A 55,840-nucleotide genomic window follows, 5' to 3' on the forward strand; every position below is an offset into this window, starting at 1 on the left:
GGCCGCGCCGGCCGGGTATTGGGACATGAAGCGGGATGACTTGGCGCATGAGACGCATGAGCTCGTCCACCTGCACATGAAGTCCGGCCTGACACTCGTTGTTGCACTAGTGATCGGCGCGATCTGGCGCTGGTCGCTCGATAGCCCGGCGGTAACTTACCTCTTATTTGCGTGGATTGTTCTTGGAGGCCTGACCCTGCAGACCTGGATGGGCGGAGAAATTGTGTATGTCCATGGCGGCGGGGTTGCAGCCGCGGGTCAGGGGACTGCGCCCGAAGCTGAAGCGAAGAGGCCTTCGCGAATGCTGTACCGGCGTTTGAGCGGCGAGCGTGAGGGCTCCGGAAGCGGCGAGTGATCAGCTCCGCCTTTGTGCGAGGCAGATGATTTCCACTTGGGCGTAGCCACGCTTCAACAGCCGTTGACTGCCGTTGGCGCGGCGTAACGGTCTGCGCCGACATCTCCCGACGGCTTTACCACAATGGAAACCGACAAAAGCGTGAAGGACCTCACGCGTGCTTCCTCGCAGTTGATATGCCAATGGAACGAGACACTATCTGAAGTCTTCTAAGAGTGAAGCACCTCGAAGGGACACCGGCATGCACAAGGAGATATCCTGGCGCAGTACCCTGATCGGCGCGGTAGGTATGCTCATGATAATGGCTACGATCGCGCTCGTCGTCATCCTCACAGGCAGTTACAACGTCGCGGCCGACGAGCGCCATACTACCCCCGTTGAATGGGCGCTTAGCACTTCAATGGAAAATTCGGTCCGGGCGAGAGCCGAAAATGTTCAGCCGCCGCCAACCTTCACGTCGACCATGATTTCGGCCGGCGGAGCGGAATACAAGGCCATGTGTCAGCACTGCCACGGTGGTGTAGGAGCCGCTAAGGAAGAGTGGGTGAAAGGAATGCGGCCCCAGCCCCCCGCGCTCGCCTCGGCAGCCAAGGAATGGCAGCCTGCTGAGATTTTCTGGCTTGTGAAGCACGGCGTCAAAGCAACTGCCATGCCTTCTTTTGGCGATACACATGAAGATGCGACAATCTGGAATATCGTCGCTTTCGTGAAAGCGATGCCGAGCATGAGCGCAGAGCAATACGCCGCCTACGCGGCCGAAAGCGGCAGTCACTCAGAGGAGGGCGAAGGCGCCGCTCATTCGCACTGATTGGTAGCGCGTCGAATCTCAGCCGAGGCTTCGGCCGAGTGCGGGAAGCGCATCCCTACCCAGGCTGTGCTTCATCCGGCCTCCGCAATAATCAGAAAATCGTGCCCCTGCAGCGGACTCAGCAGGAGCGCCGCTCCCACTCCCAAAGCGATGATGAGAGCCGACGCAAGCAAGACCGCAACACCGCTGCCGCGCGAGAGTGTCCAGACGTCTGAACCCGGAGCCGCGAAGTAAGCCGGCCCGATCACACGCAAATAATAGAATAGCGAGGCGACGGTGTTTGCCACGGCAAGCGCCGCCAGCCATCCGTAGCCGCCGTCGATCGCCGCGAGAAACACCGTCAGCTTGCCGACGAAGCCCCCCAAAGGGGGAATTCCGACGAGCGAGAACAGTGCCAGGATTAGGGCGAAGGCGACCCATGGCCGCTGTCGCCAGAGACCCGCGTAATCTTCGATTCGCGTTCGTCCGCGCAAGTGCGTGACCACCGCGAAGGCAGTGAGGTTCGCCGCCGCGTACCCCAACAGAAAGAAGATCAACGCTGGCAGCGCCCCGGAAGTGCGGCCGATCACGGCCACCGCAACTAGCGCATAGCCAGACTGCGACACCGAGGACCAGCCGAGCAGCCTGCGCAAGTCGCTCTGCCAGAGTGCTGCAAGGTTGCCGAGTGTCATCGTCAGCGCTGCCAGAACGGCGATCAGCGGACGCAAGTCGATGAGATCGACCGGGAACAGCATCACGACCCGGGCCAGCGCGACCGCTGCGCCGATCTTCGGCACGACCGTCAGGAATGCCGCCGAGGGAGCTGGGGCGCCTTCGGCTACATCGGGCATCCAGCTGTGGACCGGAACCGCACCCATCTTGAATGCTATGCCCAGGATTGTCAGTCCGGCGCCGATCACCAGCAGCGGTGAGGCGGAAGCGCCTTCGCTCATCCGCACCGCGATTGCATCGTAGCGCGTGCTTCCCAGCATTCCGAAGATCAGCGTCACGCCGATCATCAGCAGCGTGTTGGCGAAAGCGCCGATTAGGAAATACTTGACGCCGGCTTCCACCGAGATCGACCAGGCGCGGTGATAGGCCGCCAGCGTGTAGCCGGTGATCGACGAGAGCAGCACGCCGACTGACAATTCGAGCAAGTCCGCCGCGCCTGCCATCAGCATCGCACCCGCGGCCGAAAGCAGTAATAGCGCGTAATACTCGCCGTGCCGCCGATCGCTGCGCATCCACCCCGGCGTCATGGTCACGACCAGCGCTGTGCCGCCGGCGATGAGCAGTCGTGCCCAGATAGCGGCACCGTCGAGCACCCAGGCGCCCGAGAAGCTCAGCTTGGGCGCATCGGTGAATTGCAGGACGCACGCGAAGAAGCTTGCCCCAAGCCCGATTAGCGCCACCAGCGCACACCAGCCCTGGCGTTCATGGGTGACAAAGGATGCCAGCAAAAGTGCCGCGACGGCTGCGACCACGAGCGCGATTTCAGGAACGACGTCGCCGATCGCCACTTCAGCCGGCTCCACCGATCAGTGCGCGCGCCGAAGCGGTGATCGGGTCGAGCAGCCACGCCGGCCACACCCCGATCAGCACCACCAGCGCCAGCAGCACCGTGAGCACGGTAATTTCGGCGCCTCGCAGGTCAGCGAAGGCGCTCGTGCCGTCTGGGAGCTTGCGCTTGCCGAAGAAAATCGACCGCACCATCGTCAGGAACAGCGCCGCGGTCAGCAATATGCCGATCAGCGCCAGTCCGGCGAGCCAGGGGTGAACCGCAAACGTACCTGCGAAGATCTGGAACTCGGCGACGAACCCGGCCAGCCCCGGGAGACCGAGGCTGGCGAATGCGGCAAGGATGAAAGCGGCGGTCAGCTTGGGCGCCAGTCCGGCAAGGCCGCCATAGCTGGCGAGCGAATACTCTTTCGTGCGCTGCCAGAACGCGCCGGTCATCAGGAACAGCGAGCCCGTAATGAGCCCGTGTGCCACCATCTCGACCACCGCACCGGTCAGCGCCAGTTGCCGCGCTGCCTCGTGGCCCACAATGAGCGAGCCGGCTGCGGCAATGCCCAGTACAGTGTAGCCCATGTGATTGACCGAGGTGTAGGCGATCCTGCGCTTCATGTCCTTCTGCCCGAGCGCAACGAGTGCGCCCCACAAGATCGACACCAGTGCGATGATGCCAATCCAGATCGCATAACGGGCAAAAGTCTCGCTCATCATCGCCAAGGGAATCCGGATCAGCCCATATGTCCCCATCTTGAGCAGGACGCCGGCCAGGATTGCCGAAGCCGGCGCGGGCGCCTGGACATGGGCGGGCGGCAGCCAGGTGTGCACCGGGAACAGCGGCGTCTTGATCCCGAAGCCGAACACGAAGCCGAGCAGCACGAGGCCTGCGCGCAAGCCCCCATCCGCCAGCGGCTGACGCGCGATCAGCTCGCGCATGTCGAAGGTCAGCGGTCCGCCGTCTGCCAGCACGAGGCCGAGGACGGCGAGCAGGATCGCGAGTGATCCCGCGAGCGTATAGAGGAAGAACTTGAGCGCCGCGGCTTGCGAATCGCCGTGGCCCCAGCGCCCGATCAGGAAATACATGCCGACCAGGCTGAGATCGAAGAACACGTAGAACAGCAGCAGGTCGAGCGCCAGAAACACGCCGAGCGAAACGCCTTCGAGGAACAGGATCCAGGCGTAATATTGCCGCGCGCGCTCGCCGAGCTCGATCGGCCATGCGGCGGCGGCTAGAAACAGCAGTGCGCTCATCGTCGCCACCACCAGTGCGATTCCGTCGACGCCGAGCCGCCACCCCACCCCGAGAGTGGGGATCCACGGCAGGTCCTCGACCGCCTGGAACATCGGCGCACCCGCACGCGTGTCGAAGCCGAGCCAGACCGCTACCAGCAGCGCCAACGGAACGGCGCTGACCGCCGCGGCCGAGAGCCGCGCCGCGCCTGCACTCATACCCGGCCTCAGGGCCAGAACCATCGCGCCGACCAGGGGCAGAAGAATGCAGAGCGTAAGCATGGTCAGGTTCCCAAGAAGGTGAGAGCGACAATCAGGGCTATTCCGCCGGCGATCGCCACGTAATACTGGTGGCTCATCCCGGTCTGGAGACGGGCGGAGTAGCGGCCGCCTAGCGAAACCGCACCGCCGGTGCGTTCCGGCAGCGCATCGACCACGGCCTCGCCGATGCTGCTCGACACCTGCGCCAGCCATTCGCCGAACTGACCGGTCAAGATGATTCCGCGATCGACCAGGGCCTTGTCCGCCTTAGCGAAGCTTGCGGAGCCCAGCCGCCCCAGCTTCGTCACGCCGCGCGCGAGCGCAGTGACGATCCGCTCGTCCGCCTTACCCGCGAGCCGCGCCAGCGCCAGAACCGGCTCCGTCACCGCCAGGCGGATCGCTGCGGGAAGACCGACCCATTCGGCGAGGGACTGCGAAATTCCTTGCGTTCCGAGAGTTGGCCTCTTCGCCAGTATCGTACCCAATGCAAGGCCGCTGGCGACCAGCAGCAGCGACAGCAGCAGTTCGCTGGTTCTGGAAGGCGGCAACGTGGCGTCAAACTTCGCGGCCATCGCATCGGGCAAACCAGGCAGCCACAGCAGGCCGAGCAGGAGGCTGGCGAGCGCCAGCAGAACAGCGGCCGACTTCTCCGCCCAGTTCGGCAGGTACGCTCCGCCATCGCCTTTCTTTCGGCCGAACACCATCAACTGGAAACGGGCGGCATAGGCGGCGCTCAAAGCCCCCGCGAGCATCACTGCCACTGCAAGCGCGAAGCCATGATCGCCGGCCGAACCGATCACTTGCTCCTTCGTCCAGCCACCGCCGAGCGGCGGTACTCCCGCAAGCGCCAAGGCCCCGATGCCGCTTGCCACAGCAGTGACGGGCAGAACCCTCGCGAAGCCCATATGACGCAATTGAAAATCGCCGGCGCGCTCCCCCGCGATGCCCGCGGCGAGAAACAGCAGCGCCTTGAAGAAACCGTGCGCGACGAGATGCAGGATCGCGACCAGCGGAAAACCCGCGCCCGTAGCCACGAACATCAGCCCGTAATGCGCCGAAGTCGAGGCGGCGAGCAGCTTCTTGGCGTGCGGCTGCATCAGCGCGACGATCCCGCCCGCCAGCGCCGTGGTCAGGCCGATCGCGATTACGGTCGGGCCAAACCACAAAACCGGTGCCAGCACCGGCTCCAGCCGCGCCAGCAGGTAGGCGCCCGCCGCGACCATCGTGGCTGAATGCAGCAGCGCCGACACCGAGGTCGGCCCGTCCATGGCCCGGAAGAGCCAGGGCGAGAATGGCACCTGACCCGATTTGGCCGCTGCCGAAACCAGCACGCCCGCCGCGACAAGGGCCAACAGAGGCGACGGGAGCGTGGACAGGGCCGCGAAGTCGAAGCTGCCGGAGCCGGCGAAGGCCGCCATTGCCGCGACGAACAGGCCGAGGTCGCCCGTGCGCGTTGCGATGAATGCGAAGTTCGCCGATCGTCCCGGCGCGTCCTCATGCCAGCGGTGCCCGATCAGGGCCCACGAGCAGGCGCCGACCAGCTCCCAGCCGATCAGCACCGTCAGCAGGTCTCCAGCTATCACCAGCAGCTCCATCCCGCCGACGAAGGCGAGCATCAGTGCGATGAGCCGGCGCAGGCCCGCCGCCTTCTCGTGCGCGGTGGCATAGGTCAGCACCGTGAAGGCGACTGCCGGCACGAGGATCGCCACCATGCGCGAAAGCGGAGTAAGCGTGGCGGACATTTCCAGTCCGCCGCCCCATGCGATCCTGCTCGTTGCCCCTGTATCCGACAGCAGCGCCAAAACCAGAGTGCCCAAGAGCACCAGACTGGCTCCGGCGCCCAGCCAGACCCGGCGCTTTGGTTCGGCGAAGGTGAGCAGAGCGCCGACCAGCGGCAACAGAAAGAGCGCCCACTCCGTCATTCCTTCAGTGTCTCCAGCCCTTCGGTGGTGTCGACCTGTCGCCGGCGATAGACCGCCGCCACCAATGCAAAGCCGACCGCCATTTCCACCGCCATCACCGCCATGACGACGATCGCCAGCAACTGGCCTTTGGGCGGGCCCCCGACCCCGAGTGACCAGAAGCCGATGACGGCGAGAAGCACACCATTGAGCATCAGTTCCAGTCCCATCATCAGCATCACGAAGCTCTGTTGCGACAGCGCGCCGTAAAGCCCGGTGCCGATCAGCGCGGCGGCGACAACCAAGACGGCCGTGACCGTCATCCCTCGCTCTCCTCCTTGTTATCTTCCTGCTCAGCTTCCGGCCGCCGCCCCGCAGGCTCCCCGCCAGGGACCAGCCCCGGCGGCCGCGAGCCTTCGTCTGAGGGACCAAAGCGGCCGCTGCGGGCCGAGAGCACGACCGTGGCGATCATCGCCGCGAGCAGCGTCACGCCAGCGCTTTCGAAGATCAGCATCGAGGAGCCGAGCAGCTCGGTCCCTAGATCGCGGATTACTGGCGCCCCCGCCGCGATGCGGTCACTTGGCAGATCGCTCAGCAGGATTGCGACCGTCAGGCCGGCAAACGCGGCAACTCCTGCGCCAATCGACAACCGGTTCTGGTGAACCATATTCATCGGATTGAGCCCGGCCGGGTTCATCATGAACATCACCATGAACAGCGCCATGACCATCATCTCCACCGCCATCATGAATATAGTCGCCATGCCGATATACGGCGCCGCGAGCAGGAGCATGATCGCGCCAACGGCGATGAACGACGCCATCAACAGGAACGAAGCACGCACCATGCTGTCGGTGCGGAATACGCGCCAGCCGCTGACGACAGCCACGAGCGCGAGCAGATAGAAGGCGAGATCTGCGGCGCTCACGGCAGCGCCTCGACGCCGGCGATGGCGAGATCGAGGAACGACAGCGGCAGCAGGACGGTCCACAGCAGCGTCATCATCCGCGCGACCTGGAAACGCGCGAAGCGCTGCCCTAGCCACACCATTACAACCAGCAGAACTGCTGTCTTCAGGGCCAGCCATACGGGACCGGGCAGCCAAGGGCCGAGGTAACCCCCAAGGAAAACGCTCGCCCCCATCGCGGCGAACGCGGTCAGCATCGCGAGGCGCGCGATGGCCCACGCGAGTCGCGCAGAACCGGAAGTTTCGCTCTGGGTTCCTCCGGCAAGGTCGGCCGAATCGGCGTAGTCGAACGGCCCACGCAAACTGATCGCAAGGCCGAGCAGAAGGAATAACGGCAGCCCGAGCGGTTGGCGAACGACGTTCCAGAGTTCGCGCTGCGATTCGACGATCGCACTCACCGCCAACGATTGCGCGGGAAGCGCTGCACCGATCAGCACAAACATCGACAGCAGCATCGCCGGCAGGCCAATCGCGACGAAGCGATAGCCTCCGATCAGCGGCAGCAGTGAATTGGCCGACCAGCCGTGGAGAAACACCGCTACGATGGTCAGCGCCTCGCACGCACCCCACAGCACGATGCCGCTGTCGAGATCGGCGACAGCGAGGCCGCGTGCGAATGACACGACCGACAGACCGGCGGCGGCGAGTGCGAAGTAAAGCACTGGCGCCAGCACCCAGTTCACCCGATCGGGTCGCTCGGTGCGGATAGACTGTTGTAGCAGCAATCGCGCCGCCTCGGCGAAAGGCGCTAGCAACCCGCCTTGGAAGCCGCCGCCGCTGACTTTCGCGAAGATCAGCCGCTGGATCGTCGCGGCAAACCAAATGCCGGTCAAAAGCATGACAACGACGAGGACGATCGCGATCATGTTGCTTCGATCTCCCCTTTCTCGTCTGCGCCGTCTTGACGTTCTTCGGACGGTTCGGGCCGGGCAATTCGCCTCAAGGTCTGCGGATCGAAGCAGTTGATGAGCAGCATCGCCTCCTGCCATTCCAGTCCCGGCAGGCGATCGACCAGGCGCGTGTCGTCCTCAGGGCCGACTGCCTCACCACCGCCAAGCGCTTCGGCAAGCTGGTCCCGTACGCGTCCGAGGCGGGGTGGGATCGCCAGGAACGCGCCCGCCCGCCGCGCTGCTTGCAGAAGAGAGGCTCGCTCCGCTCCTCCTTCTGCCGCCGCTCGCCGGCAACGCAGAGCCAGCGCACCGAGTTCGAGCAGCTCGAGCATCCGCGCGGCGCGCAACAGCGGTTCGGTAGAGGCATTGCTGTCCGGCCAAGCTGGACTGCAAACCCGCGCCTCCTGGATGACATCGCCCTGAAGCGTCATCTCCAGCGCAAGGCCGGGCGGCAGCAGCGGGAAGAACGGCCCAAGCGTCACGGTCATTGAATCCAGCTCGAGGCCGTCGCGCAAGTCGGCGCCGATCATGGCCATTTTCCGGCCATAAGGCGTTCCGCCCATCATGCCCTTTCCGCCCTGGCCGTGTTCGCCCTTGCCGCGCCATGGGTTGGGGGGCGCGTCTGCCAGCCACGCCTCTTCGGACCTGCGCGCGCCCGTCAGCAGATTGCGGTCTAGTGCATCGAGTATCGGCGCCGGATTGTCATGGGCTGCGACCGACGTGGGTGCCGTTGCGCAGTCGAACGGCTTGCAACCCCACCACAGCGTCGTTCGCGGGTGGGGAAGCTGATCGTGCAACCGCTTCAGCGCATCGGTGTCGCTTTCGCGCAGGCTTCCGGCGACGAGCAGGATCGCAGCGTGACGGATGCTCCGCACCGCCCTGACAGAAGATTGCCGTGATAGCCGGGCGACCATCGCCTCTCCGCCCAAACCGAAGGCTGGGTAGAATGGTGCCGCGGAGCGGGCCGCAAGGCGTGCGAGCACGCTCACTGCCAGCGAAACACACCCTCGCGCCAGGCATAGACGATGCCGACACCGAGGATCGACAGGAACATGCCCATTTCAGCCAGCGCCTTGAGGCCTTCCTCGACGAAGACCACGGCCCATGGATACATGAACATCATCTCCATCTCGAAGGCGATGAAGAGCAGCGTCATTGGATAATAGCGCAGATGATATCGCTGCCATGCGTGCGAGCGCTGGCTGCCGCCGCCGAGGAAGGGAATCTGTTGTGGCTGCGTTTGGTTATGTGAAATGACCACAGGCGACGCCAAAACGACGAGAGCTATTGCTATCGCTGCGAATGCGATGAGGGCGGTCAGCTGGCCAAGGTCGCGCATTTGTGAAATGTCCCGCTGTGTTCAATGCGAACGCGCTGCAACCTATGAAGTTTCGCATTGCAAAAGGGAGTGTCAATTTAGGAGCTGAAAGGCCTGGCACGCATCGGAGCGCTGGATAGAAATGAGAGAGGTGACGGGACAGTCCGTTCGACAGCTGGTTCCGCTCGTCGGAGCGCTCGGTATTCCGATCGCTTTAGGGATCACCAGCGGATCTATCCAGTTGGCAATACTCGCTCTGAGTCTGACCATTGCGCTCAACACAATTCTGCTAGGGGTGGCGTTCGCCGCGATCGTGTTCACGAGGAAGCCTCAAGATGCCTTCCATATGCTGATCGTTTCGAACCTTTCTTCGGATTTGGCTCTAGTTTCCGCCATCAGCGTGGCAATATGGATTGGCGCAGAGGTATGAGCCCGATCCGTATCGGAGTTCTCTTGGGTTGGCTGGTCAGCGAATTGCGATTCGAACACCGGCGCGGGATGCCGGCGGTTCCCATCCACAAAGCCGTCACGCGTCGCTTGCGCCGAGCCTTCGCTGCGGCTGGGCTCCTCACCTGAAGATCGCGGCGCCACTTGTCTTGGCGCAAAAAGCCGCGCTGAGTATTTTGCGAAGCTCGCGCTCGCCAGCGGCGCGACGCTGGCGGCTCATCTTGCGTTTTGATCCGGCTAGTATCGATCTGGCCTGGAGCCGGTATTGCACTAGTCTGTCGGAATGAACCTCGACGAACTTTTGCTGCGCTATTTCCATGACACCGAATTGTCGTCGGTCAGACCCGACATGCTCACTTCGGGCATTGAGCGCTGCCAGGTCGATCTCGCACTCGAGCAGGATCGAGGAAAGCGCTTCGCCCTGTGGACGCTGTTGCACATGTTTGGGGCCGCCCCTGAGATCGATGTCGTGTTCAAGGATGCCGGTGATCGCGACGCTGGCCGCAATCTTATGGATCCGCTGACTGCAAACGAAGTCGACGCAGCCACTGAATGAACGAAGGAACGCTGGACCCCTTCAGGCTGAATCGGAGCCCAGTCCGGCTTTCATGCGAACCTGTCTGAATCAGGTCAGCTGAGGGATCGCAACCCGTTCGCTTCCGGCCGTGTTGCCCGCTGCGCGGGCTGCCCGCACCACCCGTCGCGAACGGGTTTCCCTTGGCCATGCGGCCTGCGGTGCGACCCTCCCATGCCCTGTTTCTCATCGACGTTCGCAAGCCGGAAACGGGTTCCGGTTGGCAAGCTGAAGGAGAAATCATCATGACCAATCTCGTTATCCTCACCGGCCGCATCGCCCGCGATCCGGAGGCCCGCGAAACCCAGGGCGGCACCAGTGTCACCGGGATCACCGTGGTCACCGACCGTCCCGCGCGCGACAAGGACGGCAAGACCTACAAGGACGAAAGCGGATACACCGCCAAGGACAGCGAATTCCACCGGGTGACCTGCTTCAACGGTCTCGCCAAGACCGTCGGCCAGTACTGCTCCAAGGGTCAGCTGGTTTCGGTCCAGGGCCGCCTGCACTACACGCAGTGGGAAGACCAGGACGGCATCAAGCGCTACGGCTGCGAGATTCTCGCCGACAAGGTCGACTTCCTCTCCCGCGCCAGCGGCGGCGACAACCAGGACGCACCTCCGATCGACTGAACGACCGATCCACCTCTCCGAGAGGCCCTGCCCGCCGCGGCAGGGCCTCTTTTTGCCGTGACAGACCAGGCTGGAGCCCGCCTGGCAGCGTGAATGGACAAGGCTGCGGCGGAATACCGTCGTCGATCGATGATGCCGACAGTCCCGTTCACGATTCAGTGGGCGTGCACACCTGGTCGCGCTCCACCGGCGTTCCCGGCTTCCTTCGATACGTGGCGTGCTATTGCCCGACGCAAGGTGGGTGGGGTCCTGGCTCACGGCTATCCCAGCATGATGGCCCGGTTCCTTCCGCCTCAAGGACGTGCGGGGCCCCACCATTTTGCCCGCCGCCGGACTGCATCCGGCCGCGCCCAAAATCGTTGCCCCCACCGCCGCTCGCGCGGTCGCCCCTGCGGAGCGATCCTGTGACCCGGAAGGCCCCAGACCATCGGCCGACCTCCTGTCGTCTCACGACAGTTTCAGGAGGATTATCATGGCTTGTTCAATGCATTGCCCGCTGCCGTCTCGCAGCTATTTCGCGGCTCTGGAAACCGCCGAGAAAAGGGCGCTTCACAGCTTCTTCGACCAGCATGTCGTCGAGGATGCCGAACTGGGATACTTCGCGCTCGACGAAGGCGACTACAATGCGCTGCCCGCGCATCTGGCGTCGCGGGTGGTTCACACGGTTCATGGGGGCATGCTCGAGGATTACTGAGCCTCGGCGGAGCGGGAACCGGATCGCGGTTCCCGCTCCCTTTTTTCATGTTTGCCCGGGGGTCTTCAGCCTGCCCGGACGCCCCAGGACCGCCGCCGCGATCCGCAGTGGGGTCGGACGGATCATCGGGCTCGCGCGCAATTCGAGCGGGGCTTTGGACGCACTCTGTCCCGCGCATCTGGCGATGCGCTCCTGAGGGTGCGGCGTTTATCGGTTTTGGGGCCCCGCATGCACTTGCGAACCGACGCCGGGTCGGACCGGCGCGAAAGCGGCGGGAGCGACAGGCCCCGCTCCCTTGCTTCGCACGCGGACCTTGGCCGACGCCTTGTCCGCAGGTGCAGTTTGTGTCGGCCCCGCGCGGCGGCAATCTTTCTCGGTCGGCGATCGGATGTCCGCGGTGCCGCGCGCGGGGGGTGACAAATACGAACCCGCAAATCTGTCGCTCCTGCGCCGCTCCCCGCATGCGCCATCACCCTCTGCGACCGGCGGCAGCTTGCCGCAGCCGCCGAAGCCTTGCGGAGAGTGTTCATGTCAACCGTTCCCGACCCGGTCCGACCCCGGTTTCTGCGCACACCCGATGCCGCGGTGCATCTGGGGCTGTCGCCGCGCACGCTCGAGAAACACAGGTGCTATGGCACCGGTCCGGTCTATCACAAGCTGGGCGGACGTATCGTCTACCGGCGCGAGGATCTCGATGCATGGGCCGAGCAGGGCCTGCGCCATTCGACCAGCGATCCCGGGCGGGGCATCGTCCATCCCGCCAAGCGGATCGACGGCTACACCGGCGCGGTCCGGCGCTGAGGCTGCATGCGTGCCCGCCGGACCTTTGCCCGCGCCGCCGAGCAGCTCGACCTTTTCGTCGGGGTCGGAGGCGACATTGCCGCGCGCGATGCGCAGGACCTGATGGCCTGGCCCTTCTTCAGCCTCGCGAAATCGAAGCGGGTGAAACCGATCGACTTTCGCATGGGCAAAGTCTCGATCCTGGTCGAGGCGACGGTCGAACACGGCATGGCGACCATCTGGGACGCCGACGTGCTGATCTGGGTGGCCAGCCAGATCGTCGAGGCGCGCGATGGCAACAGACCGACCTCGCGGCTGATCGCCGCAACGCCGCACGAGATACTCGCCTTCACCGGGCGCGGCACCGGCAAGGCCGGGTACGAGCGGCTGAGGGCGGCGCTCGACCGGTTGCAATCGACGAGCATCGCCACCTCGATCCGCCAGCGCGGCGCGCGTCGGCGCCATCGCTTCTCCTGGATCAACGAATGGCGCGAGCGGCTCGACGAGGACGGCCGCGCCCTCGGCATCGAGATGATCGTGCCCGACTGGTTCTACGAAGGGGTGCTCGACCGGGCGCTCGTGCTGACGATCGATCCGGCCTATTTCCAGCTGACCGGCGGGCTCGAACGCTGGCTCTACCGCATCGTGCGCAAGCACGGAGGCAGGCAGAAGGGCGGGTGGAGCTTCGACATCGCTCATCTGCATCTCAAATCCGGCGCGCTCTCGCCGCTGAAGCGGTTCGCCTTCGACATCCGCGAGATCGTCCGGCGGCAACCGCTCCCGGGCTATCGGCTCGCGCTCGACCATCAGCTCGGCCGCGAACGCCTGAACTTCACGCCGTTGCCGGTCGATCCCTTCGACGCCGCCAGGCGCCGGATCGGCATGGCCCCTGTGGAAAAGTGCGGGTGATGTTCGGACTATCAGGAACCGCGCCGTTCGGACTATCGGGAACCGGAAGTTCGGACTATCGGGAACCGAAACCGTGCGCAAAGCCCCGGAATTGCTGCGCTTCCGGGCCCCTTAACTATCCTAACAAGGAATCCTATGGATTCCTGCTAACGACACGGCGCCTGTGCGCCGACGACAGTTCGGCTCCGCCCGCGGCAGGTGCAAGCACGCACTTTGCCAATCCGCCACTGACCCACGTCACGCTGGTGTGGCAGGAGGGGGTTTGCGAGGACTGGCTGCGCTTCGGCAAACCGGTCGCCGAGCGCATCGTCGATCGCCGGACTCGCATCGAAAGCTACGCTTCGGGCCAGCTCTTCGCGCTCGTGCGCTGGGCAGCCAACGACTACGGAACCGTGCGCTCGACGCTGGACATCGTGCGCGCAGTCGGTCGAACCGAGCCTTATACGACAGTTTCACAAGTCGATCCGGGCGGAGAGCTCCTGCTCTCGGTGCGCGGCTGGCCACGCGTGCGCCGTGTCCTTGCGCTGATCGATGCGGTCGAAGCGGGCGGCACCGACCCGTGCGACACCGCGCCCGATCACTGGCGCCATGTGCACAATCGCCTCGCAGCGGGCCTGCCGCCGCGCGCCTATGCGCCAGGACGGCATCGCGTCTGGCTCCGGCGCCGAAAGCTCTGGCCGTGAAGCGCGGCACGGTCCTTGTTGCCGGCGCGGTCGCCGCAGCGGCTCTGCTGAGCGTCGCCGCGCCGCTGCCGCGCGTGCTCGTGTGGAATGTGACGGCCAGCGTCCCGACCGGGCTTTATTATATCGGCGATACAGCCGGCTTGCATATCGGCGAACGGGTCGCACTCGATCCTCCATCCCTGCTGCGCGATTATCTCGCATCGCGCGGCTACCTTCCCGCGGGCGTGCCGCTCATCAAGGAGCTCGCGGCACTGCCTGGCGACGTCGTCTGCCGCGATGGTCTTGCGATCACGATCAACGGTAGCCCGGCCGGATCGGCGCGCGCACGCGACCGGATGGGGCGCGTCCTGCCCGCCTGGCGCGGGTGCCGGACCATCGCCGATCGCGAGATCTTCGTGATGAATCTGCGCGCGCCGGACAGCTTCGACGGACGCTATTTCGGGCCGCTGCGGCGTGATCGCATCATCGGGCGCGCCCGCCCGGTCTGGACCGACGAGGCCGGTGACGGCGCGCACGTCTGGTTCGCCGGGCCACCACGAAATTCCCACCCCACCGTCAATGAAGGAGATATTCCATGAACTGCATCGGTACCTTTGTCGCGACCCCGGATGGCTTCGAGGGCGCTTGCAGACCCTCTTGATCGACAGCGCGCTGACCATGGTGGCGGTCGAGCCCGGCGATGCCGACAACGCGCCGGACTACCGGATCATGGCTGGCGAAGGCGACGCCGCTTACGAGGTCGGGGCGGGCTGGAAACATGTCGGCGACAAGGCCGGACCTTTTGTCGCGGTCGTGATCGACGATCCGGTCCTGATACAGCCGCTGCGCGCCAATCTTTTTCGGTCCGACGCGAACGCGCATGTCCTGATGTGGTCGCGTCCCGCCCGGCGCAAGGCGAAGGACTGAGCCGGTGCACGGGTCACGACGCATCCTGGCCGCGTTCGCGCTGCTCGCACTGAACTGCCCGGCGCCGGCATCGGCACAGCCAGCTGCCATTGATCGGCGCACGCGGCGCATCGACATCGCCACGCACGTGCGCGAGGCCGCGCGGCGCTTCGGCCTTCCCGAGCGCTGGATCTATGCGGTCATTCGGACCGAAAGTGCCGGGCGCACGCGCGCGGTCTCGTCCGCTGGAGCGATGGGCCTGATGCAGCTTATGCCCGGAACCTGGGCGCGCCAGCGCGCCCGGTTCGCACTCGGCAACGACCCGTTCGATCCGCGCGACAACATTCTGGCGGGGGCATCCTACCTGCGCGAGATGTTCGATCGCTACGGTACCAAAGGCTTCCTCGCGGCTTACAATGCAGGGCCCGGTCGCTACGAGCAGTGGCTCTCCGCACGGCGTCCGCTCCCGCTCGAAACCCGCAAGTATGTCGCGAGAGTGACGTCGCTGCTGCTGACGGATCGCATTTTCCTGGCAGCCGCGGAGCCGGCGGCGAACGTGGTCTTGCCGGTCGAGGTAAGCCTTGCGGGCCCGGAGCCTTTAGCGCTCGCGCACGGCGAAACCGACGACCCGGCAAACCCTTTCGCCCGTCCGGTCGAGCCGACACACGACCTCTTCGCACCCATCTCGACGGTCAGCGACCGATGACGCCGGTCTGCGCAGCGCAGCGCGGAACTTCGTCGACTGGCGAAGCTTGGCGAAGGACGAGCAGGACCATTGGAAAGGGAAAGGGGGGATGGCGAGATAAAAGCAGCGCCGTCGGGCGGGCTGCAGGTGGTTGGTTTTCTTTGACATTCAGCGCCGTCGCGCCTCTGGCCCTGCCGTCGCTACACCGCAATTCCCCCGTGAATTCAGCGGCAAATGCGCCGTCGTCCGGATGCGCTGCCCATGCATGGCGATGACTTCGATATCAGGCCGGGCCGTTCGCGCGACAGCGGAGCGGGGTCCTGGCGTAAGGCCAACTCGCTTGTCGGGCGCGTGCTCCAGGTCTCGCGCAGGGCAGGCTTTACGCCGCTTGGACGCGGCAGAGCCGGCCGGGGCACCGGGCATCTCGGACGCGGCGGTCCCGCCGCGCTCCGGTCCCGTCGCAACGCGTTACGCAGGCGCGTCGTCATCAAGGCGCGGGTCGTGCGGCACCGGGGTGCCCGGTTTCGTTCGGCGCCGCTCACCCGCCATGTCGCCTATCTCGAACGCGACGGAGTGACCCGCGATGGATCGTCGGGACAGATGTTCGATGCGCGGTCCGACCGTGCCGATGGCGACGCCTTCGCACAGCGCTGCGAGGACGACCGGCACCACTTCCGCTTCATCGTCTCGCCGGAGGACGCGAACGATCTGGCCGATCTGCGCACTTTCGCCCGCGAGCTGATGGAGGACATGGCCAGCGACCTCGATACGCGTCTCGACTGGGTGGCGGTAGATCACTGGAACACCGACAACCCTCACATCCATGTCCTGGTCCGCGGGATAGCCGACGATGGGAGGGACCTCGTCATCGATCGTGGCTACATCAGCGAAGGGCTGCGCGCCCGCGCCGAGGAGCGCGCGACTATCGAGTTGGGTCCGCGCAGCGAGCGCGATATCAGACAAGCGCTTCGCCGCGAGATCGACGCCGAGCGCTGGACCGGTCTCGACCGCCGTCTTCAGAAAGAGCGGGACGCGCACGGTGTTGTCGATCTCCGGCCCGAGGGCGCTTCGGGCAGGCGCAAGGATCGCACATTCCTGTTGGGCCGTGCGCAGGTGCTCGAACGCATGGGGCTGGCCGAAAAAGTCGGAGCCGCCAGCTGGACGCTGGCGCGAGACCTTGAGCCGACGCTTCGCGAGCTCGGCGATCGCGGAGACATCATCAGAACCATGCACCGGGCGATGACCGGGCAGGAGCATGGCGGCGATGACGGACGCTTCTGTGTGCATGCGCGATCCGGCGGCGAGCGCTTGACAGGAAGGCTGGTCGAACGCGGACTGCACGACGAGCTCACCGGCGAGGCTTATGTCATCGTAGACGGGATCGACGGCCGCGCGCATCATCTGCGCTTTCCCGACATCGAGCGGACCGGCGATGCCGCACCCGGCGCGATCGTCGAGACAGGCACATGGACCGATCGCAAGGGACGACAGCAGGCCAGCCTGCTGACGCGGTCGGACCTCTCGATCGCGAGCCAGATCGAGGCGCGCGGCGCGACATGGCTCGACCGCCAGCTCGTCTCGCCTGAGCCGCATCCGCTGGCAGGCGGGTTCGGCTCGGAGGTTCGCGATGCCCTGGCCCGGCGGGGGCAGGTTCTGATCGATGGGGGCCTTGCCAAGCGACAGGGGCAGCGCATCGTCTTTGCGCGAGGTCTCCTTGATACCCTGCGCGATCGCGAACTCGCGGAAACAGAGGAGGCCCTGGCCGCACGCCATGGTGGTGTCGCGCAGCCGACCGAGGCCGGTGATCATGTGGCCGGCATCTACCGCGAGCGCGTATCGCTCGCTTCGGGCCGTTTCGCCATGATCGACAACGGCATGGGGTTCCAGCTTGTCCCCTGGCGGCAGGATCTCGAACGTCATCTGGGCCAGGAAGTGAGCGGCCGGATCAACCAGCGCGGCGGTGTCGACTGGAGTTTCGCCCGCTCGCGCGGTCCGGCCCTTTGATACGTCCCAATCACGCAAATCTTGACAACCACACCATGTGATGCCTATAAACGCATCAGGAGATGCGATATGGCCACTGCAGCCTTTCAGCAAGTCGAAGCCCGGCGCGGACTTCAGACCTTTGCCAGCGATGATGATCGCCGCCGCCTGACCGGCGCCGCGGTAAAGGCGGTACTGCGGCTCGTCGATGCCTGGGACGGCAGCAATGCGGAAGGTGCGGCGCTGCTCGGTGTGTCGGAAAGCACCTGGGACCGGATGAAGGCCGGGACATGGGACGGCACGCTCAGCCAGGACCAGCTGACCCGCGCCTCGGCGCTGATCGGCCTGTTCAAGGGGCTGCATCTCCTGTTCGCCGACGACATGGCGGATCGCTGGCCGAAGCTGGCGAACACAGCGCCGGTGTTCGACCGGCTTTCCCCGGTGCAGGCGATGATCGCCGGCGGCATCCCGCGCATGCTGGAAACCCGGCAGTATATCGACGCGCTTCGTGGCGGGCTCTGAGGAGCCGGCCGACCTGCCTCTCGCCGACCTTCCGACGATCCGCGAGGCCTTCGAGCGGACCATCAGGCTTGTGCCGAGCGCGCGGCTGCGCGCAGCGGTCATGGCACCCCTGGCCGACGATGCTGACGATCTTGTCCTTCTGGCCGAGATCGAAGGCGCGACCAGCGGGCGGCTGATCGCCGAGGAACGCGGGCTTGGGGCGCTGCCCGCCGATGAGCTCGTTCACGGCGTGCCCCATGCCAGATTCATCAATGCGAGCTTCGCCTATGCCAAACCGCGCGAGCCGGGCCGTTTCAATCCCGCCAATCGCGGTGCCTGGTACGCCGCCCTGGCGGTGGAAACCTGCATTGCCGAAGTGGGCCATCACCTGACGAGAGCCCTGGCCGATGCGGGCGATTTCCATGCCGTCGTCGAGTATGGCGAGATGATCGCCAGCATGTCGGGCGTGTTCGTCGATCTGCGCGATCTTCCCGATCATCCCGGCCTCGATCCCAAGACGGCGAAGGGCTATCCGGCCGGCAATGCTCTTGCGGCTCAAGCGCGCCGCGAAGGGCATAACGGGATGATCTATCCCTCGGTCCGCCACGCGGGCGGGACCTGCATCGCCGCTTTGTGGCCCAATGTCGTGCAGTCGGTCGCGCAAGGGAGCATGTACCGCCTGACATGGGCCGGGGAACCCGCGTTCGCTTGCGAGGCTCTCTAGCCGCCCGCTTCTTTGCATGCGCCAGACCGCGATCTGCCCGGCATCGCGCTTGAAATGACGCTCCCGTTCGGCCTGCTGCCTGCTCAAAAAGGAGACAGCATGTCGGCAACCAGAATCCTGTGGGGCCAGATCCTCGCCGTGTTTGCCCTGACGCTGGGCGGCATCTGGGCCGGTACGCAATGGACAGCTGCCGAGCTTGGATATCAGACCGAGCTTGGCCGGGCCTGGTTCACCGCTTTCGGCATGCCGGTCTACCCGCCCTATGCGATCTTCTGGTGGTGGTTCAGTTACGAGGCCTATGCCCCGCGCATATTCGAGACCGGCGGCATGATCGCAGCGTCGGGCGGGCTGATCTCGGTGGTGGTCGCGATCGCCATGTCGGTGTGGCGCGCCCGCGAACAACGCAATAGCGCGACCTACGGCTCGGCGCGCTGGGCAACGCGCTCCGACATCGCCGATGCCGGCCTCCTCGCTGGCAAGGGCGTGGTGATCGGCCAGTGCGCCAATCTCTACTTGCGTCACGACGGGCCCGAACATGTGCTGTGCTTCGCGCCGACGCGCAGCGGCAAGGGCGTCGGCCTCGTCGTGCCGACACTGCTGACCTGGCCCCACTCGGCGGTCGTGCACGACATCAAGGGCGAGAACTGGGAACTGACCGCCGGTTTTCGCGCCAAGTTCAGCCGCGTCCTCCTATTCGATCCGACCAACGAGGCTTCGGCCGCCTTCAACCCGTTGATGGAAGTGCGGCGCGGCGTCGGCGAAGTGCGCGACGTGCAGAACATCGCCGACGTGCTGGTCGATCCCGAAGGCTCGCTCGAGCGGCGCAACCACTGGGAAAAGACCAGCCATGCGCTACTGGTCGGCGCGATCCTCCACGTTCTCTATGCCGAAGAGGACAAGACGCTCGCAGGTGTCGCGTCCTTCCTTTCTGATCCGAAGCGGTCGATCGAGGCGACACTCGCCGCGATGATGCAAACGCCGCATCTGGGCGAGGATGGCGTACATCCGGTCGTGGCGAGCGCCGCGCGCGAACTGCTCAACAAATCGGAGAACGAGCGTTCCGGCGTGCTCTCGACCGCCATGTCCTTCCTTGGCCTGTACCGCGACCCCGTAATCGCCAGTGTTACGCGGCAGTGCGACTGGCGCATTGCCGACCTCGTCGATCCGAAGCGCCCGGCGACGCTTTACCTCGTCGTTCCGCCCTCGGACATCAGCCGGACCAAACCGCTCGTTCGCCTGATCCTCAACCAGCTGGGGCGCCGCCTCACAGAAGACCTCGACGAAGGATCGGATCGCCGGCGCCTGCTCCTGATGCTGGACGAATTTCCGGCGCTGGGCCGTCTCGATTTCTTTGAAAGCGCGCTCGCCTTCATGGCGGGCTACGGCATCAAGGCGTTCCTGATCGCGCAATCGCTCAACCAGATCGAGAAGGCTTACGGCCAGAACAATGCCATCCTCGACAATTGTCATGTTCGCGTCTGCTTCGCCACCAACGACGAACGCACCGCCAAGCGCATCTCGGAATCGCTCGGCACGGCGACCGAGCTGCGCGCGATGAAGAATTATGCCGGGCACCGCCTGTCGCCCTGGCTCGGGCACCTGATGGTTTCGCGGACCGAAACCGCCCGGGCTCTGCTCACCCAGGGCGAGATCATGCAGCTGCCCGATTCCGACGAGATCGTCATGCTGGCGGGTGCCCATCCGATCCGCGCGAAGAAGGCGCGCTATTATGCCGATCCGAGACTGAAGAAGCGGGTCGAGTGTCCACCAGTCGTGGAGCAATCGGCCGAAAGCACCCGGAGCGGCGACTGGGGCGATGTGATCGCCCATCCGGACGCCCGGCCGAGACCTCGCCCGGCACCTGAAGATGTGGACGGTTTGGACACCGCGGGCGAGGGCGGCATTCGCCGTGAGCCCGACTTGCCGGAACACGAGGACGTGGTGCCGCCCCGGTCACCGCCTCACAACGAGTTCGACTTCACCGACCGGCGGGATGACGACGATGCTGTCAGAAACAGGCAGATTACGGACCGGATGCGCGCCAATGCGCGGCGCGCCGCGCTCGATCCCGGCGATGGGATCGATCTGTGAGCAAGGGTAACCGGATCAAGCACACCTTCCGGCTCCCGCCCGATCTGTCACGGCAACTGGCCGACTATGCCGGCCGCAAGCGGGTATCGCAGGCATCGGTGGTCGAAGCGGCGATCGCCTCGTTTCTTTCGCCCGACGGGTCCGAGCGGATGGAGGCCGCCTTCAGCCGGCGACTCGACCGGATCACGCGGCAATTGCAGAAGCTCGATTACCACGTGGAAGTCGGCAACGAAGCCTTCGCGCTGTATCTTCGGACATGGCTCGCCGCCACGCCGCCGCCTGCAAGCCAGCCTTCGGCTGCGGTCCGGGCCGGCGTCGAGAAGCGGTTCGAGAATTTTGTCGAAGCGCTTGCCCGGCACATGGAGCGCGAAACGCATCTGGCGGACGATCTGATACGGGTGGGCGATCTTGGTGAGGACCATGGCTGAAGACGATCTCGGGGCCGGAAAAGATCGGTAGCAGCTTGGCGAAGTTGTCGTCGGCCGCGCCGTTTAAAGTCCCCGCTCGGCGGGTCTCGAAGAGCAGAGGGCGCTTGTTGGAGCCGGTCATCGCACCGTGCAGTATTTGTAAGGGTGCAACCATTCCAGCAGCTTGCTAAGGGTAAATCAATGCGCACCGATCTCGATCATCTTCCTCCGAACAAACAGCGCGAACTGGAACGCGTCGTCGAGATTGTGTTCGACGAATTTGGCGATGCACTCGCGCTTGCAAAGCACGAGTGGAAGAAGAAGGCGCGGATCCTCAAGATCATCCTCTACGGCAGCTATGCGCGCGGGGGCTGGGTCGATGAGCCGCATACCGCCAAGGGCTACCGTTCGGACTACGACCTGCTCATCATCGTCAATGACAAGCGCATTGCCGACCGCGTCAAGTACTGGCTCAAGCTGGAAGAACGGCTCGACCGCGAGCTGGCGATCACCGGAGCGCTGCGCACGCCGGTCAACTTCATCGTGCACACGCTTCAGGAAGTGAACGATGGGCTGGCGCACGGACGCTACTTCTTCATGGATATCGCGAAGGACGGGATCGCGCTCTACCAGTGCGACGACACCGAACTGCATCAGCCAAAACCCAAGACGCCCGCGCAGGCACGGGCCATGGCGCAGGAGTATTTCGACGAGTGGTATCCGAGCTCTAACCGCTTCAAAAAAGCAGCGGAATTTCTCATTGCGGAAGGTGGGCTGAAGGAAGCTGCGTTCAATATGCACCAATCAGCAGAACGCCTGTATCACTGCCTGCTGCTGGTCTGCACTTTCTACACCCCTCATAATCACAATCTCGGCTTCCTGCGCACCCAGGCCGAGCGGATTGATCCACGTCTGACGTATGTTTGGCCGCGAGAGACCAGACGCGACCGAGCTTGTTTCGAGAAGCTCAAGGAAGCCTATGTCAAGGCACGCTACTCGAAGCACTATCGGATCACGAAGGAAGAGCTTGAGTGGCTTGGCGCGCAGGTCGAAGAACTCGGCCGCGTGGTGCACGAGGTGTGTTCGGAGCGTCTCGAAGCGCTACGCTGCGAGGCGCTTTAATCAAAGTCAGAAAGGGCCTCATTTCGTCCACTTTGCGCTCTCATTTACGGCCCCTTAGAGCCTGATCCAAAATTAAGTTGAGTGGTATCAGCGGGTTAGCTTGACGCTTGCCCAAGTCGTTGATTCAGGGGGTTTTGCTACAAACTTCCGGAGCTCGACGATGTGGACCGACACCACTCGGGCGCATTATGCCCGTGCGGACCTGGCTTTGCCAAGCGATTTGACCGATGCCGAATGGGCGGTTCTGGAGCCGTTCTTTCCCCCGCCTTCGCATGTAGGGCGGCCCCGCAAGTGGCCGCTGCGGCGCATCATCGAGGCGATCCTCTACCTGCTGCGTGGCGGGCTGCCATGGCGGATGCTGCCGCCGTGTTTTCCGCCGGTTTCGACGGTGCGGCGCTGGTTCTACCTGTGGCGCGACAATGGGCTGTGGCTCTCGCTCAATCACGCCCTGCTGCTGATCGGGCGCGAGGCGGATGGTCGCGAAGCCTCGCCCAGTGCCGGAGTGATCGACAGCCAGAGCGTCAAGACCACGGAATCCGGCGGCCCTCGCGGTTACGACGCCGGCAAGAAGACAAAGGGGCGCAAGCGCCACATCCTCACCGACACCGATGGCAATCTCGTTCATGCCGTGATCCACACCGCCGACATCCAGGATCGTGACGGCGCGCCACTCGTGCTAGCCGAAATCATCCATCGCTTCCCATGGCTACGGCATGTGTTCGCCGATGGCGGCTATGCTGGCGACAAGCTCCGCCAGGCGTTGCGCCGGATCGGCAAGTGGACGGTCGAGATCATCAAACGGTCCGACGCGACGAAAGGCTTCAAGGTGCTGCCCCGGCGCTGGGTCGTCGAGCGAACACTGGCTTGGCTTAACCGAAACCGTCGCCTCGCCAAGGACTTCGAGCAGACCATCGCCTCGGCAACCGCATGGCTCTTCATCGCCTCAATCCTGAGGTGGTTCCGCCTTCTTGGACAGGTCGGCGACGAAGTTAAGCTAATCCCCGATGTGATTATGCCGCCAGTCTGGTCGTCAGATCATGGGGGGCATGCCCCCCATGATCTGGTTCGCTGATCCGCCCGTAGGCCTCTGCCGGGGTCCGCCCGGCGAGACCCGAGTGCGGTCGCTGCGTGTTGTAATAGGTGATCCATCGCCGGAGGCCAGTGCGCAGCTCCGAGCCGGTCTCGAAGGCGTGGAGATAGACGCATTCATACTTCAGAGATCGCCACAGCCGCTCGATGAACACATTATCCATCCAACGGCCTCGACCGTCCATGCTGATCTTGACCTCTGCGTTGCGCAGCACGCTGGTGAAGGCGAAGCTGGTGAACTGGCTACCCTGATCCGTATTGAAGATCTCCGGCTTACCGAAGCGCGCCAGCGCATCTTCCAGTGCGGCGACGCAGAAGCCGGCGTCCATCGTATTCGACAGCCGCCAGGCCAGCACCTTGCGGGTCGCCCAGTCCATCACCGCGACCAGATACAAGAAGCCCCGGCGCATCGGGATATACGTCACATCGGCGCACCACACCTGGTTGGGGCGCTCGATCACCAGTTTGCGCAGAAGATACGGATAGATCCGGTGCTGCGGGTTCGGATCGCTGGTCCGAGGGCGCTGGTAAATCGGCGACAAGCCCATCTTCGCCATCAGCCGCCGCACACGTCGTCGGCCGACATCGTGGCCCTCGCGGCGCAGGTGCCGGACCATCTGGCGGCTACCATACCATGGCATGTCGAGGAACGCCGCGTCGATCATCCGCATCAGTGCCAGCGTCTCGTCGGTCTCCGGCACCGGCGCATAATAATAGGAAGACCGGCTGATCGACAGCAGCCGGCATTGCGCCGCAATCGACAGCCGGTGGTGAGCAGGTTCGATCATCGAACGCCTCCGTGCCACGCTCATCGACCGGAGGCTTTGGCTAAAAAATCCCGCTCCACGACCAACTGGCCGATCTTGGCGTGCAGCTTCTCCACCTCGGCCTCGCTGGCTGCCTTGGCTGCATCGCCGGCTCCGGAGAACGTGCTCCCCATTCCCTCGACAGCCTGGCGCTTCCAGGCCGCGATCATCGTATGGTGGATGCCATGCTTCGCTGCCAGCTCGGCCAGGGTCAGGTCACCCCGGAGCGCCTCCAGCGCCACCTTCGCCTTGAAATCTGCGCTGTACCGCTTCCTCGTCTTCTTCATTTCCCGTCCATTCCTCAGGTCGGGATTAGCTTAGCACCCTGTCCAGATTTCCGGGACCACCTCACTCAACGTGATCAAATTATTTGGTTCGGAAGCAAACCAGGCGTAGCTGCCCCAAGCCAGGCTGCCCACGGCCTTCCGGAAGGTGGCCGAACCGCGATCGAGGAAGGCGGTCACGAACGCGACATTCTTCGAACCGAAACCGGCTTGGTCAGCGATCCGGAGCAATGCTGCCTTACGTGCTTCATTGACCGGGCCGTCCGAATGAACAACTTCCACAAATACGAGCAGTGGGTGGGCAGGGCCCAGATCGACTAAAACAATGTCGGGCAAGCTCCTGTCAGCCGGGATCGTCAGTCCAATTGCTCGGGCGAGTTCGTCGTCTCTGGCGACAACCTTATTGCCACTTTCGCTGAGGGTGATCACGCCGGGCTTGACGAGAAAGGTCGGGGCGAAGACCTCGATCACTGCCTTGGAGATATCCGAACTTGGCCCTGCGGACATCCGCCGCGTCTCCCCGTTCGGAAACGTGACCAACTGGTGATCCCCGCCGGCTGCAGCTCCACGCCGGACGATGGCGATACGTGCGAGCGCGCCTGCGTTCAGATGCTTTTTCTGCCAGGCAGAAATTCTGGCTTCCAGTGCTTCCGCGCTCAAGCCCGGGACGAGCAGCTCGGCAAAATCATTCTGGAGCGCATAGCGGCCCGCTGGTGACGTCGTCGCCAGTCCCGGTCGTTCGATGACCGCGCCGTTCTGTATTAGCGCGTAGCGGATCGTATCGTCGCGAATGGATTCCCGGGTGTTCACCGCGTACCAGCGTCCCGGGACATCGGCCTTGCTCGGCTTCATGGAATCTTGAGACCACTGTATGCGATCGGCATCGTCAGTGAGAGACGCCTGAGCATCAGTCATCCGGGTTACCTGATCAGGCCGGATCCATCGCTCCGTACCTTCGACCGCACCCGCATACAGCATCACGAAAATGGTCTTGGCAGCGATTTCCCAGACGCAGTGCTCCCTGTTCGGCGAGCCACCCGGAAAAATGACAGGAAGGCGGCGGTGAATCTCATCCCAGGATGCAAGCGGCAGCAAACTCATGCTTTGAGGCCGTAGCTCCGCCGCAGCGATTCTTCCAACCGTGCCCGTGATGCTCTACTGCCCACCAGCTGCTCGAATTCCGCCATTTCGGTGATCGCGGGCAGCGGAATGGCCTCGAGTTCGAATGCCGAAACGGCAACGCTGCCGCTGATACAGCGAAAAAGCTGGTCGACCACATCGCTGTTCAGCACTGCGGCGACTGTCGCCGGGCTGATCTTCGGTGACGGCCCGGGCCTTACCATGTTCAGGTGGTTTTCTACGATCACCCCGCCGTGCTGCTCGACAAACTCCAAGGGGAGCTCGGCAGCGATCAGCCTGCGCGCCTGTTCCTTTGCTGTCGTCCGCTGGACAAGCACTGAGGCCTCATCGACTACGAGCCAATCGTCACCCGGCTCGACCTTAAAAAAAGGAGCGTGGTTCTTCTTCAATGCGCGAAATACGAACTTGCCATTCGAAGTCACCGCTTCGGCCCAGATCAGGGGTAAGGACCCTCGGACCGCCCGTTCTCGAAGCTGCGATTTGAATCTGTTCCAGACAAGCGGACCGGTCGAAACGCGATAGCCCCAGTCCGACAATCGCGCGGGCATTCGCTCAGCGGCCGCAATGAGTTTGACATGGGCAGGTTGTCGCGGCGCCAGCCAGGGAGCACCGACGTCCTGCGGAAGCCCGACCTTTCCGTTCTTCGTCAGGCGCGCTTCGCGCTCATTGTCTACGTGAAGATAGTGAACCTGATACGGGCGCGGTTCTCCGCTTTTGCGGTAAAGCGCCAGCAGCGTTTCCTGCATGACATCTTCGAATACGCCGCGACGGGCGTGAACGAAGTCGATCGCTTCAGGCGGTGCTTCGGTTGCGAGCAGCCGGCGGAGTGCGCTGTAGTACTGTCCTCCCAAGACGCTCGTCGGCGTAAGGTAGGCGATTACCCCGCCGGCGTTGGTCCAGCGAAGGGCTATGTCCGTGAACACCCCGTAGAGGTTCGCATGGCCGTACAGACTGCGGGCGAAGAGACTGCGTTGCGCAGCCGAAAGTCGTACTCGCCCATAGGGCGGATTGCCAATGACGAGATCATAGGTGGGCGAAGGCGCGATTTCCAGCGTGTCGCATACCTTGATGAATTGAGGAGCGGGGCACCCGCTGGTCGCGGTTAGATCGGCCAGAAAGATTTCCAACGCCATCTGCGAAAGAGCAGCGGCATCGGAATCGATTTCCATCCCGGAAAGTCGCGCACCGAGCTGGGCTAGGATGAACGCAGGCTCGCTGCCTTCGAGCGCTTTGCGCATACGGGAGGCTGCCTCGAGCAAGAACGCACCGCCTCCGCTCGCCGGATCGAGTACTCGAGCGGTTGCCCAGTCGATGCCCCCTTCATCGGCCAGATCGACAAGACGCTTGCTGAGTGATGCAGGCGTGTAGAATGCGCCCAGCTCGCTCCGTTCCTCAGCGGGGAGCAGGGTGGTGTAGAGGCTGGTTAGAAAATGGCATCCCTCGAGCAGCGGAAGGCAAGCCGCTTCGCATCCGATTGATTCCGCGAGACGGCATGCCGTGGCGTCCAGTGCCGTATGATTGTCCGACGGAGAACTCGAGAGAACGAGCGAGGGAGAAATCGCAGCGGCAAATGCTTCCATAGCTGTTTGCGCGAACCAGGCGGCATGGGTCGATCGATCACTATCCTCTAGCGACTGCGCCCAGGCGCGTGCAGCCAGTCGCGCGCGTGCGAGCTCTTCGCGCTTCAATGCCAGCGCGTGCGTCGGTTCGCTACGGGAAACGGATCCCGGTTTCAGTGCTGAATTTGATCGCAACGAACCCTCCTTATGCCTGTGGGTAGCGGTTTTGCCACCAAAGAGAACTAACTTTATATGTTCTTGTTCTGTTCTCAATGCAATCTTGTTCTAACTCATGAGGCGAAACCAAACGGTGAAAGGATCTGCACCTTGCAAGCTCAGCGGTCAGCCCTCTTGAGGTGGGGTCACCGGATGCGGCTCGCTACGCCCGGCTTACCTTTTCCGCGCTGCCGTTCGACACCTGCCAGTTCCTGTTGCGGTGCCCTGAAATCCTGTCTTCTTGATGTGCCTCAGAACGCGACCGGCCGTCGGTCGCGGTGTTTCGAGGCATGGCATGAGCGTAGTTCCGATCCGATCCGAAGCATCGTCGCGCGGCGCGCGCATGCTGCGTACCGCTCTGGGCGGGGAGATCGCCGCCTGGCTTGAAGATCCGTCGGTGATCGAGGTCATGCTCAATCCGGACGGGCGCCTCTGGATCGATCGGTTGGGCGAAGGTCTCGGCGCTACCGAGCGGACGATGAGCGCTGCCGATGGTGAGCGGATCGTCCGTCTGGTGGCGCACCATGTGGGGGCCGAAGTGCATGGCGGAGCGCCGCGCGTCTCCGCCGAATTGCCAGAAGGCGGAGAGCGTTTCGAAGGTTTGCTGCCACCGGTGGTCGCGGCGCCGAGCTTTGCCATTCGCAAGCCCGCCGTCGCCGTGTTCACGCTCGACGATTATGTTGCGGCGGGAATCATCGCTTCGCGGCAAGCCGACGCGCTCGCTGCCGCGGTTGCCGCGCGCAGGAATATCCTCGTCGCCGGCGGGACCTCGACCGGCAAGACCACACTTACCAATGCCCTGCTTGCGGAAGTCGCTTCCTCGACCGACCGCGTGGTCCTGATCGAGGACACGCGCGAGCTCCAGTGCGCCGCCCCCAATCTCGTGTCGCTGCGGACCAAGGATGGCGTGGCTTCGCTGTCCGATCTCGTCCGTTCGGCGCTGCGGCTGCGGCCCGATCGCATTCCCATCGGCGAGGTTCGCGGCGCTGAAGCGCTCGATCTGCTCAAAGCCTGGGGCACCGGCCATCCCGGCGGGATCGGCACGATCCATGCCGGAACCGCGCTCGGCACGCTGAGACGGCTCGAGCAGCTGATCCAGGAGAGCGTGGTCACCGTGCCGCGCGCGCTCATCGCCGAGACCATCGACGTGATCGCGGTGCTGGTGCGCGACGGTACGGGACGGCGGCTTGCCGAACTGGCCGAAGTCCGCCCACTCGATGCGCGGGACAATTATGTGCTCGCGCCCCTTTGCCCAATCCAAGGAGATTCCCTGTGACCCATGCTCTGTTCCGGGCGCGCCCGCGCCTGCCTGCCTGGATTGTCTGCGGCATTGTCGCGTTGGCGGTCGCGGCTCCCGCGCACGCCGCCGGCTCGTCGATGCCCTGGGAGGCGCCGCTCCAGGCGATCCTGGAATCGATCCAGGGACCGGTCGCCAAGATCGTCGCGGTGATCATCATCATCGCGACCGGGCTGGCGCTCGCCTTCGGCGATACCTCGGGCGGTTTCCGGCGACTGATCCAGATCGTCTTTGGCCTGTCGATCGCCTTTGCAGCCTCGTCCTTCTTCCTGTCGTTCTTTTCGTTCGGCGGCGGAGCGTTGGTCTGATGGACGACGGTGTATCCGGCCTGCCGCACGGCTTCGCCGTCCCGGTCCACCGGGCCCTGACCGAGCATATCCTGCTCGGCGGAGCGCCGCGCGGGCTCGCCATCGCCAATGCGACGCTGGCAGGCGCGATCGGGCTCGGCTTGCAGCTGTGGGTGGCGGGCGTTGCCGTCTTCGCTGCCGGGCACGTGATCGCGGTCTGGGCCGCGCGGCGCGATCCGCAGTTCGTCGACGTCGCGCGGCGGCACCTGCGCTTTCCCGCACATTTCGAGGTTTGACGGATGTTCTCGCTTCGCGAATATCGGACCAAGGCCGACCGGCTGAGCGACTTCCTGCCCTGGGCCGCGCTGGTGGCGCCGGGCATCGTCCTCAACAAGGACGGCAGTTTCCAGCGCACCGCACGCTTTCGCGGCTCGGACCTCGACAGTGCAACTCCTGCCGAGCTTGTGGCAACGACCGCGCGTCTCAACAGCGCGCTGCGCCGACTGGGTTCGGGCTGGGCCATTTTCGTCGAAGCGGTGCGCCGTCCAGCGCTGGGCTATCCGGTCTGCGATTTTCCCGATCCGGCATCCGCCCTCGTCGAGCGCGAGCGCGCGGCGCAGTTTGCCGAGCAAGGCGCGCATTTCGAAAGCCGCTATTTCCTCACCTTCGTGTGGCTCCCGCCTGCCGAAGATGGCGCGCGCGCCGAAAACTGGCTCTACGAAGGCAAGGGGGAGAAGGGCGTCAATCCGCGCGAATTGCGCGATGGATTTGCCGATCGCACCGACCGCCTGCTCCGGCTGTTCGAAGGGTTCTTCCCCGAGATCGCATGGCTCGATGACGGCGAGACGCTGACCTATCTGCACAGCTGCATCTCTACGCGCAGGCGGGGGGTGCGCGTCCCGGACACCCCGATGCATCTCGATGCGCTGCTCGCCGACGAGCCGCTCGCCGGCGGTCTCGAGCCGCGTCTTGGCAAGGCGCACCTGCGCACCGTGACCGTGGTCGGCTTCCCGAGCGCCACCTTTCCCGGCTTGCTCGATGAATTGAACGCGCAAGGGTTTGCCTATCGCTGGTCGACCCGCGCGATCATGCTCGACAAGACCGATGCGACACGCTTGCTCGGCAAGATCCGCCGCCAGTGGTTCGCCAAGCGCAAGTCGGTGGCCGCCATCCTCAAGGAAGTGATGACCAACGAGGCCTCGGTGCTGGTCGACAGCGATGCGGCCAACAAGGCCGAGGATGCCGATACGGCCTTGCAGGAACTGGGTGCCGATCATGTCGGCATGGCGCTCGTCACCGCGACGATCACGGTCTGGGACGAGGACGCGGGGCTCGCCGCCGAAAAGCTGCGCCTGGTCGAGAAGGTCGTCCAGGGCCGCGACTTCACCTGTGTCACCGAAGGCATGAACGCGATCGAGGCATGGCTCGGCTCGCTTCCCGGACACGTCTACGCGAACGTCCGGCAGCCGCCGCTCTCGACGCTCAATCTGGCGCACATGATCCCGCTGTCCGCCATCTGGGCAGGGCCGGAGCGCGACGACCACTTCGAGGCGCCGCCGCTGTTCTACGCGAGGACCGAGGGCACCACCCCGTTTCGTCTGGCGCTCCATGTCGGCGATGTCGGCCACAGCCTGGTCGTCGGACCGACAGGTGCAGGCAAGTCCGTGTTGCTCGCTTTCATGGCGATGCAGTTTCGCCGCTATGCCGGAGCGCAAATCTTCGCGTTCGATTTCGGCGGTTCGATCCGCGCCGCAGCGCTCGCCTGCGGCGGCGACTGGCGGGATCTGGGCTCCAGCCTTTCCCAAGACAGCGACAGCGACGACGGCGTAGCGCTCCAGCCGCTGGTCCGCATCGACGAGCCCGCGGAGCTTGGCTGGGCAGCAGGATGGCTCCAGGCGATCCTTGCCTCCGAAGGCGTGTCGGTCGATCCCGCCATCAAGGAGCATCTCTGGTCGGCGCTGACGTCGCTTGGCACCGCGCCGGTCGCCGAGCGCACGCTGACCGGTCTTGCCGTGCTGCTGCAGTCGCAGCCGCTCAAGCAGGCGCTTGCGCCCTACTGCATCGACGGACCGTTCGGGCGGCTGCTCGATGCCGAATGCGAACGGCTCGGCGATGCGCGCTTCCAGGCCTTCGAGACCGAAGGTCTGACCGGCTCGGCCGCTGCGCCAGCGGTGCTCTCCTATCTCTTCCACCGCATCGAGGGACGGCTCGACGGGTCGCCGACGCTGATCATCATCGACGAGGGCTGGCTGGTGCTCGACAGTCCCGGCTTCGCCGGACAGCTGCGCGAATGGCTCAAGACCCTGCGCAAGAAGAACGCGAGCGTTGTCTTCGCGACCCAGAGCCTCGCCGATATCGAGAGCTCGGCGATCGCGCCGGCGATCATCGAAAGCTGTCCGACCCGCATCTTCCTGCCCAACGAGCGCGCGATCGAGCCGCAAATCCTGAGCATCTACCGGCGCTTCGGATTGAACGACCGCCAGATCGAGATCCTCAGCCGGGCAACGCCCAAGCGCGACTATTACTGCCAGTCCGCACGCGGCAACCGCCTGTTCGAACTGGGCCTGGGCGAGGTCGCGCTCGCCTTTGCCGGAGCGTCCTCGAAGAGCGACCAGCTCGCCATCGCCCGCATTGCCCAAAGCGCTGACCGCGCCGGTTTTGCCGCCGCCTGGCTGCGGTATCGCGGACTCGACTGGGCGGCCGAGCTGCTCGGAGGCGACCACTCGCGAACCTTGCAACCCGACAACCCGAAGGAGACTTACCATGACACTGTCGAGATATCTTAGGGCCCTTGCCGCGAGTACGGCGCTCGCCGCCGCCGGTGGCGTGGCTGTCATATCGACGCCGGCCCAGGCGCAGTTCGGCGGGATCGTCTACGATCCGTCCAACTACGCCCAGAACGTGCTGACCGCGGCGCGGACGCTCGAGCAGATCAACAACCAGATCCGCATGCTGCAGAATCAGGCAGCTTCGCTCATCAACCAGGCGAAGAACCTCGAGCGCCTGCCGACGAGCATCCTTCAGCCCTTGCAGGACCAGATCCGGCAGACACAGCAACTGCTGAGCCAGGCCCAACGCATCGCCTACGATGTGCGCGAGATCGAGACGGCCTTCGCGGCCCAGTACCGGAACGTTCCGCTCGGCGCCTCGCAGCAGGCCATGGTCGAAGGCGCCGAAGCACGCTGGCAGAACAGCATTGCCGGCTTCGAGGACGCGCTGAAAGTCCAGGCGGGCGCGGTCGCCAACATCGAAGGCTCGCGCGCGGCGATTGGCAGCCTGGTCGGCGCGAGCCAGTCCGCCACAGGGGCGCTGCAGGCGGCCCAGGCCGGCAATCAGCTGCTCGCGCTGCAAGCGCGCCAGCTCGCCGATCTGACGGCAACGCTGGCGGCCTCGAGCCGCGCGCAGGCGCTCCACGCGGCCGACCGCGCGGCGGCCAAGCGCCAGGCGCACGAACAACTCCGGCGTTTTCTCGCCGATCGGCCCCGCTACGTGCCCGGCGGATCGGACTGATCCGTCATGGACGGAAAGCTCATCGCGCGGATTGGTGCGGCCGTTTTTGTCGGCCTCGCGCTCGCCATGACGCTCGTGCAGTTGCGCGAGGAGCCCGGGCCACGCGTCGAGCCGGCCGCTACCGTCCGGGTGCCCGATGGCGATCCGCTGCCCGCCCGTCTCGGAGCGTGTTCGGATATGGGAGAGCTCGCGCTGTCTTCGCCCGATTGCCGGGCGGCCTGGGCCGAGAAGCGGCGACGATTCTTCGGCGTCGAGCATCCCGATGCCTATTCCGGGCTGAATAAGGAGTCGGCTTTGTCCGATCCGGTCCTTCGCTCGTCGCCAACGCGCGAGGAGCGCTGACATGGGCGGGACCGGCGTCGTCGATCGCTTCCTGGCGGTATTTTCGCGGTACATCGACAGCGGCTTCGGGCTGCTTTCGGGCGAGGTCGCCTTCATCGCGACCACGCTGATCGTGATCGATGTGACGCTGGCTGCCCTGTTCTGGAGCTGGGGCGAGCAGGACGACATCATCGCCCGCCTCGTCAAGAAAACGCTCTTTGTCGGCATCTTCGCCTACATCATCGGCAACTGGAGCGCGCTCGCGAACATCGTCTTCAACAGCTTTGCCGGGCTCGGCCTCAAGGCCAGCGGCTCCGGGCTCGGGGCTGCCGACCTCCTGCAGCCGGGCCGGGTCGCGCAGGTCGGCATCGATGCCGCCTGGCCACTGCTCGAATCCATGGAAGACCTGCTCGGCTATGTGAGCTTCTTCGAGAACTTCCTGCAGATCGTCATCCTGCTCGTCGCATGGGCGGTGGTCATCATCGCCTTCTTCATCCTCGCGATCCAGCTGTTCGTCACCCTGATCGAGTTCAAGCTGACGACGCTTGCGGGTTTCGTGCTCATTCCTTTCGGCCTGTTCGGCAAGACAGCCTTCATGGCCGAGCGCGTGCTCGGCAATGTGGTCTCCTCGGGGATCAAGGTGCTGGTGCTCGCCGTGATCATCGGCATCGGCTCGACCCTCTTCGCCGAGTTCACCGGCGCCATTCCGGGCGAGCCGACGATCGAGGATGTCCTGGCCATCGTGCTCGCCAGCCTGACGCTGCTCGGCCTCGGCATTTTCGGCCCCGGCATCGCCAACGGGATCGTCGCGGGCGGGCCGCAACTGGGTGCCGGCGCGGCAGCCGGGACTGCCCTTCTCGCAGGTGGTGCGGCGGTTGGCGGCGTCGCCGGGGCCAAACTGGCCGGCGGTGCGGTTGCCAGCGCCGCCTCTTCGGTCGCGCGCGGCACCTCGCGCGCCGCCGGCGGTGCGACCATGGCCTATGCCACGGGTTCGGCGGGCAGGAGCGGCGGAGCAGCTGTGGCGGGCGGTATGGCCGGTGTCGGGCGCGCCGCGGGCGGCGCGGCGATGTCTCCGCTGCGCGCCGCAACCGACAGTGCCCGAGGCAATTTCCGGGAGGGTGCGCGCTCGGCGGTCGGTCACATGGGAGGGCGTATCGTGCCTGCCCCAGGTTCCCCGCCGTCCGATAGCGGACAGGCAGCGAGCAGCGACGGCCCGCCATCCTGGGCCAGATCCATGAAGCAGCGCCAGAGCCTCGGCCACTCCGCATCGCTCGCCGCGCACACCGTGCGCGCCGGCGACGGCCATGGCGCAGGCGCCTCGATCGACACACGAGAAAAGGACTGACGGCAAATGTTCAAACGCCCTTCGATCCGGTACGGCAAGACCCCGCAGGCAGAGACGCCATACCAGCGCGCGGCGCAGGTCTGGGATGACCGCATCGGTTCGGCGCGCGTCCAGGCGAAAAGCTGGCGCTTCGCGTTCTTCGGGGCACTTGGTCTCTCGGCCATCCTGACCGGCGGTCTCATGTGGCAGAATGCGCGCGGAACGATCGTCCCCTGGGTCGTCGAGGTCGACAAGCTGGGCGAAGCGCGCAGCGTTGCCCCCGCCGACGCCGGCTTTACGCCCGGCGATACCCAGATCGCCTTCCATCTCGCGCGCTTCATCGAGAACGTCCGGTCCATTCCCGACGACGCGATCGTCGTGCGCGAGAACTGGCTGCGGGCCTACGACTTTGCGAGCGATCGCGGCGCGCTCGCGCTCAACGAGTATGCGCGCGCCAACGATCCGTTCGCTGTGGTCGGCCACGAACAGGTGGCGATCGAGGTCACCAGCGTGATCCGCGCTTCGCCGAAGAGTTTCCGCGTCGCCTGGGTCGAGCGGCGCTACCGCGACGGCGCGCTTGCCGAGACGAGCCGCTGGACCGCGATCCTGGGGATCGCGGTCCAGCCACCGCGCGATCCAGATGCGCTGACGCGCAATCCGCTGGGAATTTTCGTCACCTCTATCAACTGGTCAAAGGAGCTCGGCTGATGTCCCGCCCGCAAACCTTCATTCGTTCCAGCCTCGTCGGCGTTCTCTCGCTTGCAGCCGCCGCGCCCGCGTCGGCGACGCCTGCCCCCCAGTCGCAGGCCGCTGCGGCGGCGTTGAGCGCCATCGTTCGATTACCGCCGAACGCAGGCCATCGTGTCGCTGGCGCACGCCTCCTTCTTTCGCGGCAGTCCTCCCCCGCTGCCGCGCGCCGCTCCCCTGCCTCCGATCCCGCCCCCGATCCTCAGGAGCAGGTTGGAGCGGCGAACGATTCCGCCCGGGTCCAGCCCGACAATGCCGGATTCCAGAATGCCATCCAGCGTTATGCCTATAACGAAGGCGCCCTGTTCCAGGTCTACACCAAGCCGGGGCAGGTGACCGACATCGCTTTGCAGGAGGGTGAGACACTGGTCGGACCCGGGCCGGTTGCCGCAGGCGATACGGTGCGCTGGATGATTGGCGACACGATCAGCGGTAGCGGTGCGACTGCCAGGGTGCATATTCTCGTCAAGCCGACCCGGCCCGATATCGCGACCAATCTCGTGATCAATACCGACCGGCGCACCTATCATGTCGAGTTGCGCGCCAACCCGCGCATCTACATGGCCTCGGTCAGCTGGATCTATCCGCAAGACGAGTTGATCGCGCTGCGCAAGGCGGAAACCGAAGCCACACGGACCGCTCCGGTCGCCGAAGGATTTGCGCTCCAAGACCTGAATTTCGCCTATCGCTTGTCCGGCGACCGTCCGGACTGGCGACCGGTCCGCGTCTTCGACGACGGACGGCGCACGCTGATCGAGTTTCCGCCCGACATCGCGCAGGGCGAGATGCCACCTTTCTTCATTATCGGCGAAGACGACGGGGCCGAGCTCGCCAACTACCGGGTATCGGGCCGCTACATCATCGTCGATCGCCTGTTCGACAAGGCCGAACTGCGCCTGGGCGCCGGCCGCGGGCAGGTGCGCGTCAGGATCACCAACCGTGCGCGCGGGTCGTCATGAGCGAGGAGCCTCTCGACCGCCAACCGGACAATGCGGAGTCGATCGTGAGACTGCGCGGGGAAGGGCCGCGCGTGGTCCGGTTGTCGCGCAAGGCCATTGGCATCACCAGCGCCGCCGGTCTGGCCCTGGTCGGCGGCGCCTTGCTGTTCGCGCTCCGGCCGGCGTCGCACGAGCAGGGCGAGGAATTGGTGAATACCGAAAGCACTGCTGTCGCGGACGGCCTCGCGTCGGCGCCCCGGGACTATACGCAGGTGCCCAGGCTCGGGCCGCCCTTGCCCGGCGACCTCGGCAAGCCGATTCTCGATGCGCAGGATCGCGGCGCTGTCGCCGCGCTTCCGCCCGTGGGCGCTCGGCCGGCTTCGCAATCGCCAGCGATCGCCGCGCGGGAGGCCGCGCGTCAGCGCATCGCGCAGGAGAGCGAAGCTGCGAGAGCCAGCCGCCTGTTCTTTGGCGGCGGGGCTCAGCCCGCCAGTCTCGTGCAAACGGATGTCGCTAGCGGGCTCGGGTCAGCCCCGGGTATCGGTGCTGACGCGCCACCGGCCGCGCGCGCATTCCTCGACCGGCCGGCCGAACGCAGGACGGCTTCGATGCAGCAACTTGAGGCGGCGCCGACTGCAGCCGTCCTGCAATCGGGTTCGATCATTCCCGCGGCGCTCATTACCGGGATCCGGTCCGACCAGCCCGGGCTGGTGACCGCGCAGGTGACCCAGAACGTCTATGACAGCGTGACGGGACAACGCTTGCTGATCGGGCAGGGCGCGCGGTTGATCGGTGATTACCAGTCCGATGTCGGCTTTGGCCATCGCCGCGTGCTGCTGGCCTGGAACCGCCTGATCCTCCCCGATGGTCGTTCGATCGTGCTCGAGCGCCAGCCTGCCGCCGATCCCGCCGGATATGCGGGGCTCGAAGACCGGGTGGATTACCACTGGGGCGGGGTGCTGAAAGCCGCGCTGGTCTCGACGATACTCGGCATCGGCGGCGAACTCGGGGCAGGTGGGGACAGCGAACTGGTCCGCGCGCTGCGCCGCGGCAGCCAGGACAGCATCGGCCGGGCTGGTGAGCAGGTCGTTTCCCGCGAGCTCGATGTTCGCCCGACGCTCACCATCCGGCCCGGCTACCCGGTGCGCGTGCTGGTTACGCGCGACATTGTGCTGGAGAGTGGGTCATGACCCGTTTGAAGATGTCCGATATCACCGATGAAAAGCCGGTCCGGCTGTCGGTCGAGATCCCTGCACGCCTGCATCGCCAGCTGGTCGATTACGGCACCATCCTTAATGGCGGAGCGGTCAAGGACGCGCCGCAACCAGCCGCGCTGATCGGGCCGATGCTCGAACGCTTCATCGCCAGCGATCGTGAATTCGCGAAGGCCCGGCGCCGCGCTGCTGGGCGCGAGAAAGAATAGAAGGTCCGCCAGCAATGAATTGCCTATCTCTCGATACTGCGCGTAAAGGTCTTACGAACAAGTTCTTTGCTTCGGCGGTGTTTCCGTCATATATTTAGGCCGGGAACTCAAATTCCCTGCGACCGGGCATCGATACGCATGTCCAAGCCGCAAGCCAAAGGTATCGAGGTACTTGCCAACGAGTGCTTCCATTGCCCGGTCGCACCCTTTGGGCCGGGTGCCGATTATAATTACATTATAAATTGGAATGATCGTCTTTGTCGAACCAGTCTTGGTTGGCGGCATTTGGAGTCGCGATTTTGACAAGGAGAAGATCAATGAAAGAACTGCAAGCAATCGAAGGGCCGGTGGTGGAACTCGGACAGGCGTCCGTCGAAACCAAGGGCAATGCAATCTTCGATGTCGATCTGAGCACCGGTCCCTCCCGTTACGCGATGGGAATGGCCGACGACTGAGCCGGTCGGGCGCGCGCGCCTGCGCGGTGCGCGCGCCACCCGCCGTCATGGTGCCTCCGGACCCTGATCGCGACGCTTTGGCGTGGCGTGAGATCGATGGACAGCTGATCTTCCTCGACCTGGCCGCGGACCGGTATTTTCGACTTGGCCGAGACCAGAACCATACATTTCTCGACATGGTCGCACGAAGCGGACGCGAGCGCTGGCGCCAGCCGCCGGATTTCCCGCGGCCTTTGAACTGGGCACCGCCGACCCGGACATCGCAGGCTATCGAGTTCGGCGCATTCAGCCTGTCCGAGATTGCCCACTCGCTCTGGACGCAGCGGCGTGTCGAACGGCGAATTGCGACTTCGGGATTCCATTCCGTTCTCAGCGAGACCCGGCAGCTTCTTGCGCGCCGGGATCGCCCCCGCAGCGATTCTGCGATTGCGGACCGTATCGTCCGTTCCTTCGAACATGCCCGCATCTTGCGCACTGCCGCGAACCGGTGCCTGCCGCGATCCATTGCGCTGGCCGTTCGGCTCGCGGCCCGTGGCGCCCCTGTGAACGTCGTCATCGCCGTAAAGCTCGCGCCGTTTGCGGCCCATTGCTGGGCGCAGGCGGACGATGTGGTGCTCAACGACAGCGTCGAGGAGGTGCAGCGCTATACCCCGCTGCTGGTGCTGTGAGCAGCCCTGGATTCGCACTGGCAGTTCCGCTCACCAACAGTGCGCTACTTTCCGCTCGCCCACGGCTGCATTCCGATCTCGGGACGCTTCGCGCAGATGAGCCGCGGGTTTGGCTTGGCGGCGGCATGCCAGTGATCGACATGGGCTCCCGGGGGATCGTGATCGGTACGCTTTTTTCCCGTCCCGACGGGGCGGCCTGCCGTTCGATCGTGTCCGACCGGGAAGTGGACGAAGACGCACAGAGCATGGCTCGTCGTCTGCTCGATCGGTGTTGGGGTGCCTACATCGCTGTATTGACTGACCCTGACGAGCGCGGGACCTCCGTTCTCGTCGATCCTTCTGGACTGCTGCCGGTGTATTCGGTCACCACCGAGAACCACGTGGTGATATCCTCTAACGTTCGGGTGCTCGAACGATGCACGCATGTGCACCTGCGGGTCGACTGGAAGGACGTCCATGCGTTTCTTTGCCGACCCGAGCTGCGCTCGCGCGCCACCTGTCTGAAAGGCGTGCGAGAGGTACCGCCCGGCAGCCTGACCACCATCTTCGGACGCTCGATATCGGAAAAGCTCCTCTGGCGACCCGATGCCTTCATGCCTGTCGCCCCCCATCCCTCGTTCGGCGATGCGGCCAACCAGCTGCGCGAGACGGCGATTGCCGTGATAGGCGCCTGGGAAAGATCGCTGGGGCCAGTCACCGTGGCCGCATCGGGGGGCGTCGATTCCTCGTTCATCTGTGGCGCACTCCATTGTGGCGGTGCGGCGTTTTCATGCGTCACGGCCGCCACCGCCGATCCCAGCGGCGACGAGCGACCAGCCGTCCGGCGTCTGGCCGAACACCTCGATGTCCCTCTCGCGGAAGGCATCTACGACCCTGCGCTGTTCGACCCTCTCGAAAGTGCCTCGGGCGCCTTGCCTCGCCCTTCGCGCAAGTCCTTTCTCAACGGCGTCGATCGGTTGTTCGCCAAGGCTGCCGATGATCTCGGCGCGGTTACGATCATGGACGGCAACGGCGGTGACAATCTGTTCTGCTATCTACACTCGGCAGCACCGATTGACGATCGACTGCGAGCCGAATTCACACTTTCGGGCTGGGCCTCGACTTTCCTCGACAGCTGTCGCGTAACCGGCTGCGATGTTCCCGAAATGGCGACAGCGATCTGGCGCAGGATGACGAGGCCCGCTGGTTTCCCGCCATGGCCTGCTGACGAGCGTCTGCTGTCACGTCCCGCGCCGGACTTCGAAAGTGCCGAACCGGTAGCGCCCTGGACCAGGGTTCCCGTCGGGCCGCACGGCGGCAAGCATGATCACCTGGCGCTGATCATGCGATGCCAGAACCATCTTCACGGACTGATATCGCCAATGTCTCGCTTTTCGCCCTTGATGAGCCAGCCGCTCATGGAACTGTGCCTCGCTATTCCGACCTGGTTATGGTGCGAGGGCGGATTGAATCGCTCTGTGGCGCGGCGCGCTTTTGCGGACGCATTGCCACCCTCGATCCTCACGCGCACAGCCAAGGCCGGCCCCGATAGCTATATCCGCGCGATTTTCGATCGGAACCGGCAGGCTGTCAGGCACTCCCTGATGGACGGCCTTCTCGCACGCCAGGGCCTGCTCGACCTGCCGGCCGTCGAACAGGCCCTGGGGATCGACGCTTACACCGGAGATTCGATTATCTACCGGTTGCTCGACCTTGCCGAAGCCGAACACTGGGCTCGGGCGTGGCAGGATTAGGACCCGGGCGAGCAGGTCAACTCGGCCCGTGTTGGAGCGCCTTCCATCGTCAGCCACCGGTCGTATTGCCGGTCGCGCTCGGAGACACAGTTTCTGCGCTTCATGAGCCAGAACTCGAGCCATTCGGTGGTCCGTTCGTAGACCGCATTGCGATGGGCAGGCTGCCATTTGTAGTGCGTCTCATCCTCGAACACGTGAAGCTCGATCGGCTTGCCCTTGTGGCGGTAGACCTCGACCACATCGAGGCCGCCCTCATATTCGCTGTCGGCATTCTGGATGAGGATCGGGACATCGACGCGGCCCACGTTGAGGATCAGCGACATCGGGCGCCAGAATTCCTCCGCGCCGTCCTCGAGGAACCGGTAGCCGATGCTCCGGGTGAATGCACTGTAGGCGGGCCCGGCGGACAGCACGTAGCTGTACATGTCCTCGCAGCACGATCCGAGGCTGGCGACCTTGTATCGAGGCGAATTGATCAAGGCGAACTGGGCCGACGAGACCCCATCGCTCCAGCCGGTGAGGCCTATGCGACTGGCATCGACAGTGCCGGTCCCGATCGCGTGATCGAGCGCGATATCGAGCGAGGACTGGACATTGCGCCGGTCGAGCCAGTCGACCCTGTTGGCGCTCAGCAGTTCGGTCGCGGTTTGCGCTTGTGCGACAGCGGGGACGAGGTCGGGCTTGGCGAAACTCAGAACGGCAAAACCGCGAGCAGCCAGTGGCTGTACGGGGACTTCGTCCCCCGAGCCTCCGCGCAGGAACCCGTGGCTGATATATTGGACGACGACCAGCGGATGGCGTTGACCCGGCTGATGATCGGGAGGCAGCACGAGATCGGCATAGCTTTCCACACCATAGGCATTGCTGAACCGGAAACGCTGGACCGAACCAAGGTCGAGCGAAGAAACCAGAGGATTGGGATCGTGAATCAGTCGCGCCTCGCCATTGTCGAGGCCGATCCCCACCAGCCGTCGCGGCATTGTTGCGCCTTCGCGCGCGCAGATGATCTCGTCTGCGGCCAGGGCGCATCCGATCAGCATGTCGTCGCTGACCATCAGGCGGCGCGGTACACTGGCACCGATATCCCAGCGCAGGATTCCCATGCTGCTCTGCCCCCAGCCTGTCTTCTGGACGGCGAAGAGCGCGCGTTCGGAAGGCGACCACCACATCCGCATGATGCCTTCGCACAGCTTTGCAGGGCAGCTGATCCGGGTGTCCGTCGGATCGGACAGAACCAGCCGCGTCGGAGAGATATAGCGGTCGGGAAACTTGGGCTCGAGCCACGCGGCCCATCCTTCGGGACCGGCGACGTAGCCACGCGCCCGCTCGGGGAGACCTTGCGGTCCTTCCGGAGACAGCACGGCTATCTCTTCTGGCGTGGAGCTTCGGGATTCCCCTGTCGCGAGATCGATGGTGGTGTATTCCGTCGCGATTGCTTCCCGCGGGATCGGGCGGGACGTGAATTGCGGCGAAATGCTCTCGTCGTAGAGGAAGCCCCGGCGCGCCTGCTGCGCGATTCCCAGCGCCGCCCGTCTTATTCCGGGCCTCGTGGCGACGACGAGCGCTTCGCCGCCGCCGAGCCAGGCGAACGCATCGACATCGTCGGGGAGGGTGGTGACTTGCCGCGCGTCCGTTCCTCCCGCGCTGTCCGCCAGCCAGACCTGGTTCGACCCTTCGATCCGTTTGAGATAGGCGATCGATTGTCCGTCTGGCGACCAGCGCGGCGTGTTGACCTTGGCCCAGCCCGCGGTGACCGACGGAAATTCGCGCAGCCGAAAATCGTCACGGAGATATTCACCGCCCCGATCGAGCTCCCGCGGTGCCTGGCTCCTGTCGAGCGGCATGACCACCAGCCGCTGGCAATAGCCGTTGGTCTCGGCATTGCCGCGCCGCACGGCGAATGCAATCTGCTTCATATCTGGCGAGAGACCGAAGGCGCTTGGCGTTTCGTTGGGATCCGCTCGCCCGATATCGGCAAGTTGCACCAGGTCTTCCGCCGTCATGCCGCGCTTGCCTCGAAGCCCCGGGCTGCTTTCGAAAGCCTCGCAGGGGTCGGCAAGCGACCGGGGCGGCTCGGCGACGGGAATGATCGAGAAGGACAGGGCAGCAGCCAGGAAACCCATCACCAGTGCCTCCTGATACCGAAGGCGATGAAGCGGCCGATTGGCGAATAATTGGTCGAATCATACGGTGTGTCGTTCGGCCCGGTAATGGCGATGACCTCGGGCTCGTCATCGAAGACGTTCTGGATGGTAAGCGAAACCTCCAGGCCCGGATCCCTGTCCGCGCCTTCGATAATCTCGTAACTGAATCCGAGATCGAGAGTTGCGCTCGGTGCAATCCGGCTTTCTTCGGCAAATCGTCGATCTCTCAAGGCTCCGGTGTAGTTGAGCGCGGCATTCGCCTTGAACGCGCCCGTTTCGTAGCGGGCGGTCCCCCGGGCGCGGATGCGAGGAGGATTGAACACTGTTCCCGAAAGCTGCACCTTGGGGAGCGCGGCGGTCAGCTGCTGGTCGCTGTCGAGCCAGCTGCCGGCGAGCTCGAGCGACATGGAATCGTCGCCGCGCAGCCTGCGGGTCCAGGAGATGCGCGCATCGATGCCTTCGATCTGCTGGACCGCTACGTTGATGTTACGATTGTCGACCAGGGCGACCACATTGGCCGCATCGTAGGGCGAGCCGGAAAAGTTCTGCAGGCCCAGCTGGGCTCCGGAGATGAGTCCTGCCAGCAGATCGGCCTGCGGCGAGAAATCGATCAAGCTCGCGAAACCCGGATCGCGGAAGGCAGCGGCAATCGATCCGGCAATCGGCTGCACGACCCTGTCGCTGTAGCGAATATCGTACCATGTTGCCGAAACGAGCAGGCCGGGGACGCCGGCAGGCTCAAGCTCGACCCCGGCGGTCCAGCTGCGCGCACGCTCGGACTGGATATCCGGATTGCCGCCGCTGGTGAACAGGACGGTGTCCGGACCGGAACCCGCGCCAAACGCGGCAGCAGGGAGCAGGAATGCCTGATAGGGCGTAAACTGCTGAAACAGTGTCGGGGCCTTGAAGGATCGCGACCAGCTTCCCCGGAACGTCAGGCCGGCGACCGGGGAATAAATCGCACCGAGGCGCGGCGTGGCAAGCTGGTCGAGGTCCGGGTAGTCCTCGTAGCGCATCGCGGCCGAGAGACTGAGCCGTTCGATGCCGGCAATGCCGTTTCTACCCGAAACGACAGGCAGGTAGAGTTCGCCATAAGCGAACCGGCTGCGCCGGGTGATATCGAAAGCTACCGAGGGACTGGCATTGATCTCTCGCGAGAAATCGAGACGATTGTTGCGAAACCCCGCACCGACCGCGAGCCTGGCGGCCCCGCCGGGAAGCGTGAACAACGGACCCTCGGCACCGATCTCTCCGGACGCGATGGCGTTGCAGAAACAGCCTGTCGTGACCGTTTCCGCGCCATTTTGCGTGGAATTTGTCTGGAAATGCGTTCGATCGCGCCCGAGCACGCCAAGCGCCGTCGCCATCCAACCCGAGCCGAGCTCGATCTCGAGCGAAGGGGCGAAAGTGATCGATTCGACATCCGGCTCGGACACGAACCGCGCCGCCGGCGTGCCGCTGACGATTCTTGAGCTGCGCGTGGAATAGAGCGCATCGAGGCGTGCGGTCACACCGGATGCGACCATCTCGTGCCCGGAAAAGACTGCCGCGTGGCGACGCTGCGAAGGATACAGCGAGGTCTCGGGATCGAGCGATGCCGCATAGGAGCGCTGGCGCGCCGCGATCCTGGAGTTGTTGGAAAAGTCGTAGGCGAGCAGGAAACCGCCACTGCTCCAGCGCGTGCCTCCGACGATGTCCGCCTGCTGGCGGAAGTAGCCCCCATCCGTGCTCGCTCCAATCTGCCCTGACGTGGTGACGCCTTCGAAGTCTCGCCGCAGAACGACATTGACGACCCCTCCCACGGCGTCCGAGCCATAGATAGCCGATGCGCCGTCCGGTACGATTTCGATCCGGTCCACCGCAGGCAGGGGTATGGCGGAGATATCGACACCCTGGAGCGCCGAATCGTATGGCAGGCGGTGACCATTGAGGAGGGTCAGCGTGGCGTCGGGGCCAAGGCCCCGCAAATTGGCGCTCGACGCCGAGTTGACATTGCTGTTCGCATTGCCCGCACCGAAGCCGATCCCCGGGTTTTGACCCCCGGAGAAATTCTGCGGCAGCGAGCGGATCGCTTCCCCGAGATCGACTTGCCCTGCTTCCACGATGGCCTCTCCATCAAGCGAAATGACCTCGCCGACCACCCGCGCGCCGCGAATGCGGGTACCCGTGACGACTATGGTGTTTCCTTCATTCTCGCCCTGCGAGGCTTCCGTGTCGTCGGGTGCGGGGCCGGGCTGTTCGCCCGCCTGTGCACGAAGCGGTGTGGCAAATACGACGAGAGCCGTGCCCGCGAGGAGGGCTGGCAGCCCCCTTGATTTCAGCATCATCCTGATCTCCCTGTTCAATCGCGACATGCCGTTCTGGCTTCGCCGTTGCAGGGGTTGACGCATGGATGGGCTCGCACCCTAGTTGCATATGAAATTAAATTGAGCGGGACTCAGACGTCCTCGGCGGCCAGCTCGCGCCGCAGGTGAGCGAGAGCTCTCGTCATGTGGTATTCGACCGTCGACAACCCGACACCGAGTTCGAGATGAATTTCCCTGTAGGATTTCTTCTCGAAGCGGCTCATCGCGAACACCCGTGCGGTCTTCGCCGGGAGTTCGGCCAATGCTTCCTCGAGAAGCTGTTTGGTCTCCGCCGCGTGTAACCGGTCTTCCTGGCAAGGTAGACTGGTGCCATCGCCATTTTCGGTGAGCGACAGGGTCACGATCCGGCACCGACTCCTCCGGGCGAAGTCGATTGCCAGGTTTCTCGCGATACAATGCAGGAAACCGCCCGGATTGCGCAGTTCATTCAGTTGCGCGCTCCCAGCGGCACGCAGGAAGACCTCCTGCGCAAGATCGCTGGCGTGCTCGTGACCGACCTTGCGCTTCAGGTAAGCCAGCACTCCGGCACGCTCATCCCGGTAGAGAGCTTCGAGCAGGCGGCTGCGCGGAAGCGATGCCCGTGTGGTTTGCGGTGACGAGGGCGAGGAAAGCGATTGTGTAGCGTGGTGCCGGGATCCGGCAGCGAAATCGGTCATGCTCAGCGGGAGCAGGCGACCGCACTCGTCGGCTCGTCAGCATGAGCCGGATGCGGAGTCCAGGTCTTTGCCGCCGTTCGGGACGCCGCGACGTCCCTTGACCGGATCGGCCGCCGGGCCTTGGCCGGACCGGCGTGCATGATGTCTGGCGGAACTGTCCACGCGTCCGTTGCCAGCAATTCGGTGCGCGCCAACCAATCGTGCCCAAACGCGATTGATCATGCAAGGCGCTACTACTCCATACCGGAGGTGTCCGCAGGCAAGCTCTGCGCGTCCGACCTTCTTCGAAACGTCGTGCCCGCATCACCATTTCTGGGGAGGCGGCTGCCCGGATAGGAGAATGCCGGGCGCAAAACCGTTGCGGTAGCAGGACCATCGAAAGGAGGGGCTCCATGGTCCGCATCCCCGAATGGCAAAGGCGCTTCGACGGTTTCGATTTTTCGGACTTCGCGCAGGAATTCCTGCGGCGCAATCCGGACTATCGTGCCCAGTTCGCCCGCTTCCGCCGTGCGGGTGACGGCAAAACGCAAGCTCTCGCCAGCCGGCGAAGCGCGCGTTCATGGGGCCTCGAATTTCCTCGTGGATCCCGCATCGGGAGCCGATGTCTGTCCGGCATTATGGCGCCCCGAAGACAATCCGAGCGTCGTTGTGGTCGCATCTTCAGCCATGTGTCGGAAGGAGCTTGCGTCCGCGTTTCACATGCGATCGCTGCTGGTTGAAGCGGAAGCCGGCGCAGATCGGCACCTGGTGCTGGCGGGAAAACACGCGCGCCACCGTCTCGTGGTGACGCCGCCGGCCGCTCGCAATGGCTATATCGTCCCGCCCGATCACTTGATGTCCGTCCGACTGGCGGCGCTCAGCGCGTTTCATGAGCATCCGCGCAGTCGGCAGGCCATTGCAGCTCGCGCTGCGCTGACACCCTCACCCTATCTCAGACATCGGCTGGTTCTCCTGCTCGCAATTCTCGACAGGCTCGACCCAGCATCAGGTGAACCCGCAACGGTTCGGCAGATCGCGCGCGATCTGACCTTTCCCGGTCAGGATTACGATCGCGCGATTGAATGGAAGTCATCTTCCAACCGGCGCCAGACCCAGCGTCTTGTCGCAGAAGCGCGCCGCATGACAACGACCGGCTATCGTGATCTCCTGAGCGGCTCCACGCGGCTGTCCTCGCCCACTGAGCGCTGCGACGGAAGCGATGAGGGCCGCGATTAGCAATCGACCGGCCGCCCTTTCGAAGGGCACGGGCATTCCCGCTACTTTCCAATCTTACTGTTTAAGCTATCGTTTTTGCGGTGCCGGGTCTTGTGTTCGGTATCGCCACAAACCGAACCTCCAGAGGGGCGCGCAACAGCAACTGCCGGTGCCGATGGCATGGAACCATTGGTGAGGCATACAGCAGGCGATCGAGCGGCGGTGTGTTGGATTGCACCCTCGTCGGTCGAACAGGCCGGACTATGTATGCCTACTTCGCAGAGGAGTTCGCTACTGAACTCATAAATGTACAATCGGACACCGAACTGAGTGGGGCTCTTGCCGAGGTATCGCGGCGCCTCGGTTTCGACCATTTTGCCCTTAGTCTCGAGTTGCGCTCGGGATCGCGCGAAGCGCCGGGCTTGCTTCTGCACGATTATCCCGATGAGTGGGCAAAGGTCTATGTGGCGTTTGATCTGGCGGGCCAGGATCCCGTCCGGCGCGCTTGCGACAAGAGTTTTATCGGCTTTGCATGGGATATGCTGGAGGAGATGATTCCGCTTACCCGCGGGGACCGGCAGATGCTCGCCGTCGGGAAGGAATGCGGAATCGGCGACGGCTATACAGTGCCACGACACCTGCCCGGGCTCGCGCGCGGAACGTGCACCTTTGCCGTGTGTCCGGACAGGGATCTGCCCCGTTGTCGCCTGGCCCTTGCCGAGATCGTCGGCACGCTCGCGCTCAGTTGCGCCCTTGCCCTTGGTCCCTCTCGTAGCACGGAAACCGTTCCCGTGCTTAGCGATCGCCAGCGCGAGTGTCTGTTGTGGACCGCGCGCGGCAAGACCGCCGCCGAGACCGCGATCATACTGGGTATCGGCACCGAAACCGTCATCCAGCATCTCAAAATGGCCCGCGAACGCTATCAGGTTCATTGCAAGCAGTCGCTCGTGGTCGCAGCTCTTTTCGATGGGCTGATCGGATTTGCCGACATTATCCGGTGGCGAGACACGGGCTGAATTCCGCCCATGCAGTTGGGACGCTTCGCAATTCCGCGGAAGCTTACATCCCCTGTTCTTGGTATGTCGAAGCGGAACCAGATCGATCAGTTGCTACCTGTCTTTTCAATCACAGGCAGCAACAATGCAGAACCATACCAGTCCCGCCGATCCGGTGCTCCGGACCATGTTCGCGGCCCGTAAGCGGGTCTTCGTCGATCTCCTCAAATGGGATGTCCCCGTGCTCGAAGGAGTCTACGAAATCGACCAGTTCGATACGAGCGAAGCGTCCTATGTCATTCTCACCGATGACAAGGACAGTCACCGCGCATCTGCGCGGCTGCTCAAGACCGACAGGGCGCATATTCTCGGCGAGCTGTTTCCGTCTCTTTGCGATGGCCCCGTCCCGGTGCGCGAGGACTTTCGCGAGATCACCCGCTTCTGCATCGAGCCGACACTCCCGCGTCTGGAACGCCGGGCCGCGCGGGACGAACTTGTAACCGCGCTCGCGGATCACGCGCTGATCGCCGGGATAGGCGCGTATACCGCGGTCGCTACGCCGAACTGGTTCCGCCAGATTGCGAAATTTGGCTGGCGATGCCGTGCGCTCGGACCCGGCAGCCGGATCGGCGATGAAAACCTCATCGCGCTCCAGATCGATATCGATGCGGGCACGTCTGCGGATCTCGCCTGCGGTGGTGTCTACCGCCAGGCATCCTATCGCGTGGTCGACTACGAGCTGGAGATCGCGGCATGACTGGGGCAGCGCATTCGCCCTGGCTCGACCAGATCAGAAAGCAGGGTTATTGCATCATCCCCAACGCTCTGCCGAGTGCAATCCTCGCAGCGCTCGATACGGACCTCCAGCAGACCTACGCAAAGACGCCTTTCGGTGATGGCGAGTTCTATGGCTACAAGACGAAGCGGTTTGGGAGTTTGCTGCGCCGCTCGCGCTGGGCGGGAGACCTGGTCCTTCAACCACTCATCCTCGCGCTTGCCCGTGAAATTCTGGGCAAAGCCTGCGAACGCATCCAGCTAAATGTCGCGCAGGCGATTGCAGTCCATCCCGGCGAGATCGAGCAGTTCCCGCATTGCGACCACGACATGTGGGCAGGGGAGAAGGGCACGCATGAATATCTGCTCAATGTCATGTGGCCCCTGACCGAATTTACGGCGTCCAACGGCGCGACGCGAATATATCCCGGCACCCACAGGCAGAAAATTGAATCGCTAGACCAGCTCGGCACGCCAATCGCGGCCGAGTGTCAGCCTGGCGATGCCATTTGCTTTCTCGGATCGACGGTGCACGGAGCGGGACCTAATCTGACCAGGCACGTGCGCCGTGCGGTGGTGATCGGTTACAGTCTTGGCTGGCTCAAGCCCTACGAGAATCTTTGGCTCGCCTATCCGCCAGAAGTCGCGCGGGAATTTCCCGCAGAACTTGCCGAGCTTGCGGGCTATTGTCAGCACCGGCCCAATCTTGGCAATTACGAAGGCCAGTGCCCATCTATCTTGCTGCGCGACGATATTGCCGAGTTTCCGCGGGCGACCGATGCGCTTCGCGACGACCAGAAAGCCGCGGTGCGCGAATTTGCCGAGGCGCAGCGCGGCGAAAAGTGAGCCCTGCCCACGTCCTTGAGCCCACCTATCAACGCCTCAAGCGTGCGCTGATGGAGGGAACCTGGGCCAATGGGGCCAAGCTCGAGGCAATGCGGCTTGCCGACGATTTCGGCGTCAGCATGACACCGGTGAGGGACAGCCTGAACCAGCTGGTTGGCGAGGGGCTGGTCGACCTCACCCCTGGCGACGGCTTTCGGGTGCCGGTCCTGACCGAACAGGGTTTGCGGGATGTCCTCCGCGTAAATGCGGTTTTGCTTGAAACAGCGAGCGATGAAGCTTGGCGAATCCCGAACGTGCGCGATCTCGACGACTGGCCTGACGATTATGCTGGCCGCATGGCAGCGGTGTTTTTGGTACTTGCAACCGGGTCGGGCAACCGGTGCCTGGCGGTCCTGATCGATCGGATCAGTGATCGGCTGCACCGGGTTCGGATCCATGAACCCGACGTATTGCCCGACGCTGCAGAAATCCTCGCTGAAATCGAGGCGAGTCTGCGAGGCTCGCGTAACGAACGGCTGCGCGCCTTGCGGCGTTACCATCGCAGATGCGAGGAGCGGGTTCCGCAATTGGTCAGTCGCCTGTCGGGATAGTTTTCCGAAACTCAATTCTGTGCCGCTTTCAACGCGCCCATCGAACCGAATGCACCGCCGCCACGAGATCGTTCGTCAGAACCGAGCCATTGTAGGTTCGTCCGCATTCGAGGATGGGAGGATAGCGCGCAAGCAGGCTGGGCTCGGCCATAGCTTCGACTACTCCTGCAGGGCTTTATGACTGGGATTCCATCGAGCGAAAGATCAGCATTCCGGCCAGCATAGCCATCACGAAGACTGCTGCCTTTGCAGGCTCGATGACGAGCGCTGCAAAGCCCGGCCCGGGACACAGGCCTGCAATCCCCCAACCGGTGCCGAACAGCGCCGCGCCGCCGATCAGGCGGGGGGTCAGGTCGGTCCGGTCGGGAAGAGCGAATGTCGTGCCAATCAAAGGCTGCGCCATGCGCGCCTGAATCCGCCAGGCGATCGCCATCACGATAACCGCGCCGCCCATCACAAACGCGAGGGTGGGGTCCCAGTCCCCGAATATGTCGAGAAAGCCGCGCACCCGCGCTGGGTCGACCATGCCGCCCAGTGCCAGCCCGGCACCGAACAGGCTGCCTGACAGGAGAGCCACTAGCCACGAGCGGGTCATGACAGCACTTCCAGCCCCAATGCATTCATGATGGCGACGGTTGCGATACCAGCTGCCATGAAGGTTGCCGTGGCGACGATCGAGCGCTGCGAAAGCCGGCTGACACCGCATACGCCGTGGCCGCTGGTGCAGCCGCTGCCGATGCGCGTGCCGATGCCGACCAGGAGGCCCGCCGCCACAAGTGGAAGGTACCCGGCAAAGCTGGCCTCGATACCGCCGGTAGTCCAGGCAACCAGCAAGGCGCCGAGTGGCAGGCCTACAACAAACGCCCACGCACCGGACCGGGGCATACCGTCGCCGCTGATACCGAAGGCGCGCGCGGCGATGCCGGACACGCCGGCAATTCGTCCTGCACCCAGCAACATCAGCGCGGCGGCCAGGCCGATCAGCACTCCACCAAGCAATCCGGCGAGCGGGGCGGCATCGGGAAATCCGGGAAGCATCACAGCTTGTTGACCGGCATCTTGAGGTAAGACGTGCCGTCGCTTTCGGGCGGCGGCAGATGGCCGCCGCGCATATTCACCTGGATGGCGGGCAGGATCAGGCGCGGCATTTCCAATGTCGCATCGCGCTGGGTGCGCATCTCGACGAACTGGTCCTCATCCACATCTTCGTGAAGATGCACATTGGCTGTGCGCTGCGCGAGCATGGTGGTCTCCCATACGAATTCCGTGCGATTGGGCGCCTTGTAATCATGGCACAGGAACACCCGCGTCTTGTCCGGCAGGCGCATCAGCCGGCGGACCGAGCGGTACAGCTTGCGCGCATTGCCGCCCGGAAAATCGGCCCGGGCGGAGCCATAATCGGGCATGAACATCGTATCGCCGATAAAGGCCGCATCGCCGATGATATAGGCCATGTCCGCTGGGGTATGGCCGGGCACGTGAAGAGCGATCAGCGGAATATCGCCGATCATCAACGCGTCGCCATCTTCCATCAGCCGGTCGAATTGCGATCCGTCACGCTCGAAATCGGTGCCTTCGTTGAACACCTTGCCGAACACGCCCTGCACGGTCACAATTTCGCGGCCGATGGCCAGTTCGCCGCCCAGCTTTTCCTGCAGATAGGGCGCGGCGGAAAGGTGATCGGCATGGGCGTGAGTTTCCAGGACCCAGTCGACGGTCAGACCTGCATCGCGCGCATAGTCGATAATTTCGTCCGCCGCTTCCAGGCTGGTGCGGCCCGAAGGCTGATCGAAATCCCAGACGCTGTCGATAATGGCCGCGCGCTTGGTCTGATCGTCGCTGACCACATAGGTCGCGGTAAAGGTCGGCTCGTGGAAGAAAGCCTTGACGTGCGGTGCTCGCAGATCGCCCGCAAGCACATCGTTCACCTGTTCGATGGCCTTTTCGATATTCGTGTCGTCGCTCATAGTGTTTCTCCGGCGTCGCCGCTCGGCTGGGGGGATTGGCCAAGCTCGGGGCAAAAGATGTCGTGCAGCAATTCGAGAACCCGCTGCGCATTCGGGTCGCACACACGGTAGAACACCGATTGGGCATCCTTGCGTGTCGCGACGAGATCGTCTTCGCGCAATTTTGCGAGGTGTTGCGACAGGGCGGACTGGCTCAGCCCGACGCTCTGCGCCAGATCGCCGACGGACAGCTCGCCAGCCTCTGCAAGGAAGCAAAGAACGAGCAGGCGCGACTCGTTGGCCATCAATTTCAGCAGGCGGCTGGCCTCGCCGGCCTGCCGCGTGAAATCCGTATCTGGAGACCCATTGTGGCTCATGATTTGCTCCGTTAGTATTCACTAATTTAGAATAATCTAATGTATTTTCAAGAGGGAGGGGTATCCGCCTCGCTTCGGTAGGGAAGTCATTTTCTGCAACCGACCATCTGTGTTCACGGGGGCGCTTCGTGCGACACGATTTTTCGATGGCGGCGTCGGAACCCGTAGCCACTCCAGCTTCATTGACCGGGCAGGAGAATCGATATGAACTACGATTTGATGGTAATCGGTACGGGGACGGCAGCCATGGTTTGCGCCCTGCGCGTTGCGAAGGCGGGTTGGAAAGTCGCGGTTATCGACGAGAAGCCATTCGGTGGCACCTGCGCGCTACGCGGCTGCGATCCCAAGAAAATGCTGGTGGCCGACGCAGAAGTGATCGACGCGAAACAGCGCATGACAGGTCACGGGGTGAAGGGGGATCTGCGCATCGATTGGCCCGACCTTATCCGGTTCAAACGCAGCTTTACCGACCCTGTGCCTGAAAAGCACGAGCGGCGGTATGAAGAGGCCGGCATCGTGACCTTGCATGGTACGGCAAAATTCACCGGGCCAAATCATCTCTCCGTAGGCGACCATGAAATCGAATACCGCAAAATCCTGATCGCGTCGGGAGCCAGACCGATACCTCTAGCCATCCCAGGCGAAGAGCACCTGATCGACAATGAGGGCTTTCTCGAACTGCCTTCGCTGCCGAAGCGCATCGTTCTGGTCGGGGGCGGATATATCGCTGCCGAGTTTTCCCATATCGCTGCCCGTGCGGGAGCCGAGGTCACGATCCTTCAGCGGGGACCGCGCATGTTGACGCAGTTCGAACCCGAACTTGTGAACTGGCTCATGGATGCGTTCGACCGGATCGGTGTGCGAGTGATTACCGATACGGCGGTCGATGCCATTCGAAGATCGGGCGGAAAATATGTGGTTCATGCGAATGGCAAGGGCGGCCCGATCGAAGTCGTCGCCGATCTTGTCGTTCATGCGGCAGGACGGGCTCCCGCCATCGAGCGGCTCGATCTCGAAAAGGCCGGGATCGCAGCCGAACATGGAAAGCCGAAGCTGAACAAATTTCTGCAGAGCGTAAGCAATCCGGCCGTCTACGCTGCCGGAGATGCTGCCTCGAACGGGCCGCCACTCACCCCCGTTTCCAGCCATGATGCAAAAGTTGTCGCGGCCAATCTAGTCGAAGGCAATCACCGCGAACCCGATTACAAAGGGGTGCCGAGCGTGGCCTTCACTCTTCCGCCTATCGCCCGCGTTGGCCTCACCGAGGCAGAGGCGAATGAGGCGGGGCTGAGATTCCGGACAAAGTACGAGCGGACCTCTCAATGGTTCACCGCCAGGCGGGTCGCCGAACCTGTCTACGGACACAAGACACTAATCGAAGAGGAGACAGGGACAATACTGGGCGCGCACCTCGTCGGACCCGGCGCAGACCAGGCCATCAATATTTTCGGACTGGCGATCCGCCATGGGCTCACCGCGGACGATCTGAAGACTACAATGTTCGCCTATCCAACCGGCGCGTCTGACATCGGATACATGGTCTAGGGCCGAGCGGTCTCCAGCATGTCGATGACTGCACAGTCGGGCACATGACCGCCCGAACACTGCTCGACGGTAGCGGTAAGATGCCGTTCCAGGCGAGTGAGATCGTCGATCTTGCGCCGTACTTCTTCGAGGTGATGAATTGCAATCTCGCGCACTTCGTCGCAGCATGCTTCGGCAGGACCGCCCAAGTCCAGAAGTGTCCGCACCTCCTTCGGCGCAAAGCCTAGCTCGCGCGCCCGCTTGATGAATTTGAGCGTGCGGAGGTGCCCATCGTCGAAAACCCGGTGTCCGCCTGCTGTACGAGCCGGCGCACCGAGCATTCCGATCTTCTCGAAATACCGGATCGTCTCGATATGGACGCCCGTCTTGCGCGCCAATTCACCTATCGACAGGCGGCCCACGCCGAATCTCCTTGAACCTATATCTACTACAGGACGTACATAGAGTTCGAATCGAGCGGAGGCAAAGATGACCGACCAGGCTGTCCAATACGGCGAGGCGAAAAGCGCAAGCGATCGCGGGGTTGCTGGCGTTGGAATGCTGGCGAGTGCAGGGGCGCTTCTCTCTGCGGCTGCTTGCTGCGTCCTGCCGTTGGTCCTCGTTGCAGTCGGGCTCGGTGCTGGCGGGCTCGCATGGTTTGTTCCTTACCACTTGCCGCTCACAATCGCAGCCTTCCTAATCGTGGCCTTTGGGTGGTTCCTTCACGTGCGCCAACTGCGCATCTGCAGTGCTGATGGCTGTGAGAAACCTGCTCGCAGCAGCGTTGCGCGACTGACATTGCTGATTGCCACCGCGATGATCGTCCTGTCTGCGCTATGGGGCTTTATTGAACAACCGCTGATGCGTGCGCTTGGAGGAGCCTGATGCAGACTGTTTCGACGATCACGTGCCCCCATTGCCAAGCGGCCACCACCGAAACCATGCCGACCAACGCATGCTGGTTCTTTTATGAATGCCAGCATTGCCGGAAAAGACTGCAGCCATTGGCAGGAGACTGTTGTGTATTCTGCTCTTATGGCGATGCCCCATGCCCCCCGATTCAGGATGCGCGGGAAGATGGTGACGGTGCTACCTGCTGTCTACCGCAGTAGTGGTGGTTGCATCACGCAAGACACACACGAGATGTTTGTTCCAGGCATTAAGGGCATTGCGTTTTTCGTCTTTCCAATCGTGGCGCTGGTAAACTCCCGCCACGCCCGCACGTGAACCGCTTACATGGTTCAATACCGCCTCGGTAACCTCGAACCTTACACCTAAGCGCTGGAAATTCGTTGCGAGCGTCCGCCGCAAGTCATGAAGGCGCCAGGGAGGCAAAGGTTCGCCTTCGGCTTCCTCGATGGCGCTATCCAGCTTCATCTTGCCTTTATGGTAGCCGGTGAAGCCCGCTCCACTTGCAGTCGCAAACACTCTGCCCTTGCGCGGCCATTTCCCTCCACCTGCCAACCGATCGAGCTCGATCATGGCGAGTTCGTTCAATGGAATGGTGTTGAACTCTCTGTTTTTCGTGCGCCGGCCGGGCAGGGTCCATAGTCTTTCTGCTCTGTCGAGCTCCTGCCAGTGCATCCCGCAAACCTCTTCGCGGCGCTGTCCGGTCAAAATCAATAAGCGGACAATCGGCCCGAAACAGGGATGGCATTCGGGCGTGGCATGCCAGATCATGCGCAGCTCCTTGTCAGAAAGCCAGCGATCCCGCGGCCTTACCGGCGGCGGCGTCTCCATGCCCTCCATCGGACTGCGATCGAGATCGCCGCGACTGATAGCCCAGCGGAACAGACGGCGCATCACTGCAAATACGTTCCGGCGATTGGCGACCTGCTCTTCCGGCATCTGGTCGAGAACGGATACGATATCTGCCCTGGTGATCGAAGGCAGCGGCTTCTTGCGTAGAACCGGCTCAAGATGAAGCCTGACCACTCGTTCGACCAGACGTCTCCATCCCTCGCCTTGGCAGGAATGGGTGAAATGCCGCGCGTAATTGTCGAAGGCGAGATCGACGGCCTCACGGCGCCTCTGCTTTTCAGCCTCCACTGGATCGACGCCTTGGCCGACGAGCAGGAGAAGGCGTTCGGCTTCCGAGCGGGCGGTCGTAGGTGTCCACGGAGACCCATGTGCGCCGATCGTATAACGCCGTGCGATTGTCTCGCGCCCGCCCATCCTGAATTGAAGGACGTAAGAGATATTTCCTGAAGGCGTAATCTTGGCGCCAAAACCTTTGAGATCAGTGTCCCAAACGAATTGGCTCGAGCTGCTAGCCTCGAGCGCATCTATCGAT

At 63.9% G+C, this 55,840-nt stretch carries 61 protein-coding genes and 1 pseudogene (2 of these 62 only partly in view); 42 read left to right on the forward strand and 20 right to left on the reverse strand.

Features of this window, described 5'->3' with window-relative positions:
* Both AEB_RS04055 and AEB_RS04060 read left to right on the forward strand, forming a co-directional pair.
* Positions 1–355: the 3' portion of a DUF2231 domain-containing protein gene (locus AEB_RS04055; protein WP_119082050.1), read on the forward strand. It extends 152 nt beyond the left edge of the window; only the last 355 of its 507 coding nucleotides appear in the window; its start codon lies off the left edge, out of view; it ends in the stop codon at positions 353–355.
* Between the two features lie 241 nt (positions 356–596).
* A complete protein-coding gene (locus AEB_RS04060) occupies positions 597–1,163 on the forward strand; it encodes a c-type cytochrome (protein WP_119082051.1) in 567 nt (188 codons plus the stop codon).
* 71 nt (positions 1,164–1,234) lie between these two features.
* Here the strand turns inward: AEB_RS04060 and AEB_RS04065 are convergent, their stop codons facing one another.
* The 8 genes from AEB_RS04065 to AEB_RS04100 form a co-directional block, all read right to left on the reverse strand.
* Positions 1,235–2,662 (reverse strand): NADH-quinone oxidoreductase subunit N, encoded by a 1,428-nt coding sequence (locus tag AEB_RS04065; protein WP_119084444.1) that lies wholly within the window; start codon positions 2,660–2,662, stop codon positions 1,235–1,237.
* Between the two features lies 1 nt (position 2,663).
* Positions 2,664–4,103 (reverse strand): complex I subunit 4 family protein, encoded by a 1,440-nt coding sequence (locus AEB_RS04070; protein WP_231958900.1) that lies wholly within the window; start codon positions 4,101–4,103, stop codon positions 2,664–2,666.
* Between the two features lie 65 nt (positions 4,104–4,168).
* Positions 4,169–6,067, reverse strand: coding sequence for an NADH-quinone oxidoreductase subunit 5 family protein (locus tag AEB_RS04075; protein WP_119082053.1), 1,899 nt, complete (start codon positions 6,065–6,067; stop codon positions 4,169–4,171).
* Complete coding sequence (gene nuoK / locus AEB_RS04080) at positions 6,064–6,369, reverse strand: NADH-quinone oxidoreductase subunit NuoK (protein ID WP_119082054.1); 306 nt, start codon at positions 6,367–6,369, stop codon at positions 6,064–6,066. Before nuoK ends, AEB_RS04075 begins: the two co-directional genes overlap by 4 nt.
* Positions 6,366–6,974 (reverse strand): NADH-quinone oxidoreductase subunit J family protein, encoded by a 609-nt coding sequence (locus AEB_RS04085; protein ID WP_119082055.1) that lies wholly within the window; start codon positions 6,972–6,974, stop codon positions 6,366–6,368. The genes nuoK and AEB_RS04085 overlap by 4 nt, the downstream gene beginning before the upstream one ends.
* Complete coding sequence (locus AEB_RS04090) at positions 6,971–7,879, reverse strand: complex I subunit 1 family protein (RefSeq protein ID WP_119082056.1); 909 nt, start codon at positions 7,877–7,879, stop codon at positions 6,971–6,973. Before AEB_RS04090 ends, AEB_RS04085 begins: the two co-directional genes overlap by 4 nt.
* Entirely contained in the window at positions 7,876–8,817 is a 942-nt protein-coding gene (locus AEB_RS04095; RefSeq protein WP_145985262.1) for a hypothetical protein, read from the reverse strand. Before AEB_RS04095 ends, AEB_RS04090 begins: the two co-directional genes overlap by 4 nt.
* Before the next feature lie 71 nt (positions 8,818–8,888).
* On the reverse strand, positions 8,889–9,242 hold the full coding sequence (locus AEB_RS04100) for an NADH-quinone oxidoreductase subunit A (protein WP_119082058.1): 354 nt from the start codon (positions 9,240–9,242) through the stop codon (positions 8,889–8,891).
* Between the two features lie 121 nt (positions 9,243–9,363).
* Between AEB_RS04100 and AEB_RS04105 the strand changes: the two genes are divergently transcribed.
* From AEB_RS04105 to AEB_RS04185, 17 genes and pseudogenes are all read left to right on the forward strand, one after another.
* A complete protein-coding gene (locus tag AEB_RS04105) occupies positions 9,364–9,651 on the forward strand; it encodes a hypothetical protein (RefSeq protein ID WP_119082059.1) in 288 nt (95 codons plus the stop codon).
* 300 nt (positions 9,652–9,951) lie between these two features.
* Complete coding sequence (locus tag AEB_RS04110) at positions 9,952–10,224, forward strand: hypothetical protein (protein WP_119082060.1); 273 nt, start codon at positions 9,952–9,954, stop codon at positions 10,222–10,224.
* A 263-nt stretch (positions 10,225–10,487) separates the two neighbouring features.
* Positions 10,488–10,874 carry a single-stranded DNA-binding protein gene (locus AEB_RS04115; protein WP_119082061.1) on the forward strand — a complete coding sequence of 129 codons (387 nt, stop codon included), beginning with the start codon at positions 10,488–10,490 and terminating at the stop codon, positions 10,872–10,874.
* Positions 10,875–11,346: 472 nt separating this feature from the next.
* On the forward strand, positions 11,347–11,568 hold the full coding sequence (locus AEB_RS04120) for a hypothetical protein (RefSeq protein WP_119082062.1): 222 nt from the start codon (positions 11,347–11,349) through the stop codon (positions 11,566–11,568).
* Positions 11,569–12,096: 528 nt separating this feature from the next.
* Positions 12,097–12,369 carry a helix-turn-helix transcriptional regulator gene (locus AEB_RS04125; protein ID WP_119082063.1) on the forward strand — a complete coding sequence of 91 codons (273 nt, stop codon included), beginning with the start codon at positions 12,097–12,099 and terminating at the stop codon, positions 12,367–12,369.
* Positions 12,370–12,375: 6 nt separating this feature from the next.
* The gene (locus AEB_RS04130) at positions 12,376–13,257 is read left to right on the forward strand and encodes a replication initiator protein A (RefSeq protein WP_119082064.1); all 882 of its coding nucleotides are present in this window, start codon (positions 12,376–12,378) and stop codon (positions 13,255–13,257) included.
* Positions 13,258–13,418: 161 nt separating this feature from the next.
* The gene (locus AEB_RS04135; RefSeq protein WP_442858058.1) at positions 13,419–13,940 is read left to right on the forward strand and encodes a DUF2840 domain-containing protein; all 522 of its coding nucleotides are present in this window, start codon (positions 13,419–13,421) and stop codon (positions 13,938–13,940) included.
* Positions 13,937–14,518 (forward strand): S26 family signal peptidase, encoded by a 582-nt coding sequence (locus AEB_RS04140; RefSeq protein WP_119082066.1) that lies wholly within the window; start codon positions 13,937–13,939, stop codon positions 14,516–14,518. Before AEB_RS04135 ends, AEB_RS04140 begins: the two co-directional genes overlap by 4 nt.
* Positions 14,519–14,576: 58 nt before the next feature.
* Positions 14,577–14,846: a DUF736 domain-containing protein gene (locus AEB_RS04145; protein WP_231958901.1), complete on the forward strand. Its 270-nt coding sequence runs from the start codon at positions 14,577–14,579 to the stop codon at positions 14,844–14,846.
* 4 nt (positions 14,847–14,850) lie between these two features.
* Positions 14,851–15,531 carry a lytic transglycosylase domain-containing protein gene (locus tag AEB_RS04150; RefSeq protein ID WP_119082067.1) on the forward strand — a complete coding sequence of 227 codons (681 nt, stop codon included), beginning with the start codon at positions 14,851–14,853 and terminating at the stop codon, positions 15,529–15,531.
* A 213-nt stretch (positions 15,532–15,744) separates the two neighbouring features.
* On the forward strand, positions 15,745–17,514 hold the full coding sequence (locus AEB_RS04155; protein WP_442858050.1) for a relaxase/mobilization nuclease domain-containing protein: 1,770 nt from the start codon (positions 15,745–15,747) through the stop codon (positions 17,512–17,514).
* 69 nt (positions 17,515–17,583) lie between these two features.
* Positions 17,584–18,015 (forward strand): antitoxin Xre-like helix-turn-helix domain-containing protein, encoded by a 432-nt coding sequence (locus AEB_RS04160; RefSeq protein WP_119082069.1) that lies wholly within the window; start codon positions 17,584–17,586, stop codon positions 18,013–18,015.
* Positions 18,002–18,718 (forward strand): RES family NAD+ phosphorylase, encoded by a 717-nt coding sequence (locus tag AEB_RS04165; RefSeq protein ID WP_197714471.1) that lies wholly within the window; start codon positions 18,002–18,004, stop codon positions 18,716–18,718. Before AEB_RS04160 ends, AEB_RS04165 begins: the two co-directional genes overlap by 14 nt.
* A 99-nt stretch (positions 18,719–18,817) precedes the next feature.
* Positions 18,818–20,809: a conjugal transfer protein TraG gene (locus AEB_RS04170; protein ID WP_119084447.1), complete on the forward strand. Its 1,992-nt coding sequence runs from the start codon at positions 18,818–18,820 to the stop codon at positions 20,807–20,809.
* Positions 20,806–21,237: a CopG family transcriptional regulator gene (locus tag AEB_RS04175; RefSeq protein WP_119082070.1), complete on the forward strand. Its 432-nt coding sequence runs from the start codon at positions 20,806–20,808 to the stop codon at positions 21,235–21,237. Before AEB_RS04170 ends, AEB_RS04175 begins: the two co-directional genes overlap by 4 nt.
* Before the next feature lie 180 nt (positions 21,238–21,417).
* Positions 21,418–22,338: a HEPN domain-containing protein gene (locus tag AEB_RS04180; protein WP_119082071.1), complete on the forward strand. Its 921-nt coding sequence runs from the start codon at positions 21,418–21,420 to the stop codon at positions 22,336–22,338.
* 160 nt (positions 22,339–22,498) lie between these two features.
* Positions 22,499–23,287: pseudogene (locus tag AEB_RS04185) on the forward strand (IS5 family transposase); the annotation flags it as partial.
* 61 nt (positions 23,288–23,348) lie between these two features.
* Here AEB_RS04185 and AEB_RS04190 read toward each other — a convergent pair.
* From AEB_RS04190 to AEB_RS04200, 3 genes are all read right to left on the reverse strand, one after another.
* Positions 23,349–24,520, reverse strand: a protein-coding gene (locus tag AEB_RS04190) for an IS3 family transposase (RefSeq protein WP_119081383.1) whose coding sequence is annotated in 2 segments (ribosomal slippage) — positions 23,349–24,256 and positions 24,256–24,520 — 1,173 coding nt in all. Because the reading frame shifts where the segments join, the coding sequence is not laid out codon by codon here.
* A 30-nt stretch (positions 24,521–24,550) separates the two neighbouring features.
* A complete protein-coding gene (locus AEB_RS04195) occupies positions 24,551–25,618 on the reverse strand; it encodes a BsuBI/PstI family type II restriction endonuclease (RefSeq protein WP_119082072.1) in 1,068 nt (355 codons plus the stop codon).
* Complete coding sequence (locus tag AEB_RS04200) at positions 25,615–27,411, reverse strand: HsdM family class I SAM-dependent methyltransferase (protein WP_119082073.1); 1,797 nt, start codon at positions 27,409–27,411, stop codon at positions 25,615–25,617. Before AEB_RS04200 ends, AEB_RS04195 begins: the two co-directional genes overlap by 4 nt.
* Before the next feature lie 316 nt (positions 27,412–27,727).
* Here AEB_RS04200 and trbB point away from each other — a divergent pair, with 316 nt between their 5' ends.
* From trbB to AEB_RS04265, 14 genes are all read left to right on the forward strand, one after another.
* Positions 27,728–28,708 (forward strand): P-type conjugative transfer ATPase TrbB, encoded by a 981-nt coding sequence (gene trbB, locus AEB_RS04205; RefSeq protein ID WP_119082074.1) that lies wholly within the window; start codon positions 27,728–27,730, stop codon positions 28,706–28,708.
* Between the two features lie 8 nt (positions 28,709–28,716).
* Positions 28,717–29,037, forward strand: coding sequence for a TrbC/VirB2 family protein (locus AEB_RS04210; protein ID WP_172593170.1), 321 nt, complete (start codon positions 28,717–28,719; stop codon positions 29,035–29,037).
* Positions 29,037–29,312: a VirB3 family type IV secretion system protein gene (locus AEB_RS04215; RefSeq protein ID WP_119082076.1), complete on the forward strand. Its 276-nt coding sequence runs from the start codon at positions 29,037–29,039 to the stop codon at positions 29,310–29,312. Before AEB_RS04210 ends, AEB_RS04215 begins: the two co-directional genes overlap by 1 nt.
* 3 nt (positions 29,313–29,315) lie before the next feature.
* The gene (gene trbE, locus AEB_RS04220; protein ID WP_119082077.1) at positions 29,316–31,802 is read left to right on the forward strand and encodes a conjugal transfer protein TrbE; all 2,487 of its coding nucleotides are present in this window, start codon (positions 29,316–29,318) and stop codon (positions 31,800–31,802) included.
* Positions 31,780–32,526: a P-type conjugative transfer protein TrbJ gene (gene trbJ, locus AEB_RS04225; protein WP_119082078.1), complete on the forward strand. Its 747-nt coding sequence runs from the start codon at positions 31,780–31,782 to the stop codon at positions 32,524–32,526. The genes trbE and trbJ overlap by 23 nt, the downstream gene beginning before the upstream one ends.
* A gap of 6 nt (positions 32,527–32,532) precedes the next feature.
* A complete protein-coding gene (gene trbK-alt, locus AEB_RS04230; RefSeq protein ID WP_066558444.1) occupies positions 32,533–32,868 on the forward strand; it encodes a putative entry exclusion protein TrbK-alt in 336 nt (111 codons plus the stop codon).
* A gap of 1 nt (position 32,869) precedes the next feature.
* On the forward strand, positions 32,870–34,192 hold the full coding sequence (gene trbL, locus AEB_RS04235; protein WP_066558442.1) for a P-type conjugative transfer protein TrbL: 1,323 nt from the start codon (positions 32,870–32,872) through the stop codon (positions 34,190–34,192).
* A 6-nt stretch (positions 34,193–34,198) separates the two neighbouring features.
* A complete protein-coding gene (gene trbF, locus AEB_RS04240) occupies positions 34,199–34,879 on the forward strand; it encodes a conjugal transfer protein TrbF (RefSeq protein WP_066558440.1) in 681 nt (226 codons plus the stop codon).
* Positions 34,879–35,877: a P-type conjugative transfer protein TrbG gene (trbG, locus tag AEB_RS04245; protein ID WP_066558439.1), complete on the forward strand. Its 999-nt coding sequence runs from the start codon at positions 34,879–34,881 to the stop codon at positions 35,875–35,877. The genes trbF and trbG overlap by 1 nt, the downstream gene beginning before the upstream one ends.
* Entirely contained in the window at positions 35,874–37,046 is a 1,173-nt protein-coding gene (locus AEB_RS04250) for a TrbI/VirB10 family protein (RefSeq protein ID WP_066558438.1), read from the forward strand. The genes trbG and AEB_RS04250 overlap by 4 nt, the downstream gene beginning before the upstream one ends.
* On the forward strand, positions 37,043–37,279 hold the full coding sequence (locus tag AEB_RS04255) for a DUF2274 domain-containing protein (RefSeq protein ID WP_066558432.1): 237 nt from the start codon (positions 37,043–37,045) through the stop codon (positions 37,277–37,279). Before AEB_RS04250 ends, AEB_RS04255 begins: the two co-directional genes overlap by 4 nt.
* Before the next feature lie 317 nt (positions 37,280–37,596).
* Positions 37,597–37,734, forward strand: coding sequence for a hypothetical protein (locus AEB_RS18125; RefSeq protein ID WP_172592995.1), 138 nt, complete (start codon positions 37,597–37,599; stop codon positions 37,732–37,734).
* Positions 37,735–37,811: 77 nt separating this feature from the next.
* Positions 37,812–38,402: a lasso peptide biosynthesis B2 protein gene (locus tag AEB_RS04260; protein WP_172592996.1), complete on the forward strand. Its 591-nt coding sequence runs from the start codon at positions 37,812–37,814 to the stop codon at positions 38,400–38,402.
* 125 nt (positions 38,403–38,527) lie between these two features.
* Entirely contained in the window at positions 38,528–40,135 is a 1,608-nt protein-coding gene (locus AEB_RS04265) for an asparagine synthase-related protein (protein ID WP_119082080.1), read from the forward strand.
* On the opposite strand, the gene AEB_RS04270 is transcribed toward AEB_RS04265, so the two are convergent.
* The 3 genes from AEB_RS04270 to AEB_RS04280 form a co-directional block, all read right to left on the reverse strand.
* Entirely contained in the window at positions 40,132–42,258 is a 2,127-nt protein-coding gene (locus tag AEB_RS04270; protein ID WP_119082081.1) for an Atxe2 family lasso peptide isopeptidase, read from the reverse strand. The genes AEB_RS04265 and AEB_RS04270 overlap by 4 nt on opposite strands.
* A complete protein-coding gene (locus AEB_RS04275; protein WP_231958902.1) occupies positions 42,258–44,603 on the reverse strand; it encodes a TonB-dependent receptor plug domain-containing protein in 2,346 nt (781 codons plus the stop codon). Before AEB_RS04275 ends, AEB_RS04270 begins: the two co-directional genes overlap by 1 nt.
* A gap of 113 nt (positions 44,604–44,716) precedes the next feature.
* Positions 44,717–45,301, reverse strand: coding sequence for a sigma-70 family RNA polymerase sigma factor (locus AEB_RS04280; RefSeq protein ID WP_082836098.1), 585 nt, complete (start codon positions 45,299–45,301; stop codon positions 44,717–44,719).
* A 392-nt stretch (positions 45,302–45,693) separates the two neighbouring features.
* Here AEB_RS04280 and AEB_RS18265 point away from each other — a divergent pair, with 392 nt between their 5' ends.
* The 6 genes from AEB_RS18265 to AEB_RS04310 all read left to right on the forward strand — a co-directional run bounded on the left by AEB_RS18265 (position 45,694) and on the right by AEB_RS04310 (position 49,700).
* A complete protein-coding gene (locus AEB_RS18265) occupies positions 45,694–46,020 on the forward strand; it encodes a transcriptional regulator domain-containing protein (protein ID WP_188115288.1) in 327 nt (108 codons plus the stop codon).
* Positions 46,001–46,516, forward strand: coding sequence for a DUF2285 domain-containing protein (locus AEB_RS04290; protein WP_172592998.1), 516 nt, complete (start codon positions 46,001–46,003; stop codon positions 46,514–46,516). The genes AEB_RS18265 and AEB_RS04290 overlap by 20 nt, the downstream gene beginning before the upstream one ends.
* Before the next feature lie 242 nt (positions 46,517–46,758).
* Complete coding sequence (locus AEB_RS04295) at positions 46,759–47,511, forward strand: LuxR family transcriptional regulator (RefSeq protein ID WP_066558421.1); 753 nt, start codon at positions 46,759–46,761, stop codon at positions 47,509–47,511.
* A gap of 124 nt (positions 47,512–47,635) precedes the next feature.
* A complete protein-coding gene (locus tag AEB_RS04300; protein ID WP_119082084.1) occupies positions 47,636–48,247 on the forward strand; it encodes an acyl-homoserine-lactone synthase in 612 nt (203 codons plus the stop codon).
* Positions 48,244–49,110, forward strand: a complete 867-nt coding sequence (locus AEB_RS04305) for a phytanoyl-CoA dioxygenase family protein (RefSeq protein ID WP_066558412.1) — start codon at positions 48,244–48,246, stop codon at positions 49,108–49,110. Before AEB_RS04300 ends, AEB_RS04305 begins: the two co-directional genes overlap by 4 nt.
* A gap of 50 nt (positions 49,111–49,160) precedes the next feature.
* Positions 49,161–49,700 carry a GntR family transcriptional regulator gene (locus AEB_RS04310; RefSeq protein ID WP_160734397.1) on the forward strand — a complete coding sequence of 180 codons (540 nt, stop codon included), beginning with the start codon at positions 49,161–49,163 and terminating at the stop codon, positions 49,698–49,700.
* Positions 49,701–49,875: 175 nt separating this feature from the next.
* Here the strand turns inward: AEB_RS04310 and AEB_RS04315 are convergent, their stop codons facing one another.
* The 4 genes from AEB_RS04315 to AEB_RS04330 are packed head-to-tail and all read right to left on the reverse strand — an operon-like array spanning position 49,876 to position 52,023.
* On the reverse strand, positions 49,876–50,295 hold the full coding sequence (locus AEB_RS04315; RefSeq protein ID WP_119082086.1) for a DUF6691 family protein: 420 nt from the start codon (positions 50,293–50,295) through the stop codon (positions 49,876–49,878).
* Positions 50,292–50,738 carry a YeeE/YedE family protein gene (locus AEB_RS04320; RefSeq protein WP_066558405.1) on the reverse strand — a complete coding sequence of 149 codons (447 nt, stop codon included), beginning with the start codon at positions 50,736–50,738 and terminating at the stop codon, positions 50,292–50,294. The genes AEB_RS04315 and AEB_RS04320 overlap by 4 nt, the downstream gene beginning before the upstream one ends.
* Positions 50,738–51,667, reverse strand: a complete 930-nt coding sequence (locus AEB_RS04325) for an MBL fold metallo-hydrolase (protein WP_066558403.1) — start codon at positions 51,665–51,667, stop codon at positions 50,738–50,740. The genes AEB_RS04320 and AEB_RS04325 overlap by 1 nt, the downstream gene beginning before the upstream one ends.
* The gene (locus AEB_RS04330) at positions 51,664–52,023 is read right to left on the reverse strand and encodes an ArsR/SmtB family transcription factor (protein ID WP_066558399.1); all 360 of its coding nucleotides are present in this window, start codon (positions 52,021–52,023) and stop codon (positions 51,664–51,666) included. The genes AEB_RS04325 and AEB_RS04330 overlap by 4 nt, the downstream gene beginning before the upstream one ends.
* A 204-nt stretch (positions 52,024–52,227) precedes the next feature.
* Between AEB_RS04330 and AEB_RS04335 the strand changes: the two genes are divergently transcribed.
* Positions 52,228–53,568 (forward strand): dihydrolipoyl dehydrogenase family protein, encoded by a 1,341-nt coding sequence (locus AEB_RS04335; RefSeq protein ID WP_324186838.1) that lies wholly within the window; start codon positions 52,228–52,230, stop codon positions 53,566–53,568.
* Here the strand turns inward: AEB_RS04335 and AEB_RS04340 are convergent.
* Positions 53,565–53,969 (reverse strand): MerR family transcriptional regulator, encoded by a 405-nt coding sequence (locus AEB_RS04340; protein ID WP_119082088.1) that lies wholly within the window; start codon positions 53,967–53,969, stop codon positions 53,565–53,567. The genes AEB_RS04335 and AEB_RS04340 overlap by 4 nt on opposite strands.
* 67 nt (positions 53,970–54,036) lie before the next feature.
* Between AEB_RS04340 and AEB_RS04345 the strand changes: the two genes are divergently transcribed.
* Both AEB_RS04345 and AEB_RS18515 read left to right on the forward strand, forming a co-directional pair.
* Entirely contained in the window at positions 54,037–54,432 is a 396-nt protein-coding gene (locus tag AEB_RS04345; protein WP_119082089.1) for a hypothetical protein, read from the forward strand.
* Positions 54,433–54,488: 56 nt separating this feature from the next.
* Complete coding sequence (locus AEB_RS18515; protein ID WP_269461557.1) at positions 54,489–54,659, forward strand: GDCCVxC domain-containing (seleno)protein; 171 nt, start codon at positions 54,489–54,491, stop codon at positions 54,657–54,659.
* Here AEB_RS18515 and AEB_RS04355 read toward each other — a convergent pair.
* Positions 54,637–55,840: the 3' portion of a tyrosine-type recombinase/integrase gene (locus tag AEB_RS04355; RefSeq protein WP_119082091.1), read on the reverse strand. Its footprint extends 26 nt past the window's final position; the window shows 1,204 of its 1,230 coding nt (coding positions 27–1,230); its start codon lies beyond the right edge, outside the window; its stop codon occupies positions 54,637–54,639. The two genes, AEB_RS18515 and AEB_RS04355, sit on opposite strands and share 23 nt — an antisense overlap.

Origin of the sequence: Altererythrobacter sp. B11 (assembly GCF_003569745.1) — a bacterium.
Taxonomy (GTDB): Bacteria; Pseudomonadota; Alphaproteobacteria; order Sphingomonadales; family Sphingomonadaceae; genus Croceibacterium_C.

Bases quoted from the DNA above. Each gene is read 5' to 3' on its own strand.
- AEB_RS04320 (WP_066558405.1), bottom strand. From the start codon at position 50,738: ATGCTTCCCGGATTTCCCGATGCCGCCCCGCTCGCCGGATTGCTTGGT.
- AEB_RS04070 (WP_231958900.1), bottom strand. From the start codon at position 4,103: ATGAGTGCAGGCGCGGCGCGGCTCTCGGCCGCGGCGGTCAGCGCCGTT.
- AEB_RS04290 (WP_172592998.1), top strand. From the start codon at position 46,001: ATGCGATCGCTGCTGGTTGAAGCGGAAGCCGGCGCAGATCGGCACCTG.
- AEB_RS18125 (WP_172592995.1), top strand. From the start codon at position 37,597: ATGAAAGAACTGCAAGCAATCGAAGGGCCGGTGGTGGAACTCGGACAG.
- trbK-alt (WP_066558444.1), top strand. From the start codon at position 32,533: ATGGACGGAAAGCTCATCGCGCGGATTGGTGCGGCCGTTTTTGTCGGC.
- AEB_RS04345 (WP_119082089.1), top strand. From the start codon at position 54,037: ATGACCGACCAGGCTGTCCAATACGGCGAGGCGAAAAGCGCAAGCGAT.
- AEB_RS18265 (WP_188115288.1), top strand. From the start codon at position 45,694: ATGGTCCGCATCCCCGAATGGCAAAGGCGCTTCGACGGTTTCGATTTT.
- AEB_RS04115 (WP_119082061.1), top strand. From the start codon at position 10,488: ATGACCAATCTCGTTATCCTCACCGGCCGCATCGCCCGCGATCCGGAG.
- nuoK (WP_119082054.1), bottom strand. From the start codon at position 6,369: ATGACGGTCACGGCCGTCTTGGTTGTCGCCGCCGCGCTGATCGGCACC.
- trbE (WP_119082077.1), top strand. From the start codon at position 29,316: ATGTTCTCGCTTCGCGAATATCGGACCAAGGCCGACCGGCTGAGCGAC.
- AEB_RS04255 (WP_066558432.1), top strand. From the start codon at position 37,043: ATGACCCGTTTGAAGATGTCCGATATCACCGATGAAAAGCCGGTCCGG.
- AEB_RS04310 (WP_160734397.1), top strand. From the start codon at position 49,161: ATGGAGGGAACCTGGGCCAATGGGGCCAAGCTCGAGGCAATGCGGCTT.
- trbJ (WP_119082078.1), top strand. From the start codon at position 31,780: ATGACACTGTCGAGATATCTTAGGGCCCTTGCCGCGAGTACGGCGCTC.
- AEB_RS04325 (WP_066558403.1), bottom strand. From the start codon at position 51,667: ATGAGCGACGACACGAATATCGAAAAGGCCATCGAACAGGTGAACGAT.
- AEB_RS04300 (WP_119082084.1), top strand. From the start codon at position 47,636: ATGCAGAACCATACCAGTCCCGCCGATCCGGTGCTCCGGACCATGTTC.
- AEB_RS04270 (WP_119082081.1), bottom strand. From the start codon at position 42,258: ATGGGTTTCCTGGCTGCTGCCCTGTCCTTCTCGATCATTCCCGTCGCC.
- AEB_RS04170 (WP_119084447.1), top strand. From the start codon at position 18,818: ATGTCGGCAACCAGAATCCTGTGGGGCCAGATCCTCGCCGTGTTTGCC.
- AEB_RS04295 (WP_066558421.1), top strand. From the start codon at position 46,759: ATGTATGCCTACTTCGCAGAGGAGTTCGCTACTGAACTCATAAATGTA.
- trbF (WP_066558440.1), top strand. From the start codon at position 34,199: ATGTTCAAACGCCCTTCGATCCGGTACGGCAAGACCCCGCAGGCAGAG.
- AEB_RS04215 (WP_119082076.1), top strand. From the start codon at position 29,037: ATGGACGACGGTGTATCCGGCCTGCCGCACGGCTTCGCCGTCCCGGTC.
- AEB_RS04100 (WP_119082058.1), bottom strand. From the start codon at position 9,242: ATGCGCGACCTTGGCCAGCTGACCGCCCTCATCGCATTCGCAGCGATA.
- AEB_RS04335 (WP_324186838.1), top strand. From the start codon at position 52,228: ATGAACTACGATTTGATGGTAATCGGTACGGGGACGGCAGCCATGGTT.
- AEB_RS04275 (WP_231958902.1), bottom strand. From the start codon at position 44,603: ATGCTGAAATCAAGGGGGCTGCCAGCCCTCCTCGCGGGCACGGCTCTC.
- AEB_RS04105 (WP_119082059.1), top strand. From the start codon at position 9,364: ATGAGAGAGGTGACGGGACAGTCCGTTCGACAGCTGGTTCCGCTCGTC.
- AEB_RS04265 (WP_119082080.1), top strand. From the start codon at position 38,528: ATGCCAGTGATCGACATGGGCTCCCGGGGGATCGTGATCGGTACGCTT.
- AEB_RS04060 (WP_119082051.1), top strand. From the start codon at position 597: ATGCACAAGGAGATATCCTGGCGCAGTACCCTGATCGGCGCGGTAGGT.
- AEB_RS04315 (WP_119082086.1), bottom strand. From the start codon at position 50,295: ATGACCCGCTCGTGGCTAGTGGCTCTCCTGTCAGGCAGCCTGTTCGGT.
- AEB_RS04305 (WP_066558412.1), top strand. From the start codon at position 48,244: ATGACTGGGGCAGCGCATTCGCCCTGGCTCGACCAGATCAGAAAGCAG.
- AEB_RS04095 (WP_145985262.1), bottom strand. From the start codon at position 8,817: ATGGTCGCCCGGCTATCACGGCAATCTTCTGTCAGGGCGGTGCGGAGC.
- trbB (WP_119082074.1), top strand. From the start codon at position 27,728: ATGAGCGTAGTTCCGATCCGATCCGAAGCATCGTCGCGCGGCGCGCGC.
- AEB_RS04330 (WP_066558399.1), bottom strand. From the start codon at position 52,023: ATGAGCCACAATGGGTCTCCAGATACGGATTTCACGCGGCAGGCCGGC.
- AEB_RS04120 (WP_119082062.1), top strand. From the start codon at position 11,347: ATGGCTTGTTCAATGCATTGCCCGCTGCCGTCTCGCAGCTATTTCGCG.
- AEB_RS04090 (WP_119082056.1), bottom strand. From the start codon at position 7,879: ATGATCGCGATCGTCCTCGTCGTTGTCATGCTTTTGACCGGCATTTGG.
- trbL (WP_066558442.1), top strand. From the start codon at position 32,870: ATGGGCGGGACCGGCGTCGTCGATCGCTTCCTGGCGGTATTTTCGCGG.
- AEB_RS04125 (WP_119082063.1), top strand. From the start codon at position 12,097: ATGTCAACCGTTCCCGACCCGGTCCGACCCCGGTTTCTGCGCACACCC.
- AEB_RS04280 (WP_082836098.1), bottom strand. From the start codon at position 45,301: ATGACCGATTTCGCTGCCGGATCCCGGCACCACGCTACACAATCGCTT.
- AEB_RS04180 (WP_119082071.1), top strand. From the start codon at position 21,418: ATGCGCACCGATCTCGATCATCTTCCTCCGAACAAACAGCGCGAACTG.
- AEB_RS04160 (WP_119082069.1), top strand. From the start codon at position 17,584: ATGGCCACTGCAGCCTTTCAGCAAGTCGAAGCCCGGCGCGGACTTCAG.
- AEB_RS04075 (WP_119082053.1), bottom strand. From the start codon at position 6,067: ATGACGGAGTGGGCGCTCTTTCTGTTGCCGCTGGTCGGCGCTCTGCTC.
- AEB_RS04110 (WP_119082060.1), top strand. From the start codon at position 9,952: ATGAACCTCGACGAACTTTTGCTGCGCTATTTCCATGACACCGAATTG.
- AEB_RS18515 (WP_269461557.1), top strand. From the start codon at position 54,489: ATGCCGACCAACGCATGCTGGTTCTTTTATGAATGCCAGCATTGCCGG.
- AEB_RS04130 (WP_119082064.1), top strand. From the start codon at position 12,376: ATGCGTGCCCGCCGGACCTTTGCCCGCGCCGCCGAGCAGCTCGACCTT.
- trbG (WP_066558439.1), top strand. From the start codon at position 34,879: ATGTCCCGCCCGCAAACCTTCATTCGTTCCAGCCTCGTCGGCGTTCTC.
- AEB_RS04250 (WP_066558438.1), top strand. From the start codon at position 35,874: ATGAGCGAGGAGCCTCTCGACCGCCAACCGGACAATGCGGAGTCGATC.
- AEB_RS04155 (WP_442858050.1), top strand. From the start codon at position 15,745: ATGCGCCGTCGTCCGGATGCGCTGCCCATGCATGGCGATGACTTCGAT.
- AEB_RS04195 (WP_119082072.1), bottom strand. From the start codon at position 25,618: ATGAGTTTGCTGCCGCTTGCATCCTGGGATGAGATTCACCGCCGCCTT.